Here is a 57,671-nt window from a genome sequence, read left to right as displayed (position 1 = left end):
ACGTCCTCGACGACACTCTGCAGCCGGTGCCGCCGGGTGCCGTCGGGGAGCTGTTCGTCGCCGGCGAGGGGCTGGCGCGCGGCTATCTGAACCGGCCCGGCCTGACCGCGACCCGCTTCCTCGCCGACCCCTTCGGCCGGCCCGGTACGCGCATGTACCGGACGGGGGACCGGGCCCGCTGGCGGGCCGACGGCACGCTGGAGTACCTGGGCCGCGCCGACCAGCAGGTGAAGATCCGCGGCTACCGCATCGAGCCCGGCGAGATCGAGGCCGCCCTGCACAGCCACCCGGGGGTCGGCGCCGCCACCGTCGGTGTGTACGAGGACACCGCCGGGACGCGCCGGCTGGTCGCCCACATCGTCGGCACCGGCACCGGCACCGGCACCGGCGACCGCGCCGTACCGCCCCCGTCCGCCGCCGAGCTTCGCGCCCACCTCGAGGGGCTGCTGCCCGCGCACATGGTGCCGGCCGCCTATGTGCCGATGGCCGCGCTGCCGCTCACCGTCAACGGCAAGCTCGACCGGCGCGCCCTGCCCGCGCCCGGCCCGGACGGGTTCGCCGCCGACGGCCCCCGGACTCCGCCGCGCACCCCCGCCGAACGGCTGGTCGCCGCCGCCTGGACGGATGTGCTGGACACGGACGAGGTCGGCGCCGACGACGACTTCTTCGCCCTCGGCGGCGACTCCATCCTGGCCGTCCGGGTCACCTCCCGGCTGCGTGCCGCCTTCGGCACGGACGTCTCACCCCGGCTTCTGTTCACCCACTCCACACTGTCCGACCTCGCCGCCGCCCTGGGCGAACCCGGCGACGGGGACACCGCCGACACCATTCCGGCCGCCGCCCCCGACGCCCCGGCGCCGCTGTCGTACGCGCAGCAACGCCTCTGGTTCCTCGACCGCTTCGAACCGGGCAGCACCGAGTACACGACTCTGTCGGTGCTCCGGCTGCGCGGACCGCTCGACGTCGCCGCCCTGCGGACCGCCCTGGACGGCCTCGTCGTCCGGCACGAGGCGCTGCGCACCACGTTCACCGAACAGGACGGCCAGGCCCGGCAGATCGTCCACCCGCCCCGGTCCGTGGACCTGCCGGTGACGGACCTCCCGCACGGTGCCGCCCTGGACGGCCTCCTGGACCGGGAGGCCGCCATGCCCTTCGACCTGGCCACCGGGCCCCTGCTGCGGGCCCGCCTGGCGCGCCTCGCCGCCGACGAGCACGTCCTCGTCCTGGCCGTGCACCACATCGTCACCGACGGCTGGTCCTTCGGCGTACTGGCCCGCGACCTGGGCGAGATGTACGGGGCGGCCCTGTCGGACCGCGGCCCCGAGCTGCCCGAGATTCCCGTCCGCTACCGTGACTTCGCCGCCTGGCAGCGCTCCCGTGCCGACCGCGCCGAGGCCGAACTCGCCCACTGGCGCCGCGCCCTGGACGGCGTGACCCCGCTGGAGCTGCCCACCGACCGGCCACGCCCGGCCGTCCGTACCCGCGACGGCGCCCTGGTGACCTTCACCCTGCCCGCCGCGCTGACCGAGCGGCTGCGCGAACGGGCACGGGAGGCCGACGCGACCCTCTACATGGCCCTGGTGGCGGCCTGCCAGACCCTGCTCGCCCGCTGGGCGGGCCAGGAGGACGTCACCGTCGGCACCGTCACCGCCGGCCGCGAACGCCCGGAACTGCACGACGTGGTCGGTATGTTCGTCAACACGCTGGTGCTGCGTGCCCGGATCCGTCCCGGCCTGTCCTTCCGGCAGCTGCTGGCCGAGGTGCGCACGACCGTCCTGGAGGCGTTCGCCCACCAGGAGGTCCCCTTCGAGCGTGTGGTGGACGCCCTCCAGCCCGAGCGGGACACCAGCCGCACCCCGCTGTTCCAGGTCATGGTCGCCCTGCACAACCTCGGCGCCGAGCCGCCCCGGCTGTCCGGTCTGACGGCGGAGCCGGTCACCCCGCCGGTCCGCACCGCCACCTTCGACCTCGCCTTCGACTTCGTGGAGGGCGACGACGGCCTCACCGGGCACCTGGAGTACAACACCGGCCTGTTCGACGCCGACACCGCGGCACGGCTGGCCGACCGGCTGCGCACCCTGCTGGAGGCCGCCGCCGAGGATCCCGGGCAGGCCGTCGGCCGCCTGCCGCTGATGACCGAGGACGAGCGGCGCCAGGTCCTGCGCCACGGGCAGGGCGCCCGGCTGCCCGAGCCCGACACCACCTTCCCGGCCCTGTTCGAGTCCCAGGCCGCCCGCACCCCGGGGCACACCGCCCTGGCCGCCCGCGGCACCACCCTGGACTTCGCCGCGCTGAACACGCGGGCCAACCGGCTCGCCCACCACCTCATCGCCCGGGGCGCCGGTCCCGAGGACGTGGTCGCCGTACGGCTCCCACGCACCTGCGACCTGATGGTGACGCTGCTCGCCGTCCTCAAGGCGGGCGCCACCCTGCTCTGCCTCGACCCCGAACTCCCCCGGGAACGGCAGGAGTTCCTCCTCGCCGACGCCCGACCGCACACCCTGTTGACCGACCTCGCCGCAGTGCCCTGGGACCGGCTGCCCGCCCACGACCCGGCCGACACCGACCGCGTCCGGCCACTGCTGCCGCAGCACACCGCCTACATCGTCTACACCTCCGGCTCCACCGGCCGCCCCAAGGGCGTCGCCGTCGAACACCGGCAGCTGGTCAACCTCTGCCAGGACCACCGCGCGGGTCTGCTCGCTCCGCACACCACCGGCGGACGGCGGCTGCGGGCCGCGCTCAGCGCCTCCTTCTCCTTCGACACCTCCTGGGAAGGGCCGCTGCTTCTCGCCCTCGGCCACGAGGTCCATCTGATCGACGAGGACACCCGCCTGGACCCGCAGGCGTTCTGCGCCCAGGTCGCCGGCGACCGCCTCGACCTGGTCAACGTCACCCCGTCCTTCCTGCGCGAACTGACCGCCGCCGGCCTGCTCGCCCCCGGCCGCCACCACCCGCGCCTGCTGCTCGTCGGAGGTGAGGCCGTCACCCCGGCCGGCTGGCGTGAACTCCTGCGCGCCGAACGGGAACTGGGCGTGGCGGCCTACAACATGTACGGCCCCACCGAGACCACCGTCGACGCCGTCTACGGCCGCCGCGCAGACCTGCCCGACCGCCCGGTCATCGGCCGCCCCGGCGGCAACCTGCGCGCCTACGTCCTCGACGGCGCCCTTCGCCCGGTACCGCCCGGGACACCCGGCGAGCTGTATCTGGCCGGTGCCCAGGTGGCCCGCGGCTATCTGAACCGCCCCGGCCTCACCGCCGCCCGCTTCGTCCCCGACCTGTTCGGGGCACCCGGGGAGCGCATGTACCGCACCGGCGACCGGGCCCGCTGGGACCGGGACGGACTGCTGGAGTTCCTGGGCCGGGTGGACGAGCAGGTCAAGATCCGCGGGTTCCGCATCGAACCCGGCGAGGTGGAGGCCGCCCTCCTGGACCACCCCGACGTCGCCGACGCCGCCGTCACCGCCCGCGAGCATGCCGGCCGGCTCATGCTCGTCGGCTACGTGGTGCCCGCCGCCGGCCGTGTCCCGTCCGCCGACGCCCTGCGCCTCGCCCTGCGCCGCACCCTGCCCGACCACATGGTGCCCGCCGCGTTCGTCCCGCTCGACCGCGTTCCGCGGACCACCAGCGGCAAGACCGACCGGCGCGCCCTGCCGGCCCCGCCCGCACAGCCCGACAGCGCCACCCCCTACGTCGCCCCCCGGCCCGGCACCGAGGAGCGCCTGGCCGCGATCTGGGCGGAGGTGCTCGGTGTCGAACGCGTCGGCGCCCGCGACAACTTCTTCGCGCTCGGCGGCGACTCCATCCTGAGCATCCAGATCGTCTCCCGTGCCCGGCAGGCCGGACTCGCCCTCACCACCAAGGACGTCTTCCGCCACCAGACCGTCGCCGAACTCGCCCTGTGCGTGACCGAGTCGGCCCCGAGCCGGGATGCGGCCGATGAGCCGGCCGAGGCGCCGCTCACCCCGATCCAGCACTGGTACCTGGACGGCCGCGAACCCGGCCGGCCGCTCCGGTTCACCATGACCCAGCGCCTGGAACTCGCCCCCGGCACCGACGGATCGGCGCTGCGGGCCGCAACCGACGCCCTCGTACGCCACCACGCCGCCCTGCGCACCCGGTTCCACCGCACCGCCGACGGCCTGCGTCAGGAAGTCCTGCCCCAGGCACCGGACACCGTCTTCACCCGGCACGACGTGTCCGCGCCGGACGACACGGCGCTGGAGACCGAGGTCCAGCGGCTCACGGACGAGGCGCAGGCCGCCCTCGACCCCACCACCGGACGGGTCGTCCGCGTGCTGTTCTTCGACCGCGGCCCGGGCCGGTCGGGACAACTGGTCGTCACCGCACACCACCTGGTCATCGACGGCGTCTCCTGGCGCATCCTGCTCGCGGACCTGGAGACCGCCCACCGGGCGGCGGCGGCCGGCCGGCCCGTCGAACTGCCCGCCACCGGCACCTCCTACACCCACTGGGCCGCCCGGCTCGACCGGCACACCCGCTCCGGCGCCCTCGACGCCGACCTGCCGTACTGGACGCGCACCGCGGCGGCTCCGGCCGGACTGCCCGCCGGACAGCCCGGCCCGAACACCCACGGCACCGCGGACACCCTCACGGTCACCCTGGACGCGGAGACGACCGACGCCCTCCTGCGCAAGGTCCCCGGGACCTACCGCACCCAGGTCAACGACGTCCTGCTCAGCGCCCTCGGCCGCACCCTGGCCCGCTGGTGCGGACGTGACACGGTCCTGCTGGGCGTCGAGGGCCATGGCCGGGAGGAGCTGTTCGCGGACGTGGACCTGTCCCGGACCGTCGGCTGGTTCACCGCCGAGTTCCCGCTCGCCCTGCGCGTCGCCCCGGACGCCGGCTGGCACGACACCCTCCGCTCGGTCAAGGAACAACTGCGCGCGGTGCCGCTGCACGGCCTGAGCCACGGCGCCCTGCGCCACCTCGTGCCCGGCAGCCCGCTCGCCGCGGCTCCGGCCCCGCAGGTCGGCTTCAACTACCACGGCCAGTGGGACACGGGCGGCGCAGGCACCGGCGGCCTGCTTCGCGGCGCGCTGCCCCCGGCCGGCCGGGACACCGACCCGGACGAGACACGGCCCTACCTCCTGGACATCACCGGCGTGGTCCAGCAGGGCCGCCTCGAACTCGGCTGGACCTACCCGCCCGCCGTCTACGACCGGGCCACCGTCCGCCGACTCGCCGAGGACACCCTCGCGGCCCTGCGGCAGATCGTGGAGCACTGCGCCGGAGCCGAGGCGGGCGGCCGCACCCCCTCCGACTTCCCGCTCGCCGGCCTCGGACAGGACCAGCTCGACCGGCTCGTCGGCACCGGCCGGCACGTGGAGGACGTCCTGCCGCTGACCCCGCTCCAGTCCGGCATGCTCTTCCACGGCCTCATGGACACCGAGCACGCCTACTTCGACCGTACGGCCGTCACACTGTCCGGAGTCGCCGACCCCCAGGCCTTCGCCGCCGCCTGGCAGCAGGTCGCCGACCGCACCCAGGCGCTGCGCACCAGCGTCCACTGGCACGGTCTGCCGCACCCGGTCCAGGTGGTCCACCGCCGCGCCGAACTCCCCGTCACCCACCTCGACTGGCGTGCGTCCACCCCCGCCGAGCGTGCCGAGGCCACCGAGCGGCTGCTCACCGCGGACCGCGCGGCCGGCATGGACCTCACCACCGCGCCGCTCACCCGGCTCACCCTGGCCGCGCTGCCCGGCGACGAGGTGCTGCTCGTGTGGTCCACCCACCACATCGCCCTCGACGGCTGGAGCACCGGGCAGCTGCTCACCGAAGTGTGCGAACGCTACGCGGCGCTCACCGGAGGCCCGGACCCGAGGCCCCCGGCCCGGCGGCCCTTCGCGGACTTCCTGCGCTGGCTGCGCGAGCAGGACGAGACGGCGGCCGAACGGCACTGGGCCGACGCCCTCGCCGGGTTCACCGCCCGCACCCCGCTGCCGTACGACCGCACGCCCGCCGAGGCCCACCGCGCCCGCTCCGCCGCCGCCGTCCACCACGAGCTGGACGCCGAGGTCTCGGGGCGGCTGCGGGAGACCGCCGCCCGCGCCGGAGTGACCGTGAACACCGTGGTGGAGGGCGCCTGGGCGCTGCTGCTGGCCCGCTCCAGCGGGCGGGACGACGTGGTGTTCGGCACCACCGTCTCCGGCCGCCCGGCCGAACTGCCCGGCGTCGAAGGCATGATCGGCATGTTCATCAACACGGTACCCACCCGGGTCCGCATACCCGCCGGGCCGGTGCTGCCGTGGCTGCGCGACCTCCAGGAACGCCAGAGCGACGCCCGCCGCTTCGACTTCCTCGCCCTGCCCCGCATCCGGGCCGTCGCCGAAGTCCCCGTCGGCGAAGCGCTGTTCGACAGCATGGTGGTGTTCGAGAACTACCCGGTGGACGAGTCGGCGACGGCCCGCACGGGCGTCCGGGTCGAGGAGGTGCGCGCGGACGACGCCACCACCTTCCCCTGGTGCCTCCGCGCCCACCTGGCCGGACGGCTCGGCTTCGACCTCGCCTACGACCCCGCCCTGTTCGACCCCGCCACCGCCGAGCGCGCCGCGGACCGGCTGGCCGGACTGCTCACCGCCCTCGCCGACGGGTTCGACACCGATCTGACCGACCTGGACCTGCTCACCGCAGCCGACCGCGAGCTGCTGGCCGCCTGGAACACCACCGCCCGCCGGGCCGCCCCGCGCAGCCCCGTGGACCTGTTCGCCGAACAGGCCCGCCGCACGCCGGACGCGGTCGCGGTCCACGACGGTGAACGTCCACTGACGTACCGTCAGCTCGACGACTGGGCCCACGCGCTGGCGGGACGGTTGCTGGCCGGCGGGCTCGCCCCCGAGGACCGGGTGGCGCTGCTGATGGACCGCTCCGCCGAACTGGTCGTCGCCCAGCTCGCCGTGCTCCTGGCCGGCGGCGCCTACCTCCCCGTCGACACCCGCGCGCCCGAGGAGCGCCGGCGCACCCTGCTGGCCCAGGCGGGCGCGACCCTCCGGCTCACCGCCGCGGAGGTGACGGCCGCGCGCGCCGGGGCCCTGGGGGAGGGGACGCCGCCGGCGCGCGCGGCCGGACCCCTGGCAGAGCCGATGCCGGCCGTCGAGCCCGACCGGCTGGCGTACGTCATGTTCACCTCCGGGTCCACCGGCCTGCCCAAGGCCGTCGCGGTGCGGCACCGTGACGTGGCGGCGCTGGCCACCGACAGCCGGTTCGCCGGCGGTGTGTGCGACCGGGTGCTGCTGCACTCGGCGGTGGCCTTCGACGCCGCCACCTTCGAGGTGTGGGCGCCGCTCCTCAACGGCGGCTGCGTGGTCGTGGCCCCGGGCGAGAGCGTCGACGCCACCCTGCTGCGCCGGCTGGCCGCCGACGGCGGACTGACCGCGGTGTGGCTGACCGCGGGCCTGTTCCGGCTGCTCGCCCAGGACGCCCCCGACTGCTTCCGGGGCCTCGCACAGGTGTGGACCGGCGGTGACGTCGTACCGGCACCGGCCGTGCGCCGGGTGCTGGCCGCCTGCCCCGGCCTGACCGTGGTGGACGGCTACGGGCCCACCGAGACCACCACCTTCGCGACCTCCTGCGCCCTCACCGACCCGGCGGCGGTGCCTGACACGGTCCCCATCGGCCGGCCGCTGGACGACATGCGGGCGCTCGTGCTCGACGCCCGGCTGCGGCCCGTACCGCCCGGCTGCCCGGGCGAGCTGTACCTGGCCGGCGAGGGCGTAGCCCGCGGCTACCTGGGCCGCCCCGGCGACACCGCCGCCCGCTTCCTCGCCGCCCCGCTCGGCGGGCCCGGCGCCCGCATGTACCGCACCGGCGACCTGGCCCGGCGGCGCCCGGACGGAACCGTCGAGTTCCTCGGCCGCGCCGACGACCAGGTGAAGATCCGCGGCTTCCGCGTGGAGCCCGGTGAGGTCGAGGCCGCGCTCGCCGCCCACCCGGACGTCGTGGACGTGGCCGTCCTGGCCCGCGAGGACCGCCCGGGCGCCAAGCGGCTCGTGGCCTACGTCGTAGGACCGGCCGGCCGGGACGGCGAGGAACTGCGGGCCTTCGCCGCCCGCACCCTGCCCGACTATCTCGTACCGGCCGCCGTCGTCCCGCTCACCGCCCTCCCGCTCAGCCGGAACGGCAAGGTCGACCGGGCCGCCCTGCCCGCACCGGACGCCGTACCGGGGCGTACGCGGGTCGAGCCGCGCACCGAGGCCGAGCGCCGCACGGCGGCCGTCTTCGGCGAGGTGCTGGGCAGCGAACCGCCCGGCGTGGAGGACGACTTCTTCCAGTTGGGCGGCGACTCGATCCTCAGCATCCGGCTCGCCTCCCGCCTCGCCGAGGCCTTCGACACCGACCTCACGCCACGCGCGGTGTTCGCCCATCCGACACCGGCCGCCCTGGCCCGCCTGCTCGGCGACCGGCGGGGTTCCGGCCGCCCGGCGCTCGTCCCGGTGGCCCGGGACGCGGTCGCGCCGATGTCCCACGCCCAGCAACGCCTGTGGTTCCTGCACGAGTTCGATCCCGGTGGCGCCGAGTACGTCACCGCGCTCGCCCTGCGGCTGCGCGGCACCCTGGACACCGGCGCGCTCCGTGCCGCCCTCGCCGCCGTGGTGGCCCGGCACGAGTCGCTGCGCACCACCTTCGACAGCGTCGACGGGCACGGCGTCCAGCGCGTCCACCCGCCGTCCGACGTGCCGCTGCCCGTGCACGAACTGACCCGGCTCGCCGACGCGGAACGGGAACCGGCGCTGCGCCGCCTGCTCGCCGAGGAGCGCGCCCGCCCCTTCGACCTGCGCGAGGGCCCGCTGCTGCGGGCCGGCCTGGTCCGGCTCGCCGGGCACGACCACGTACTCACCCTCGCGCTGCACCACATCGTCACCGACGGCTGGTCCACCTCCGTGCTGCTCGGCGACCTCGCCCACCTCTACCGCGCCGAACTCGGCGCCGAGAGGACGGATCTGCCGCCGCTGCCGGTGCAGTACGCCGACTACGCCCACTGGCAGCGCACGGCCGGTGACACCGAAGCCGGCGAGCACCTCGCCTACTGGAAGGAGCAACTCGCCGACATCGCACCACTGGAGCTGCCCACCGACCGGCCCCGGCCGCCGGTGCGCACCAGCGCCGGCGCGACCACCCGCCTGGTGGTGCCCGCCCCGACCGTACGGCGGCTCTCCCGGCTCGCCCGGGACCACGGCACCACCCTTTTCACCACGCTGGTCGCCGCCGCGCAGGCCTACCTCGCCCGGCTCTCCGGCACCGAGGACATCGCCGTGGGCACCGTCACCTCCGGCCGTGACCGGCCCGAGACCCAGTCCCTCGTCGGGTTCTTCGTCAACACCCTGGTGCTGCGCTCCCGCGCCGAGGCCGAACGGCCCTTCACCGGGTTCCTGGGCGACGTACGGCGGACCGTCCTCGACGCCTTCGCCCACCAGGACGTGCCGTTCGAACGGGTCGTGGACGAGGTGCAACCCGTCCGCGACACCAGCCGCAGCCCGCTGTTCCAGGTGATGGTCGTCCTCCAGAACACCCCGGCCGCCGCCCTCGACCTGCCCGGCCTGGACGTCACCGACGTCGAGTCGGAGTCGGAGCAGGCCGCGTTCGACCTCACCCTGGAGTTCGCCGAGAGCGGCTCCGGATCCCTGCACGGCCTGCTCACCTACAACACCGACCTGTTCGACGCGGCCACGGCCGAACGGATGGCCGGGCAGCTCGGCGCCCTGCTGCACGCCGTCGCCGAGGACCCCGGCCGCGCGCTCGGCGCGCTGCCGCTGACCGCGGACGACGAGGTGAAGACCCTGCTGGAGCAGGGCCGGGGAACCTTCCGCACGGTGCCCGAGAGCACGCTGCCCGCGCTGTTCGAACGGCAGGCGGCCCGTACCCCGGACGCCGTGGCGCTGATCGACGGCGACCGTGAGCTGACCTACGCGGAGATCGACCGGGCCGCCAACCGGCTGGCCCACCGGCTCGTCCGGGACGGCGTCGGACCGGAGCGCGTGGTGGCCCTCGCGCTGCCCCGTTCGGCGGCGACGGTGGTGGCGCAGCTCGCCGTCGCCAAGACCGGCGGCGCGTTCCTGCCCGTGGACCCCGACTACCCGGAGCAGCGGCGGGAGTTCATGATCCGGGACGCGGGCGCCCACCTCGTCCTCGGCGACCCGGCCGAGGTGTGGTCCGCCGACGGGTCCGAGGCGGCGCTCACGGACGCCGACCGCACCACAGCGCTCACCCCCGCCCACCCCGCCTACGTCATCTACACCTCCGGCTCCACCGGCACCCCCAAGGGTGTCGTCGTCACCCACCGGGGCCTCGCCTCCTTCGCCGCGGCAGCCGCCGAGCGGTACGCGGCGGGCCCCGGCGACCGGATGCTCCAGTTCGCCTCCCCGAGCTTCGACGCCTCCGTGCTGGAACTGTGCGTCTCCCTGCTCAGCGGGGCCGCCCTGGTGACGGGCGAGGAGGGGCCGCTGGTCGGGGAACGGCTGGCGGAGGTGCTCACCGAACGGCGCATCAGTCACACGCTGATCCCGCCCGCGGCGCTGGCCACCGTCCCGCCGGAGACCGCCGCTGACCTGCCCCACCTGCGCACCCTCATCGTGGGCGCCGAGGCCTGCCCCGCCGACCTGGTCGACACCTGGGCCCCCGGCCGCCGGATGATCAACTCCTACGGCCCCACCGAGGCCACCGTGGTCGCCACCTGGACCGGCCCGCTGACTTCCGGTGCCGGCGCCCCGCCCATCGGCCGCCCCTCCGGCAGCACCCGGGTACATGTGCTCGACGCCGCCCTGCGCCCCGTACCGTCCGGGGTGACGGGCGAGCTGTACATCGCCGGGCCCGGCCTCGCCCGCGGCTACCTGGGCCGGCCGGGACTCACCGCCCAGCGGTTCCTGCCCGACCCGTTCGGCGCGCCGGGGGAGCGGATGTACCGCACCGGGGACCTGGTCCGCTGGACCGCCGACGGCCGGCTCCGGTTCGCCGGGCGCGCCGACGACCAGGTCAAGCTGCGCGGCTTCCGCATCGAGCCCGGCGAGATAGAGGGCGCGCTGCGCCGCAGCCCCCTGGTGCGGGACGCCGTGGTCGTCGTCCGTGCGGGGGAGACACCCGGCGCGCCGGCCCGGCTCGTCGCCTACGTCGTACCGGCGCGGCCGGCCGGCCCCGAGCGCGTCGCCGGCGAACCGTCCGCGGCCGAGCCCTCCGCCACCGCACCGTCCGGAACCGAGGCCCCCGGTAGCGCAGCGTCCGGTACCGCCCTGCCCGTGGGTGACCTGCGGCTGCACCTGGCCGGAGAGCTGCCCCCGCACATGGTGCCGTCCGTCTTCGTCCCGCTCGACCGGCTGCCGCTCACCCAGAACGGCAAGACCGACCGGCGGGCCCTGCCCGCGCCAGGGCCCGCCCAGGCCTCGGACGGGCCGCGGACCGCGCCGCGCACCGACGTCGAACGCCGTGTCGCCCGGATCTGGGCCGACGTGCTCGGCATCGAGGAGGTCGGTGCCGACGACAACTTCTTCGCGCTCGGCGGCGACTCCATCCTGAGCATGCAGGTCGTCTCGCGACTGCGCCGTGACGGCCTGCACGTGGCCACCCGGGACCTGTTCACGCACCAGACCGTCGCCGAACTCGCCACCGTCGTCCGCACCGCGCCCCAGCGTGCCGCCGAAGGCCCGGTGACCGGCGAGGTGCCGCTCACACCGATCCAGGAGTGGTTCCTGACCACTCCCCGCGCGGCCCACCACCACTTCAACCAGTCGGCGCTGCTGGAGCTCGACGGCACCCCCGACCCGCGGGCGCTGCGCGCCGCGCTCGACGCCCTGCTGGAGCATCACGACGCCCTGCGCATGCGGTTCACCCGGTACGAGAACGGCTGGCGGCAGTTCAACCCGCCGCCCGCCGGCGGTCACGACATCCTGGTCCGGCACGACCTGACCGGGTTGTCCGCCGAGGACGCCGACGCGGCCATGGCGAAGGCCGCCGACGAACTGCACGCGAGCTTCGACCTGAGCCACGGCCCGCAACTGCGGGCGGCGCTGTTCACCGGGGGCCCGGACCGGCCCGCGTTCCTCCTCCTCGTCGCCCACCACCTGGTGGTGGACGCGGTCTCCTGGCGCATCCTGCGCGACGACCTGGAGACCGCCTACCGGCAGGCGGCCCAGGGCGACCCGGTCACCCTGGGGGAGCGCGGCACCAGCTTCCGCGAGTGGTCCCGGCGCCTTGCCACCCACGTCGCCGAGGGCGGCCTCGACCACGAACTGCCCCACTGGGAGCAGGCGGTGGCCGGCGAACCGGCCCCGACGGACCCGGCCCCCGCACCCGAGGCCGGACCGGCCGCCACGGTCGGCGTGGAACTCGACGAGGACGACACCGCGGCCCTGCTGCGCTCCGCGCCCACCGCCTACCGCACCCGGGTCAACGACGTGCTGCTCGCCGCCCTCGCCCTGGCGCTGGCCCGCTGGACCGGACACGACCGGGTCCGCGTGGACCTGGAGGGCCACGGCCGGGAGGACCTGCTCGACGGCGTCGACCTCTCGCGCACCGTCGGCTGGTTCACCACCGTCTACCCGGTCGCTCTCCAGGTGCCCGACCCCGGCGAGCCCGGACCGGACCGCGACTGGCGGTCCCTGGTGAAGTCGGTGCGCCGCCAGCTGCGCGCCGTACCCGCCAACGGCATCGGCTACGGCGCCCTGCGCACCTTCGGCACCCCGGAAGTCCGCGGGCGCCTCGGTGCCCACGCCCACAGCCAGGTGGTCTTCAACTACCTCGGCCAGTGGGACGCCCGCCCCGAGACCGCGGACGGCGGCCTGGTCCGCGCCGAACACGGCTCTTTCGGCCAGGACCACGACCCCCGGGACCCCGGCTCGCACCCGGTGGAGGTGGTGGGCGCGGTGCAGCACGGCCGGCTCGCCTTCACCTGGCACCACCGGCCCGGCGTCCACGACACCGCGACCGTGCGCCGGGTGGCCGAGGAGTTCGCCGAGGCCCTGCGCCACCTCGCCCGGCACGCCCGGGGAGGCAGGTGACGACACTCCCGCCCCGCGAGGCACCGCCCCGGCGCACCGCCCGGTACGGCCCTCGTGCCCCGCGCGCCCCGACCGCCCGCCACCACCCAGCCCACCATCCCGACCTGACGACGACCGACCGACGACAGATCACGGAAGACCGACGAAAGAAGGCGACATGGACGAGAACACCCGCTACCAGGTGCTGCGCAACGACGAGGAGCAGTACTCCCTGTGGCCCGCCGACATCGAGGTGCCCGCAGGCTGGCAGCCCGTCGGCAAGGAGGGCACCGAGGCCGAGTGCTCCGCCTACGTCGACGAGGTCTGGACCGACATGCGGCCCAAGAGCCTCCGCGAGCGCATGGAGAACGCCGGCTCCTGACCGGTTCACTCACACCGACACGCCGGGCCGGCCGCATCCCGCGCCGGCCCGGCACGCCCCCCCACGTCGCCGTCCCGGCGCCCCACCGCCCTCGGCCGCCACCGCACCGCAACTCACCCGAGGAGCCCTCATGACCCCCGTCCTGCGCACCGAACGCCTGGACTTCCTCCCCTACCGACCCGAACACGAGGACCACTTCGTCGCGCTGCTGCGGGACGAGGAGGTGTGCCGCTGGATGGGGCAGGACCTCGTGCCCGAACCGCAGCTGCGCGAGCTGTTCCGCGCCATCCTCACCGATGTGTACCCCCAGCGCCGCTTCGACGTGTGGGGCCTGTGGCTGGAGGGCGCCTACGTCGGGCACGCCGAGGTGAAGCCGACCGGCAACGTCGACGGCCACGAACTCGTCACCGCGCTCGTCCCCGCCTACTGGGGGCGCGGCCTGGGCGGCGAGGTGGCGCGCGGCCTGCTCCGGCACGCCGCCGACGACCTGGGGCTGACCGAGGTGTACGGCATGGTCGGCGCCGAGAACACCGCCAGCCTGGCCCTGTGCCGCCGTCTTGGCTTCCGGCACCTCCGGGATGTCGTCGGTGACGACGGCTCCGTGACGAAGCTGATGGTCATTCCCACGAAGGATCCGGGGACGGCGGGGGAGACGGAGACGGCGACCGGGGCGGCGAGCGCCCCCCGGGCAGCCGGGGCGGCGACCGCACCCCCCGCAGCCGGGACGGTGGCCGCCGAGGACCGCGTATGAGCCGGCCGCCGCTCGACCAGGCCGCCGTCACCCCGGACCACCTGCAGGGCCGGGTGGTCAGCGGCGTACTGCTCGCCGCCGGTTCGGCGGCCGCGCTCGCCCCCGCCCTGGCCGGCGCCCTGCTGGCCCGTTTCAGTCCGGCACCGGCCATGCTGCTCTTCCCGGTGCTGGTCACCGCAGCCGCGGTGACGGCCACTCTCGGCAAGGGCCTGCGGAGCCCGTCCGCATAGCCCGCGTGCACAGGGGCTGCGCGGGCGGCCCACACGCGCTGTAATGGCCAAGTGGTGAGTGAGGGCGCTGCAATCAGCGGTACGAGGACGGAGCGTGCTGAAGCCGCCCTTGTGTCCCTGATGGCCTCACCCCCCACTCCCGACCGGCTCCGCCGGGCCCTCGAACAGGCACTCGTGTTCGCCTCGACGTCCTTCGCCGGGGTGTACATCCCCGGCGACGACCCCGCGGTGCTCCTCCTCGCCGAGTCGGCCGGCCTGCCGCGCACCCTGTACGGCCTGCGCGACAGCTATTCCGCCACGGGCGCCCACCCGGTCGCCGAGGCGCACCGCACCGGACGGCCGCGCTGGCTCGGCCCCGCCGAACTGGCCGGCTGCCCGGACGCGCGCCGCACCCCGTCGCCGGGCTTCTCCGTGGCCGTGCTGCCGCTCGGTCTGGCGGGCGGCGGCTGCCTGCTGGCCGTCAGCGAGCATCCCGGCGGCTTCGGCGCCGACGACCGGGCCTGCCTGGAGCTGATCGCCCGGGTGGTGGCGGCACCCGCCCCGACCGCCGCGGGCGAGACCGGTGAGCTGCCCGCGGACGCCTTCAGCCTGACCATGGACACCGGACGGGTGGAGGTCGGCGACACGATCCTGCGGCTGTTCGGGATCGCCCGGGACAGCTTCGACGGGCGGGTGGAGACCCTGCTCGGTCACGCGGTGCCCGAGGATCTGCCCGCGCTGATGTCCGTGGTCGAGGCCGACCACATGTCCATCGGCGACCGCGAGCTGGAGTTCCGCATCCTGCAGCCCGCCGGCCCGCCCAGATGGCTGCGGCTGCGCGGCCGGCTGCTGTCCGGCGGCAGGGGCCGCCCGGCCCGGCTCGTCGGCACCGTCGCCGACGCCTCCACCCAGCGCACCGGTGTCACCGACGTGGCCCGCGTCCAGCGCCTGGCCGCGGCGCTCGCCACGGCCGGCACCGTGAAGGACGTCGGTCAGGCCGTCGTCGACGCCCTGCGCCGGCCGCTGCAGGCCGACCGGATCGCCCTGGCCGAACTGGAGAACGACCGGCTGGTCGTCACCGTCCTCGATCCGCCCGAACCCGAGGCCTGGCCCGAGGTGTGGCGCAACGAGTGGCGCACCGAATGGCCCGACGCGCCGGTGCGGGCGATGCCCACCCTCGCCTCCGCGCTGCGCGAGGGCCGCTCCCGCATCTGGCCCGCGGGCACCCCGCTGGAACCCGCCCTCGCCGAGGTCGGCCCCGGCGGCCTCGCCGTGCTGCCGCTGCCGGCCGGCGGCCGCATGGCCGGCGCCTGCCTGATCGGCTGGGACCAGCCGCACGAGTTCGCCCCCGACGAGCGCGCCCTGCTCACCGCCTGCGCCGGTCTCACCGGCCAGGCCCTGCTGCGCGCCCACGCCTTCGACGCCGAGCACGAACTCGTCGGCATGCTCCAGCGCACCCTGCTGCCCCGCCGGCTGCCCCGGCTGCCCGGCGCGGTCGCCGTCGCCCGCTATCTGCCCACCACCGCCGGTCTGGAGGTCGGCGGCGACTGGTACGACGTGATCCCGCTCGCCGACAACCACGTGGCCCTCGTCATCGGCGACGTCCAGGGCCACAACGCGGGCGCCGCCACCCTGATGGGGCAGATGCGCACCGCCCTGCGCGCCTACGCCGCGGAGGGCCACTCCCCGGACGTCGTCGTCGCGCACGCCAACCGGCTGCTGCTGGACATGGAGACCGACCTCTTCGCCACCTGCGCCTACGTCGACGTCGACATGGAGCAGGGCACCGCCCTGTGCGTGCGCGCCGGCCATCTGCAGCCCCTGCTGCGGCACCCGGACGGCAGCACCGAGATCGTGCAGGCCGAGGGCGGCCCGCCGCTCGGCGTGCTCGGCCAGGCCGAGTTCCGCATGACCCCGCTCCGGCTCCAGCCCGGCACGGTCCTCGCGCTCACCACCGACGGTCTGGTGGAGTTCCCGGGCGCCGACATCGACGAGGGCATGGACCGGCTCGCCGCCGAGCTGGCCGCCGCCGACCCGGGCCATCTCGGTCTGGTCGCCGACGCCCTGCTCGCCGGCGCCCACCGCGGCGACGACGTCGCCCTGCTGCTGATGCGCTACGACGGCATGGCCGTACGCCCGCTGCGCGAGAGCTGGACCGTGTGGCGGGTCCCCGAGGCCGTCCGGCACGCCCGCCGCTTCACCCGGCGCACGCTGCGCACCTGGGGCGTCTCCCCGGACATCCTCGACGCGGCCCTCCTGGTCGTCTCCGAGCTGGTCACCAACGCCCTCGTGCACACCGGCGGGCCGGTCCGCCTCGACCTCAGCCTGATCAACCACCGGCTGCGGCTCGCCGTCGCCGACACCTCGCCGCGCAGCCCCGTGCAGCCGACCAGCATCGGCTGGGAGGCCACCGGCGGCCGCGGCATCCTGCTGGTGGCGGCGGTGTCGGCGGCCTGGGGGACGGTGCCGGTCAGCGGCGGCAAGCAGGTGTGGGCGGACCTCGTACCGCAGGACTGACCCGCCACTCGGGTACCGGTGCGGCCCGCGCACGGCAGGTCAACGGGCGCCGCGCGCCGACCGTGCCTAAGGTCGGTGGGGTGGCACACACCTTCGAGGAACTGGTGGCGAAGCGGCGCGCCGCCGACGCGGCGCACCGCACGGTCGGGGAACTCCGGGACGCCTACGGGCCGCCCGCCGGGCGGCAGATGACGGGCGCCCAGTCCGGTACCTACGAGACGGCCCTGCGCGCCTGGCGGGACCTGGACCGGGAAGTGCAGTCCGCGGTGAGCGAGTACGCGAAGGAGACCGGCAGGTCGCGGGCCGACATCGAGGCGGAGGTGGCGCGGGCGGCCGCACCGCAGGATTCGTGAGACACGGCCCCCGCGCGGCCGCCCGCGGCGCCGAACGCCTCGCCGACGCCGCGGACGCCCGCCTCCCGGTGCTGGAGGGCGGGTCGCTGCTGCGCAAGGCGTTCCCCGAGCACTGGTCCTTCCTGCTCGGCGAACTCGCCCTCTACAGCCTGCTCGTGCTGATCCTGACCGGGGTGTGGCTGACGTTCTTCTTCCAGCCGGAGATGCGCGAGGTCGTCTACCAGGGCTCCTACGTGCCGCTGCGCGGGGTGCTCATGTCGTCCGCCTTCGACTCCACCCTGCGCATCAGCTTCGACGTCCGGGGCGGACTGCTGATCCGGCAGATGCACCACTGGGCCGCGCTCCTCTTCGTCGCCGCGATCGGCGCGCACATGCTCCGGATCTTCTTCACCGGCGCCTTCCGCCGGCCCCGCGAGCTGAACTGGGTCATCGGGGTCACCCTGTTCGCGCTGGCGCTCGCGGAGGGCTTCGCCGGCTACTCGCTCCCCGACGACCTGCTGTCCGGCACGGGACTGCGGATCGCCCAGGGCATCATGACGTCGATCCCGGTGGTCGGGACGTACCTGGCCTTCTTCGCGTTCGGCGGCCAGGTGCCCGGCCACGACATCGTCACCCGGCTCTACCCGGTGCACATCCTGCTGATCCCGGGCGCGCTCGTCGCCCTCGTCTCGGTGCACCTGATCCTGGTCTTCCACCTCAAGCACACCCAGTGGCGCGGCCCCGGTCGCACCAACGGCAACGTCCGCGGCAAGCCGCTCGTCCCGCAGTTCAGCGCCTCCTCCGTCGGCCTGTCCCTGACGGTCGCCGGCGTGCTGGCGGTGCTGTCGGCCGTCGCCCAGATCAACCCGGTGTGGGTGTACGGCCCGTTCCGCCCGGACCAGGTCTCCACCGGCTCCCAGCCCGACTGGTACATCGGCTTCCTCGAGGGCGCCCTGCGGCTGATGCCGCCCTGGGAGACCGACTTCGCGGGCCACACGGTCATGTGGAACGTGCTGTTGCCGGCCGTGGTCCTTCCCGCGCTGATGTTCGCCGTGCTCTACGCCTATCCGTACGCCGAGCAGCGCCTGACGGGGGAGTGGCGCCAGGAGCGGCACCTGTGCGACCGGCCGCGCGAGCGTCCCGTGCGCACCGGACTGGGCGTGGCGGCCACCGTGTTCTACGCCGTGCTGCTGCTGGAGGGCGCCAACGACGTCAGCGCCCAGACGTTCCGCGTCTCCGTCAACGCGCTGACCTGGGTGTACCGCGTCTCTCTCGTGGTGGCGCCCGTCCTCGCCCTCCTGCTGACCCGGTGGCTGTGCCGGGCCCTGACGGCGGCCGAGCGTGAGCGCCTCGCCGAGGGCGTGCCGACCGGCGACATCCGGCAGAACGTCACCGGCGGCTACGAGAGCGACCACGAACCCGTGGAGTCGTTCCGGCCCGGAGCGCCGCGCAGGGAACTCACCGACGCGCGTACTGGAACACCATCCCGAAGACCCCGCGGGCCAGGACGCCGCAGCCGATGAGGAACAGCCACAACCCGTAGACGACACCGGTCGCCGTCACCGCGAAGCCCAGCGCGGTGACGACCGGCCACGGGCTCTCGTCCGGGAAGAACGCCACCGACCCCGCGCCGTCGGCCACTTCGGCGTCCTTGAGGTCCTGCGCCCGCCTCCCCTTGCGCCGGTACTGCACCAGGCAGAAGAACGACACCAGCGCCGCCATCCCGCAGGCGACCGCCAGCGCGGACGTGCCGGCCGGCTCGCGCGACCACACCCCGTACAGGGCGGCGGCCCCGCCGAAGAACACCGCCACCCCGCCGAACAGCATCGCCTCGGTCCTCATCGCTTCCCTTCCTCCTGGGCCGCGCGTACGACCTCCGGATGGTGCAGATCGAAGGCGGGCGACTCGGACCGGACCCGGGGCAGCGCCAGGAAGTTGTGCCGGGGCGGCGGGCAGGACGTCGCCCACTCCAGGGCCCGTCCCCATCCCCAGGGGTCGTCGATGTCGACGCGCTCGCCCTTGGCCGCGGTGCGCCAGACGTTGTAGAGGAACGGCAGGGTGGAGACGGCGAGGAGGAACGCCCCGGCGGTGGAGAGGCTGTTGAGCAGGGTGAAGCCGTCCCCGGGGAGGTAGTCCGCGTAGCGGCGGGGCATGCCCTGCTCGCCGAGCCAGTGCTGGACCAGGAAGGTGAGCTGGAAGCCCGGGAAGAGCAGCCAGAAGTGCACCTTGCCGAGGCGTTCGTCGAGCATCCGGCCGGTGAACTTGGGCCACCAGAAGTAGAAGCCGGCGAACATGGCGAACACGACGGTGCCGAACAGCACGTAGTGCAGGTGGGCGACGATGAAGTAGGAGTCGGTGAGGTGGAAGTCCAGCGGGGGTGAGGCGATCAGCACCCCGCTGAGCCCGCCGAGGAGGAAGGACACCAGGAACCCGCAGGACCACAGCATCGGGGTCTCGAACGACAGCGAGCCGTACCGCATGGTGCCGATCCAGGCGAAGAACTTGATGCCCGTGGGGACGGCGATCAGGAACGACATGATGGAGAAGAAGGGCAGCAGCACGGCGCCGGTGGCGAACATGTGGTGGGCCCAGACGACGGCCGAGAGCATGGTGATGGCGATGGTGGCGCCGATCAGCGGGAGATAGCCGAACAGGGGCTTGCGGGAGAAGACCGGCAGGATCTCGGAGACGATGCCGAAGAAAGGCAGCGCGACGATGTAGACCTCGGGGTGCCCGAAGAACCAGAACAGGTGCTGCCACAGCAGCGCGCCTCCGTCGGCCGCGTCGAAGACGTGCGCGCCGAACTTGCGGTCGGCCTCGAGGACGAGGAGGGCGGCGGTCAGCACGGGGAACGCAGGCAGGATCAGGATCGAGGTGAACAGCACGTTCCAGGTGAAGATCGGCATCCGGAACATGGTCATGCCGGGGGCGCGCAGGCACATGACGGTGGCGATGAAGTTGACCGCGCCGAGCGTGGTGGAGACACCGGTGACGACCAGCCCCATGACCCACAGGTCGCCGCCTGCGCCGGGGGAGTAGTAGGCGCTGTTGAGGGGGGCGTAGGCGAACCAGCCGAAGGCGGCGGCGCCGCCGGGGACGAGGAAGCCGGAGACCACCATCAGGCCGCCGAAGAGGTACATCCAGTACGACAGCGCGTTCAGCCGGGGGAAGGCCACGTCGGGCGCGCCGATCTGCAGCGGCATGACCGCGTTGGTGAACCCCGCGAACATGGGGGTGGCGAACAGCAGCATCATGATCGTGCCGTGGATCGTCACGAACTGGTTGTAGCCCTGCTCGCTGAGCACCTGCAGCCCCGGCCGCGCCAGCTCCGTGCGCATGCCCAGCGCGAGGAGCCCGGCGAGCAGGAAGAAGCAGAACGCCGTGACCATGTAGAGCCGACCGATGACCTTGTGATCGGTCGTCGAGAGCCAGCGCAGCAGGGTCCGGCCGGGCCGGGGAGCGGTGGCCGGGTACCGTGCGGTGATCTCCGCGATATCTGACATCTCCGGTGTTTCGGTCATCGCGGGCGACGCTACTCCCGGGACCGTCGGGCCCGCCCGCGCCACGCCCCGCACGCCCGCCGTCGGGTCCGCCGCCCGCTGCGCCGATCGGCGGAAGCGTCCCCGGCCAGGCATCCGGCGCGCGCTGCCGGGTACCCGCAGACCATGAACACTGCCACGTACGAAGCAGCCACAGGCGCTCAGGTGTTCGGGTACGTCCTCGTCCTCGTGGTCGGCGTCGCCCTCGTCGCCGGGCTGCTGTGGGCCTTCCGGCTGGGCGTCTCGGTCCGCCGGCGCGAGTCGGCCCCGCCCCGGCCCGAGGAGCAGCCCACACTGCCGCCGTCCGGTCCGGTCCGTGAGACGAGCGAGATGCGCGAGCCGGACGAGGTGCCCCGGGCCGAGGACGGGAACGAGCGGCTCACCCCCCATCAGCTCGGTAACGTCGGTTCCAAGCGGGCCGAGGACCAGCGGCGTCCGCGCTGGTCGCCCGGTTCCAGCGGCTCCTTCGGCGGCGGTGGCGGCGGCCGGACCTGAGCCGCGCCGCCGCGGGTTTGCGCGCGGCGGGCGCGGGGACCCGGGCGGACACACCGCAGGCGCCGGGCCGGCGGACCGGCCGGCCCGGCAGCAGGGCAGAAGAGAGAAGATGAGACACCGTGACCGCGCACATCAGTGAAAGGCCCGCGCTCCCCTACGCCGAGACCGGCTGGTCCAAGGCCCGCCGCGGGCGGGGCAGGAGCGTGCGCACCTGTCTGCCGGCCGTCGTCGACAGCACCGGTCCGCGGCAGGAGGGCGCCGAGCGGGACGGCAACATAGTGCGGGGCGAGGACTGAGGAACACCGGGGCGGGGAGCGGCGCCGCGGCGAGGATCCGGGGGCCGGCCCAATAAGGCGAACAAGGGTCCGGACCGGGCAGTCCGCCGTTAGGGTATGGCCAATATGAACCTCCTCGTCACCGGCGCCGCCGGGTTCATCGGCTCCCATTACGTCCGCGGCCTCCTCGCCGACGACTCGCCCGACGCGCCGAGCGTCACCGTGCTGGACAAGCTGACCTACGCCGGCACCCGCACCAACCTCCCGAGCGGCCATCCCCGCCTCGACTTCGTGCACGGCGACATATGCGACGCCGCCCTGGTCGACAAGCTCGTGGCCGGCGCCGACCAAGTGGTGCACTTCGCCGCCGAGTCGCACGTCGACCGGTCGATCGACGGGGCCGGCGAGTTCGTCCGGACCAATGTGGTGGGCACCCAGACCCTGCTGGACGCGGCGCTGCGGCACGGCGTCGGCACGTTCGTACACGTCTCCACCGACGAGGTCTACGGTTCCATCGAGTCCGGCTCCTGGCCCGAGGAGCACCCCCTCGCGCCCAACTCCCCGTACTCCGCCTCCAAGGCCTCCTCCGACCTGCTGGCCCTCGCCCAGCACCGTACCCACGGCCTCGACGTCCGGGTCACCCGCTGCTCCAACAACTACGGCCCGCGCCAGTTCCCGGAGAAGGTGATCCCGCTCTTCGTCACCAACCTCCTCGACGGCCTCCCCGTCCCGCTCTACGGCGACGGGCGCAACGTCCGCGACTGGCTGCACGTCGAGGACCACTGCCACGGCATCGAGCTCGTCCGCACCAAGGGCCGGCCAGGCGAGGTCTACAACATCGGCGGCGGCACGGAGCTGAGCAACAAGGAACTGACCGGACTGCTCCTCGAGGCCTGCGGAGCGGACTGGGGCCGGGTGGAGCACGTCCCCGACCGCAAGGGTCACGACCTGCGCTACTCGGTCGACTGGAGCAAGGCCCGCGACGAACTCGGCTACCGCCCGCGCCACGACTTCACCACCGGGCTCGCCGGCGCGGTCGCCTGGTACCGCGACAACCGCTCCTGGTGGGAGCCGCTCAAGCTGCGGAGCGGCCGATGAGGTGGCTGGTCACCGGCGCGGGCGGCATGCTCGGCCAGGACACCGTCCGGGAACTGCGCGAGCGCGGCGAGGACGTCACCGGACTGGGCAGCACGGCGCTCGACATCACCGAACCCGGTTCCGTACAGGGGGCGTTGGACACCCACCGCCCGGACGTCGTCGTCAACTGCGCCGCCTACACGGCCGTGGACGACGCCGAGACCGACGAAGCACGCGCGCTGCGCGTCAACGGCGACGGCCCGCGGCTGCTCGCCCGCGCCTGCGCCACCCACGGCGCCCGGCTGGTCCACGTCTCCACCGACTACGTCTTCTCCGGCGAGGCCCGCGACACCCCCTACCCCGAGGACCACCCCCCAGCCCCGCGCACCGCCTACGGCCGCACCAAACTCGCCGGGGAGCACGCGGTCCTCGCCGAACACCCGGGCGGCGCCGTCGTGTTGCGCACCGCCTGGCTGTACGGCGCCCACGGCCGCAACTTCGTGCGCACCATGCTCGAACTGGAGACCCGCCGCGACACCCTCGACGTCGTGGACGACCAGCGCGGGCAGCCGACCTGGAGCGCCGACGTGGCCGCCCGCGTCGCGGACCTCGGTGCCACGGACGTCCACGGCATCCTGCACGCCACCAACTCCGGCGAAACCACCTGGTTCGAGCTGGCCCGCGAGGTGTTCCGGCTGGCCGGCGCCGACCCGGACCGGGTGCGCCCCACCGACAGCCGGTCCTTCACCCGGCCCGCGCCCCGGCCCGCATACAGCGTCCTCGGGCACGCGCGGTGGCGGGGGACCGGCCTGGAACCGCCGAGGGACTGGCGGTCCGCCCTGTACGAAGCCCTGCCTCACATCCGCAAGGAGATGTCCCAGTGAAACGGCACGAGTTCCTGCGGGAGCTCCACAAGGTCACCGCGAACCGCAACTACCTGGAGATCGGCGTCAACGACGGCCGCAGCCTGACGTTGTCCCGGGTGCCCAGCGTCGCTGTCGACCCCGCGTTCAAGGTGGTCACGGAGATCCGCTGCGACGTTCACCTCGCCAAGGCGACCAGCGACGACTTCTTCGCCCGCGACAACCCCCTCGCGCACCTCAGGGGCGGCCGCCACCCGCTGCGCAACCTGGCCCGCAACCGCAGCCCGTTCGGCTACTGGCGGCGCACCACGCTGGACCTGTCGTTCATCGACGGCATGCACCTGTTCGAGTACGCGCTGCGGGACTTCATCAACATCGAGAAGCACGCGGACTGGGCGAGCGTCATCGTCTTCGACGACATGCTGCCGCGCAACGTCGACGAGGCCGCCCGCGACCGGCACACCGACGCCTGGACCGGTGACGTCTACAAGCTCGTCGAGATCCTGAACCGCCACCGCCCCGACCTGGTCACGGTGCTGGTCGACACCGCGCCCACCGGCCAGCTGGTGGTCTTCGGCGCCGACCCGTCGAACACCGTGCTCACGGACAGGTACGACGAGATCATCGCGGAGTTCGAGGTCCCCGACCCGCAGAAGGTCCCGGAGTCGGTCCTGGAGCGCACCACGGCCGTCAAGCCCGCGGACTTCCTCGGCGCCGGCTTCTGGAAGCCGCTGGCCGCGGCGCGCGACCGGGGCACCAAGCGGGCCCGCGGCTGGGAACCGCTGCGGCGCGCGCTGGAGCCCTACTCCGTCACCCGCTGAACCGGCCGCGCAGCCGCGCGTAGTGGGCGGAGCAGTCCGTGTAGGAGGGCAGCAGCCCGGACCGCTCCGCCTCGGCCAGCGTGGGCGCCTCGGCGTCCTTGGGCGACAGCACCGGCTCGATGCCCTCGGGCCAGGCGATGCCGAGGCCGGGATCGAGCGGGTGCACCCCGTGCTCCCGCCCCGGCGCGTACCCGGCGGAGCACAGGTACACCACGGTGGCGTCGTCGGTCAGCGCCATGAAGGCGTGCCCGAGGCCCTCGGCGAGGAACACCGCGTGCCGGGTGTCGTCGTCCAGCCGTACCGCCTCCCACCGCCCGAAGGTGGGGGAGCCGACCCGGATGTCCACCACCACGTCCAGCACGGCACCGCGCACACAGGTGACGTACTTGGCCTGCCCGGGCGGTACGTCCGCGAAGTGGACGCCGCGCAGCACACCCCGCCGCGACACCGAGCAGTTGGCCTGGGCGAGGCCCAGGTCATAGCCGGTGGCCTCGCGGAACTCCGTGCCCCGGTACCACTCGTGGAAGCTGCCCCGGTCGTCCGGGAACACCTTCGGCTCCAGCACCCACGCGTCCGCTATCTCCAACTGCCGCACCGGATCAGGCCTTTCGTGTAGTCGTCGGTCCCAGCACGCTGCCCAGCACGCGCCGGGCCCTCCCGAGCAGCCGCCGCAGCAACCCGCGCGGCGCCACCCGGACCACCCGCACTTCGTCGCGGCCCGCCCTCAGCAGCAGCGGCAGCGGCAGCGCGCGGCCGCCCGGCAGGAGGAGCGCCGTGCGCCAGGCGGCGTTCCGCAGCTCGCGCACCGGCACCCGGGCCGCGAGCAGGCCGTGAGCGCCGTCGGCGGGGGTCAGTACGGCCTCCGCGTCGAGCGTGCGGCCGGAGGCGGCGTTGGTCAGCCGGAGGGTGATCGCGGTGCGGTCGGGGACGTGCAGCGGCAGTGCGAGGGAGAGCTCCTCGCTGTCGGACAGCGCCGCGTCGGCGGGGGTGAGCCGGTGCAGGCCGAGGGACTTCACCGCCCGGTCCACGTCCAGGGAGAGGTTGGCGTACCCCTTCGTCCAGTAGGGCAGCACCACCCGGCCGTCGACGAGCCCGGCGGGCGGCAGCGCGCCGCCCTGCGCGGGTGCGGGCCCCAGCCGGCACTCCTTGGTCCAGCCGCCCAGTGTGAGCCGGACATGGGCGTCCCACAGCCCGCCGGTCAGCGGGCCGCCGCCCGCCGCCGTGGCCGGGTCGACGGTGGCCGTGCCGCGCAGCACCAGCCGGGTCCGGCCGTCGGCGGCCGGGACGCGTTCCCGGTCGGTCTCCACCGGCTGGAAGTAGGACGCGCCGGTCTCCCGGTCGCGCAGGATCAGGTCGGCGGTGGCCCTGCCGAAGCCGTCGGCGGCGGCCGTGGTCAGCCGGGACACGGCCTCGGCGAGGTCCGCCGGCGCCTCGTCCGCCGGGGGCCGGGGCCCGTCGGGGCGGACGGTCAGCGGGCCGTCGGCGTCGGTGTACTCGGCGGTGAAACGCACACGCAGGCTTCCGTCGTGCCACTCGACACCGGCCGGGGTGGCCCGGGGCCGGACGCCGGCCTCCCACTCGGCGTAGGCGACCAGGTCGTCGTAGCGGTCGTCCCGGATGAGCGCTGCGACCATCCGCTGGCCCGGCCGCATGCCGGGGGCGACACCGGGGCCGAAGCGCTCCTTGACCACCGCGTGGGTCTCCCGGAACACCTCACGCCGGTAGTCGTCCGGCATCGCCAGCAGCCGGCGCCCGCTCATCCGGTCGACGATCTCCACCCGCAGCCAGCGGCGCAGCAGCCGGTCGCGCAGCGCGCCGGGCTCGGTGTACCGCTCGACGACGTCCAGGGCCTCGCGGAGGTTCTGGAAGTAGCCGACCGGGTCGAAACTCTGGAAGCCGGCGTTGGCGGCGTCCTCGCGCTTGACGTGGTAGTAGCAGACGTAGTCGCTGAGCACGGAGACGTTGTCCGCGCGCAGAAAGGCCTCGGTGACGAAGACGTGGTCCTCCAGGCGGCGCCGGCCCTCGGGGAAGCGCAGCCCGGTGCGGTCCAGGAAGGAGCGCCGGAGCATCTTGTGCGGGGTGAGGCTGTCGATCAGCGGGGTGTTCGCGACCGTGGCGTGCGGGTGGTTGCGGCGGAACAGCTCCACCGGCACCGGGCGGCCCTTGCCGGCCATCTTGCCGACGACCACGTCGGCCTTGTTGGCCACGCCGTACTCGTACATCCGCTCCAGGGCCTCGGCGCCGAGGTGGTCGTCGTTGTCGACGAACATCACGAACTCGCCCCGGGCGGCGTCGATTCCGACGTTGCGGGGCTTGCCGGACCAGCCGGAGTTCTCCTGGTGGACGACGCTGAAGTGCGGGTGCTCGGCGGCGAGCGCGTCCAGTCTGGCCGGGGTGGCGTCGGTGGAGCCGTCGTCGACGAAGACGACCTCGAACTCGTCGGGGGGCAGCGACTGGCGCAGCAGCGAGGCCACGCAGTCCTCGATGTACGGCCCGGGGTTGTAGACGGGTACGACGACGCTGACCTTGACCGGCATCCGGTTTCCAAGCCCCCTTGGTTCGCTTTCCGTTGCCTGAATGGCACGGCGCGTGGCCGAATGTTAACCCGCTGCCTTGTGCGGGCGAAGTCAAGCCCGCACAAGGCACCTTGTCGGGTGATCAGGCGCGGGTCTTGGCCAGCAGCTCCAGGATCTCGGCCGTCGTGCCGCTCTCGCCGAGCCGCGGGAAGATCCGCTCGACGCTGCCCGCGTGCGCCGCGGGGTCGCTGTCGGTCATGGCGTCCGTGGCGAGGGTGACGTGGTAGCCGTGGGCGTAGGCGTCGCGCGCGGTGGACTCGACGCCGATGCTGGTGGCGATGCCGGCCAGCACGATCTGCGTGATGCCGCGGCGGCGGAGCTGCGTGTCGAGGTCGGTGCCGTGGAAGGCGCTCCAGTTGTGCTTGGTGACGCGGATGTCGCCGGGGTGGCCGGCCAGTTCGTCGACGACGACGTCCCAGCCCTCCGGGAAGGCGAGGCCGCGCGCCTGCCGCTCGGTCCGGCCGGGGACGGCGTCCGCCCAGTCGGGGGCGAAGGACACCCGGACCAGGACCACGGGAAGGCCACGGTCACGGAAGGCGCCGGCGAGTCCGGCGGCGCGGGAGACGACGTCGGCGGGGGCGTGCGGCTGGGAGGGCATGCCCACGATGCCGTTCTGCAGGTCGATCGCGACGAAGGCGGTGCGGGGGTCGAGCGTGGTGACGGACATGCGTCGATCAGGCCTTTCGAGGGGTGAGCCGGCCGAGGGAACGGTCGGGGAGGGTCGTCGCCAGCAGCAGAGCCGAGCCGGCGAGCATGAACAGGGCCAGGCCGTGCAGCCCGGCCGTGTCGGCGCGGTGCGGATAGAACGCCGCGGTGGCGGCGGACGCGCCCAGCGCCCCGAGGTACATGAAGGTCCGCAGCAGTCCGGCGGCCGACGCGATCCGTGCGGGATCGGCCTGCCGGTACAGGGCGTTCTGCGCGGCGAGGCCGACGAGGCCCTGCGGGACGCCGAGGAGGGCGCCGACGCCGAGCAGCAGCCACGCCGGACTGTCCGCGCCGACCAGTAGCAGGGCGGCGGAGCCGGCGATCTGGAGCGCGGAGCCGGTGAGCAGCTTGGCGCGTACCGCCTCGCGCCGCCCGGTGAGGGCGGAGACGGCGAGTGCCGTGGCCGACAGCGGCAGCAGCACCAGACCGGCCGTGGCGGCGCTCAGCCCGCGGCCCTGCTCCAGCCACTGCGTGTATCCGTACATGAAGGCGTAGGAGGTGGTGTAGGCGAGGAGCTGGCGCAGATACGTGGCGAGCAGCGGGCCGTTGCCGCCGAGGACCCTGAGATCGATGAACGGGTCCGGGGTGCGCAGCTCGCGCCGCGCGAACGCGGCGGCAGCGGCGGCGGCCAGCGGCGGCAGGTACCAGCGGTCGACGCGCGGGCCCATCAGGAACAGCATCAGCGCGACCAGCACGGCCGCGAACAGCGCCATGCCGGGCAGGTCGACGCTTCGGCGCCCGCCGCGGGGCGGTGGGATGCGCGGCAGCCGCAGCGCGCCGAGGACCAGACAGGCCGCGGACAGCGGCACGTTGACGGTGAACACGGCACGCCAGCCGCCCAGCCCGATCAGCAGCCCGCCGAGCGCGGGCCCCACCACGGCCACCGTCTGGGCGGCGACGGCCAGTGCGGCCAGTACACCCGCCGGGCTGTCCTGCCCGGTGCGCTCGGCCTCGGCGCGGGTCAGCCGCATCGCCGCCGGATACGCGGCCGACGTACCGAATCCGAGCAGCACACGGGCCGCGATCAGCGCGCCGAGGGAGGGCGCGAGCGCGCCCAGCAGACCGGCGACGCCGACCAGGGCGGTGCCCGTCAGATAGAGCGGGCGCGGCCCGTACGTGTCCACCAGCCGCCCGATCACGGGCTGGCCGACGGCCGTGGCGAGATAGAGCGCCGAGACCAGCCACACCGTCTCGGCGGGCGGTGCCCCGAACGCGACGCCGATCGGCACCAGGGCCACGGCGATCATCGAGGAGTTGACGGGGTTCAGCACCGAGCCGAGGACCATCGGCGCGATCAGCCGGCGGTCGAATCCGGTGGGGGAGGGGCGGGCGGCCCGGCCGGTGCGCGGGGTGAGCCTCGGTATCACGGCCGCGAGAGCCGTTCCAGCAGCTCCAGGGCCGTCAGGACCGTCTGCCGCTCCTCCTCGGTGTAGCGGTCCTCGAAGGCGCGGGCCAGCCACTCCTCGCGCAGCTGCTTGTTCCCCTCGACGCGGGACCGGCCGGCCTCGGTGAGGGTGACCAGCTGGCGGCGGCCGTCGTCCGGGTCGGGTGCGCGCCGGATCAGGCCGTCCTGCTCCAGGGCGGCCAGCGTGGTCGCCATCGACTGCGGCCGTACGCCCTCCGCGCCGGCCAGCGCGCTGGCCGTGGCCGCGCCGTGCTTGCCGACCAGGGAGAGCGCCGACTCCTGCGACGGGGTGAGGTCGGCGTCCTGCGCGACCTCGCGGATCCGGCGACGCAGCCGGCTGAACACCACGCGCAGGTCACGCGCGGTGCGGACGGCGGATTCGGAGATGACAGCCATGCCGTCACCCTAGGACCGGCAGGAGAGACTGTCCAGTCACAACTGTTAAGTTTTGCCTGTCGAAACAGCCGGGTGCCCGGCCGTCCCGGACCGGGGCAGGACAGCACCTGGGTGAGTTCAGGGAGCGCGGAGGACCGGGTGGGACATCTCCGGGCTGCGGGCAGCACTCGCCGCCGAAGAGGACGGCGAGGTCCGCCTCGACGCGGGCAGCCGCGGGGCCTGCGTCACCGACGGTTCGCTCCTGCGGCGCCTCGGTCCAGGCCTGCGGCAAGACCGTCGACACGTACGCCGCCCGGAGATCCTCACCTACGACGGACAGCGGGCCCAGGGCGCCCACGGGGCCTTCGACGACACCGCGCACGCGCGCTCCTGGGGAGAGACCCTCGCCCGGCACCCGGCCGCCACCGCCCTCGGCGCGAGCGCCGCCTGCTGGGCGCCGTACGCGGCATCCGCCACCTCACCTCCCCGGCTCCCTAAAGTGGCCGTGTGCGACTGCTCCTGATGTCCGACACCCACCTCCCCAGGCGCGCCAAGCGGCTCCCGGACCGGCTGCTCGCCGAACTCCCGGCCGCGGACGTGGTGTTCCACGCCGGGGACTGGGTCGACACGGCCACCCTCGACCTGCTGGAGGACCGCAGCCGCCGGCTCGTCGCGGTGTACGGCAACAATGACGGCCCCGAGCTGCGGGCCCGGCTCCCCGAGGTGGCGTACGCCGAACTGGGCGGCCTGCGCTTCGGCGTGGTCCACGAGACCGGGCCCGCGCGGGGCCGCGAGGCCCGGTGCGCCGCCCGCTTCCCGGAACTGGACGTCCTGGTCTTCGGCCACAGCCACATCCCCTGGGACACCGTCGCCCCCGGCGGACTGCGGCTGCTCAACCCCGGCTCCCCGACCGACCGCCGCCGCCAGCCGCACCACACCTTCCTCACCGCGGCCGTCGCCGACGGCGCCCTCACCGACGTGACCCTGCACCGCCTCACCTAGGGCTTCGTGTTCGGAACCCCTGTGGCAGGATGCGGCGATGATCTCCCGCCCCGGCGCACCCGCCGTCGTACCCGCGGGCCGGCTCGCGGCCGGCGACCAGCCCGTACTGCCGCTGAGCGGCCATCTGGAGCTGCGGCCCTGGCGGCTCGACGACGCCGACGCCGGTGCCCTGCTCGCGGCCGGCCAGGACCCGGACATCAGCCATTGGAACCTCTTCCGCGTCGACAGCCGTGCGGAGGCCCACGACCGGATCGAACGCATGCACCAGTGCCGCACCGCCGAGACCGGCGCGGTCTGGGCCGTCGCGCCCCTCGGCGGCGCGGCGACCGGGCTCGCCGGGCTCAACGACGTCGACCTCGCGGACGGCTCCGCCGAGGTCGTCTACTGGGTGCTGCCCCAGGCACGCGGCGGCGGCATCGCCGTCCTGGCGGCCCGGCGCCTCGGCCGGTGGGCCCTGGACGAGCTGGGACTGCGCCGGCTGACCCTGCGGCACTCGACCGCCAACCCGGCGTCCTGCCGGGTGGCCGAGAAGGCCGGCTACACCCTCGAAGGCACCCTGTGCGACGCCCTGGCGCACACGGACGGCCGGCACGACGTCCATCTGCACGTCTTGGCAACCGGCGGAGCCTGACCTCTGCCCAGGGGGATTGTCAGTGCCGTCCCCACACCGTGGCCCCGGGCTCGGCGTGCCTCCAGCGTGGCGGCCGCGGTCCTCGCCCCGGCGCTGCTGCCAGGAGCTCTGCTGCCTTGGCGGGGCCTTCGCGACGGGCGGTGACGCCTGCCGCACGGCCGCCGGGCCGTACGGGCAGGACCGTACCTGCCGGGCCGTACGGGCAGGACCGCTTCCGGCGCGGCTGCACACACCGTGGTCCTGGGTTCGACCTGCCCCTGCACGGCGGCAGCGCTTCTCGTCCTGCTGCCGGGAGCCCTGTTTCCCCGGCCGGACCGTCGCGGGAGGCGCTAACGCCTGCCGCGCGGCCGCCGGGCCCCGCGCCCGTGCCGGGAGCGGCCGCGGTGTCGGAGCCGGGTGGCCGCCAGCACCAGTAGGGCCACCACCGCCGCGGCCGCCAGGCCGCGCTTCGCCACCGGGAGTCCCGCGGTGCGCAGCAGGTCCAGGGGTTCCGCCTCCTCCCGCCCGGCGGCCGGCGCGGCCTCCTGCGCGGAAGGCCCGGGCTCCGGGCCGCCCAGCCGGTCCGCCAGGCACGCCGCGAACTGCCCGACCAGACGGTCGCCCACCTCCCCCAGCACCCCGCGCCCGAACTGCGCCGGACGCCCGGTCACCTTCAGATCGGTGTCCACGGCCACCGCCGTGCCGCCGTCCCGCTCGCTCAGCACGGCGGTGACCGTCGCCCTGGCCGTGCCCTGTCCCCGGGTCTCCCGGCCGCTGGCCGCGAGCACCATCCGGTGGGCCGCCGCGTCCTGCTCCTCGAAGACCGCGGTGCCCCGGTAGGTCACGGTGACCGGGCCGACCTTGACCTTCACCGAGCCGGTCACGGTCTTGCCGTCGTACTCCTCCACCACCGCGCCCGGCAGGCACGGCGCGACGCGTTCGATGTCGAGGAGCGCCTGCCAGGCCTCGTCGACGGGGACGGGGACGGTGAACTCGTGGTGCAGCTCCATGGTTTTCTCCTCGCGGTCAGGGGGCGGCGGCCGGATGGATGGCCCCGACGGTCGTGGTCAGCGGCGTGCCGCTGCCGCCCCAGCGCAGGGCGACGATCTCGGCGGCGACGGACACCGCCACCTCCTCCGGCGTCCGGGCCCCGAGATCGAGCCCGAGCGGAGAGCGCAGCCGGGCCAGCTCTGCCTCGGTGACACCGGCCTCGGCCAGCCGTTCGCGCCGCTCGTCGTGGGTACGGCGGCTGCCCATCGCCCCGATGTACGCGGCCGGCCGGCGCAGCGCCTCCTCCAGCAGCGGTACATCGAACTTCGGGTCGTGGGTGAGGACGCAGATCACCGTGCGCTCGTCGGTGCCGGTGGCGGCGAGATAGCGGTGCGGCCAGTCGACGACGACCTCCACGCCCTCCGGGAAGCGCTTCGGCGTGGCGAAGACCGGGCGGGCGTCGCAGACGGTGACCCGGTAGCCGAGGAAGGCGCCGATCCGGGCCACGGCGGCCGCGTAGTCGATCGCCCCGAAGACCAGCATCCGCGGCGGCGGCGCGAACGACTGCAGGAACACCGTGACGGAGTCCTCGCGGCGCTCCCCGTGCGGCCCGTAGTGCCTCAGCCCCGAGGCGCCGAGGGCGAGTTCACCGCGTGCGTCGGCGGTGACCGCCACGTCGAGCCCGGCCGCGCCCAGGGTGCCCTCGACGCCGTCCGGCCAGACCGCGCGAGCGGCCCCGCGCGGTGCCGGCCCGTCGACCACCGTGGCCACGGTCACCGGCTCGCCCGCGGTGACGGACGCCGCTACCCGGCCGAACGCCGGGTCCGAGCCGGACGTCACGGGCCGCACCAGCAGGGTGATCTCGCCGCCGCAGGTGAGCCCGACGGCGAACGCGTCCTCGTCGCTGTACCCGTAGGTCACGAGCCGCGCCTCGCCGTTCGCCACGACCTCCTGGGCGAGTTCGAAGACCGCCCCTTCCACACAGCCTCCGGACACGCTGCCCACGACCTCGTCGTCCGGCCCCACGGCCATCGCGGCACCCGGGCCGCGCGGCGTGCTGCGGCTGACCGCGACGACCGTGGCGAGCCCGAACGGCACCCCCGCCCGGTACCAGCGCTCCAGCGCCGGGAGGATCTCACGCACCTTTCGCTCCCTTCACCGGGATCCGGCCGTCCGCGGCCCCGCGCACCACCGCCGCCAGCCGTTCCAGCGCCGCGAGGCTGTGCCCCTCGACGAAGGCGTCCACGCTCGGCAGGGCGGCCGCCATCCCGGCGGCCAGCGGCGCGTAACCGGGCCGGGCCTTGCGCGGGTTGGCCCAGATCACCTGGTGGGCCAGGGAGTGCAGCCGGCGCATCTGCGCGCCGAGCAACTCGGGATCGCCCCGCTCCCACCCGTCCGAGAGCAGCACCACCACCGCGCCGCGCGCCATGCCCCGCTGCCCCCAGCGGTTCAGGAACTCGCGCAGCAGCTCGCCCAGCCGGGTGCCGCCGCGCCAGTCCGGCACGGCCGCCGCCAGGGCCGCCATCGCGAGGTCCGGGTCGCGGTGCGAGAGTTCCCGGGTCGCCCGGGTCAGCCGGGTGCCGATCGTGAAGACCTCGGTGCGGCCCCCGCGCACCGCCGCGTGCGCGAACCGCAGCAGCGCGTCGGCGTACGGCGCCATCGAGCCGCTGACGTCGACGAGCAGCACGACCCGGCGGGGCTGCTCCACGCGGGCGTGCCGCCGCAGGCGGGCCGGTTCCCCGCCGCGCCGCAGCAGCTCCCGCACGGTGCGGCGCGGATCGACCTGCCCGCGCCGGGCGGGCCGTCGCCGGGCCGAGCGCCTGCTCTGTCCGTGCAGCGCGAAGGCGGCCAGCAGACGGCGCAGTTGAGCCCGCTCGGCGGAGTCCAGGTCCGCGACGTCACGGTGCCGCAGCACCTCGGCGGAGCTGGCGAGCGTGGCCGCCGGCGGTCCGGACGGCTCGTCATCGCCGGGTGCGCCGGGCTCGGCGGAGACCTGACGGGCGACCAGGTGCAGCCGGGGCGGGGGAGCGGACCGCACCGTGCGCGGAGCGGGCTCGCCGGGCGACCCGAAGTACGCCGCGAACACCCGCTCGTACCGCGCCAGATCGTCGTGTCCCCCGCACAGCGTCGCCCGTCCCGCCCAGTACACGTCCGCCCGCGCTCCCGGCCCCAGCACGGCCACGGCACGCAGAAACGCGTGCACCCGCTCGCTACTGGCCTCGAGCCCCGCAGCACGCAACGCCCGCACGAACCCGAGCAGCACGGCATCGGCCCCCGGAGGCACGGCGCCTGCCCCGGGCGGTCCGGCGCCTGCCCCGGGCGGCCAGGCATCGGCCCTGGGTGGCTCGGCGTTCAGCCGTGGCGGTTCGGCGTCCGCTCCGGGTGGCTCGGCTTCCGCCGTCGGTGGCGTCGCGTCCGCTCCGGGTGGCCGGGCGTCCGGCTTCGGCGGTTCGGGGGCCGCCGTCAGCGGTTCGGTGTTCGCTCCGGATGGCATGGGAACGGGCTTGGGCGGTTCGGCTTCCGCCCTCGGTGGGGTGGCGTCCGACCTCGGGGGCTCAGCCTCCGGCCTCAGTGGCTCAGCGTTCGGCCTCGGTGGCGCCGCGTCCGCTCCGGGTGGCCGGGCGTCCGGCTCCGGCGGCGCGGCGCCTGCCCCGAGCCGTCCGGCGTCCACCCCGTGCGGGCCGGCATCGGTCCCCGGCACCCGACCCCCGAGGTGCGCCCCGGGTGGGCGGTGCGGCCAGCTGTCCGCCGTGTGCATTGCGTTCACGTCCCTCGGGCCGCAAGGACCGCGGTCAGGTCGAGGCCCCGGGCGCGGTCCGCGTCCTCGCGGTACTTCAGGGCCGATCCCAGCGTCGCCACGGCCAGTTCCGCGTCCACCTCCGTCGCCCCGAGCGCGTCCAGCGCCTCGGCCCAGTCGATCGTCTCGGCCACCCCCGGCGGCTTGAGCAGGTCCGCGCCGCGCAGGGTCTGGACGAGTGCGGTGACCTGCTCGGCCAGCCGGGCCGAGACCCTCGGCAGCCGGCGCCGCACGATGGCCAGTTCGCGGGCGAAGGAGGGGTGGTCGAACCAGTGGTACAGGCACCGGCGCTTGAGCGCGTCGTGCACCTCCCGGGTCCGGTTGGAGGTCAGCACCACCACCGGCGGCTCCTCGGCCCGTAGCGTGCCCAGTTCGGGGATGGTCACGGAGTACTCCGACAGCAGCTCCAGCAGGAACGCCTCGAACTCGTCGTCGGCCCGGTCGATCTCGTCGACCAGCAGCACCGACGGCTGCGTCTGCAGCGCCCGCAGCAGCGGCCGGGCGATCAGGAAGCGCCGGTCGTACAGCTCGCTCTCCAACCTGTCCGCGTCCTGGACCCCGGCCGCCTCCGCGGCCCGCAGGTGCAGCAACTGGCGAGGGAAGTCCCAGTCGTACAGGGCCTGGGAGGCGTCGATGCCCTCGTGGCACTGCAGCCGGATCAGCGGCGCGCCGAGCGCCTCGGCGAGGGCGGAGGCGAGCGCGGTCTTGCCCACGCCCGCGTCGCCCTCGCAGAAGAGCGGCCGGTGCAGTCGGAGCGCCAGGAAGCAGGTGACGGCCAGTCCCTCGTCGACGAGGTACCCCGTCTCCTCCAGGCGGGCCCGCACCTGCTCCGGGTCGTCCATCCGGGTGATCGGCGCTCACCCCATTCCGGTGGCGGTCAGCACCGCCCGCCGGGTCAGTACCCGCGCCAGATGCCGCCGGTACTCGGGCGTGGCGGCCAGGTCCTGCGACGGCTCGGTCCCCTCGGCGGCCGCCTCGGCGGCCCGGGCGACGGCCTCGGGCCCGTCGGCGCCGGACAGCGCCTCCTCGGCCGCCGTGGCCCGCAGCGGGGTGGCGCCCATGTTGGTCAGCCCGACGCGCGCCTCGGCGATGTGCCCGTCGTCGCGGCGTACGAGCGCCGCGACCGCGACGATGGCCCAGGACTGGGCGACCGGGTGGAACTTCTCGTAGTGGAAGCTCCAGCCGTCCGTCTTCGGGATCCGCACCTCCACGAGGAGTTCGTCGGGTGCCAGCGTCGACTGGAGGTAGTCGACGAAGAACTCCCGGGCCGGGATCGTGCGTCGTCCGCCCGGGCCGACGACGACCAGCTCGGCGTCCAGGGCCAGTGCCACGGCGGGCAGATCGCCTGCCGGGTCGGCGTGCGCGAGCGAGCCGCCGAGGGTGCCCCGGTGCCGTACGGCGGGATCGGCCACGGTGGCCGTGGCCTCGGCGAGCAGACCGGCGTGCCGGCGCACCAGCGGGTCGTGGACCACCTCGTGGTGCGTGGTCATCGCCCCGATGGCCAGGGTGCCGCCGTCCTCCCGGACGCCGCGCAGCTCCGGGATCCGGCCGACGTCCACCACGAGCTCCGGGAAGGCCAGCCGCAGCCGCAGCAGCGGCAGCAGGCTCTGCCCGCCGGCCAGCACCTTCGCGTCCTCGCCGGCATCGGCGAGCGCGCGCACCGCCTCGTCGACACTCGTCGGACGGGTGTACTCGAACGCGGGGGGAATCATGCCGAACCCTCCTCACCGGACGGGCCGTACTGTCCGACGTCGCCCGCCTGGGCCGCCTGCCCGGACTGGCCGGACTGCGCGGGCCCCGTCCCGCCGGCCTCCTCGGCCACGTTCGGGGCACCGGACCGGGCGGCCTGGATCGCCTGCCACACCCGGTGCGGCGAACACGGCATCCGCACCTCCCGCACGCCCAGCGGCCGCAGCGCGTCGACCACGGCGTTCACCACGGCCGGCGTCGAGGCGATCGTGCCCGCCTCGCCGACTCCCTTGACCCCCATGGAGTTCGAGGCCGCCGGCGTCTCCGTCCGGTCGGTCACGAAGTCCGGCAGGTCCGCCGCCGACGGCACGAGGTAGTCGGCCATGGTGCCGGAGACCAGGTTGCCGTCGTCGTCGTACACGGCCTCCTCGTACAGCGCCTGGGCGATGCCCTGGGCGAGCCCGCCGTGCACCTGACCCTCCACGATCATCGGGTTGACCACCCGGCCGACGTCGTCGACGCAGACGTACGAGCGGATCCGGGTCTTGCCGGTCTCCGTGTCCACCTCGACCGCGCACAGATGGGTGCCGTGCGGGTAGGAGAAGTTCTCCGGGTCGACCAGGGTCTCCGCGTTGATGGACGGCTCCACGCCGTCGGGCAGGTCGTGCGAGGTGAAGGTCTCGAAGGCGATCTCCTGGATGGTCTTCCGGGCCTCCGGGGACCCCTTCACGGAGAACGCGCCGTCCTTGAAGTCGAGGTCCCGCTCGCTCGCCTCCAGCAGATGCGCGGCGATCTTGCGGGCCTTCTCCACCACCTTCACCGCGGCCCGGTGCACGGCCTCGCCGCCGACCGAAAGCGAGCGCGAGCCGTAGGTGTCCATGCCCTGCGGGGCCGCCCTGGTGTCGCCGTGCACCACCTCGACGTCGTCGAAGGGGACGCCCAGCACGTCGGCCGCGATCTGGCTCCAGCAGGTCACATGGCCCTGCCCGTGCGGGCTGGTGCCGGTGACGACCTCGACCTTGCCGGTGGGCAGCATACGGATGCTCGCCGCCTCCCAGCCGCCGGCCGAGTACCGCAGGTCGCGCAGCACCCGGCTGGGCGCGAGCCCGCACATCTCCGTGAAGGTGGACACGCCGATGCCGAGGCGTACCGTGTCGCCGCGCTCGTTGCGCCCCCGCTGCTCGGCGCGCAGGTCGTCGTAGCCGAACAGGGCGAGGGCCTTGTCGGTCGCCGCCTCGTAGTCGCCGCTGTCGTAGGTCAGCCCGGCGATGGTGGTGTACGGGAACTCCTCGTGCCGGATCCAGTTGCGGCGCCGGACCTCCACCGGGTCGAGGCCGAGTTCGTGGGCCAGTTCGTCCATGGTCCGCTCGATGGCGAACGTGGCCTCGGGGCGGCCGGCGCCCCGGTAGGCGTCGGTCGGGGTGCGCGTGGTGAACACGCCGGTGCAGCTGAACTCGTAGGAGTCCATCTTGTAGATCCCCGGGTACATGAACGCGCCGAGGATCGGGATGCCCGGGGTGACGAGCATCAGATAGGCGCCCATGTCGGCGAGCAGGTCGACCTTCAGGCCCAGCAGCCTGCCCTCGGCGGTGGCCGCGATCTCGACGTCCTGGATCATGCCCCGGCCGTGGTGGGTGGCGAGGTAGCCCTCCGAGCGGGACTCCGTCCACTTCACCGGGCGGCCGAGCCGGCGCGCGACGGTGAGCGCGAGCGCCTCCTCGCCGTAGACCTGGAGCTTGGAGCCGAAGCCGCCGCCCACGTCCGGGGCGATCACCCGCAGCTTGTGCTCGGGGATACCGGTGACGACGGCCAGCATGACCCGCAGGATGTGCGGGATCTGTGTCGCGGAGTACACCGTGTACTCGCCGGAGGCGGCCAGCGGGGTGACGACGACCGCGCGCGGCTCCATGGCGTTGGGGATCAGCCGCTGCTGGTGGTAGCGGCGCTTCAGGGTCACCTCGGCGCGTTCCCGTACCGCGTCGAAGCTTTCGCCGGTGGCGAGCGGCCAGGTGTAGCAGCGGTTGGTGCCCTTGTCGGCGTGGACCAGCGGGGAGCCCTCCGCGAGCGCGGCCTCCAGGTCGAGGACCGGGGGCAGCGGCTCGTACTCGACCTCGATCGCCTCCAACGCGTCGGCCGCGGCGTACCGGTCGCGGGCCACCACGACCGCCACCGGGTCACCGGCGTAGCGGACCTCGTCCACGGCGATCGGCGGGTGGTCGGGCAGCACGATGTCCTCGGTCACCGGCCAGGCGCAGGGCAGTGAGCCGAGCCCCTCGGCGAGGTCGGCGCCGCTGAACGCCGCCACGACACCGGGGCGTTCCAGCGCGGGCGAGACGTCGACCGAGGCGATCCGGGCGTGGGCCATCGGGCTGCGCAGGACGGCCAGGTGCAGCAGCCCGGCGACCTGGATGTTGTCGGTCCAGTTGGTCTGGCCGGTGATCAGCCGGGCGTCCTCCTTGCGCAGCCGGGAGCGGCCGATCTCGTGTTCTACGGCCTGATCGGTCATGCCGTGGCCTCCTCGGTGACCTGTTGCCCGGAGGCGGCGAGGACCGCGCGGACGATGTTCTGGTAACCGGTGCATCGGCAGAGGTTGCCCTCCAGGGCCTGCCGGACCTCGTCGGCCGTGGGCCGCGGGTTCTCGCGCAGCAGATCGCGCGCCGCCATGATCATGCCGGGGGTGCAGTAGCCGCACTGCAGGCCGTGCCGCTCGTGGAACGCGCGCTGCAGGGGCGTCCACTCGCCGTCCTGCGCCAGCCCCTGGACGGTGGTCACCGTGCCGCCGTCCGCCTGCACGGCCAGCACCGAGCAGCTCTTGACGGTGGCGCCGTCCAGGTCGACCGTGCACGCTCCGCAGTTGGAGGTGTCGCAGCCGATGGTGGTACCGGTCAGACCGAGGCGGTCACGCAGATAGTGGGCCAGGAGCAGACGGGGTTCCACGTCGTCCTCGTAGGCCGTGCCGTCCACGTTCACCTTGATGTGGGTCATGCGCCCTCCAGACCGTTCGGGCAGGAGTGAAAGCTGGATGGATCCGTCAGACTGGCGTGACGTAGGTCACTCTAGGGCGGCGCAGCGGACCCGGCGAGCGCTGCGGTGGGTGTTTCGTTGAGTATTAATCCATTGCCCCGGCGGGACCGGCCCTGATGCACTGCACCGGTCGAGTCCCCGACCGGAACCAGGAGCGATCATGCGCGCGACGTTCATGTCCACCCAGGAAGGAACGCCCCCCTCACACAAGGACATGACGCTTCGTGCACCTGCTCAACCTCGGGATCCTGGCCCATGTCGACGCCGGTAAGACCAGCCTGACCGAACGGCTGCTGCACGCGGCCGGCGTGACCGACGAGATCGGCAGCGTCGACGCCGGCAGCACCCGGACCGACACCCTCGCGCTGGAGCGCCGGCGCGGCATCACCATCAAGTCGGCCGTCGTGTCGTTCCCGCTCGACACCGTGACCGTCAACCTCATCGACACCCCCGGCCACCCGGACTTCATCGCCGAGGTGGAACGGGTGCTCGGCGTGCTGGACGGCGCCGTCCTGGTCGTCTCGGCCGTCGAGGGCGTCCAGGCGCAGACCAGGGTGCTGATGCGGACCCTGCGCCGGCTGCGCATCCCCACCCTCGTCTTCGTCAACAAGATCGACCGGCGCGGGGCCCGGGACCGGGCCGTGCTCGACGAGATGGCCCGCAGGCTCGCCGTACCGCTCGTCGCCATGGGAACGGCCGCCGCGCCCGGTACCCCCGCCGCCCGCTTCGTCCCCGGTCTCGGCCCGTCGGCGCTCGACGCGCTCGCCGACCGCGACGACGCCCTGCTGTCCGCTTACGTCGACGGCCGGGTCACCGCCCGGCGGCTGCGCGCGGCCCTGGCCCGGCAGGCCCGGCGGGCGCTGGTCCATCCGGTCTACTTCGGCTCCGCCATCACCGGGGCCGGCGTGCCCGACCTGATCGACGGCATCGAGCGGCTGCTGCCCCCGGCCGGCGGCGACCCGGACGGCCCGCTGTCCGGTGCGGTGTTCAAGGTCGAGCGGGGTCCGGCGGGGGAGAAGGTCGCCTACGCGCGGGTCTTCTCCGGCACCCTGCGGGTGCGCGACCGCGTGCCGTTCGGCGCCGGCCGCGAGGAGGGCAGGGTCACCGCGCTCACCGTCTTCGACCGGGGCACCGACACCCGGCGGGACGGCGTCGTGGCGGGCCGGATCGCCCGGGTGTGGGGGCTCGGCGGCATCCGGATCGGCGACGCGCTCGGCGCGCCCGGGCGGGCCCGCGAGCACCACTTCGCGCCACCGAGCCTGGAGACCGTCGTCGTACCGGGCCCCGGCACCGACCGGCGCTCGCTGCACCTGGCGCTCACCCAACTGGCCGAACAGGACCCGCTGATCGGCGTCCGCCACGACGAGGTGCGCGGGGAGACCTCCGTCTCCCTGTACGGCGAGGTGCAGAAGGAGGTCGTCCAGGCCACGCTCGCCGAGGAGTACGGGCTGGACGTCACCTTCCGGGAGACCACCACCCTGTGCGTCGAACGCCTCACCGGCACCGGTCACGCGGTGGAGTTCAACAGGAAGGACGCCAACCCCTTCCTCGCCACCGTCGGCCTGCGAGCCGACCCCGCGGAGCCCGGCTCGGGCGTGGAGTTCCGGCTGGAGGTCGAGCTGGGCTCCATGCCGTACGCCTTCTTCAAGGCCGTGGAGGAGACGGTCCGCGAGACCCTCGGCCAGGGGCTGCACGGCTGGCAGGTCCCCGACTGCACGGTCACCATGACCCACTCCGGCTACTCGCCCCGGCAGAGCCACGCCCACCAGGGCTTCGACAAGAGCATGTCCAGCACCGGATACGACTTCCGCGGACTGACCCCGCTCGTGCTGACCGAGGCGCTGCGCCGGGCGGGCACCCTGGTGCACGAGCCGATGCACCGCTTCCGTCTCGAGGCCCCCGCCGACACCCTGGGCGCGCTGCTGCCGGCGCTGGCCCGGCTGGGCGCCGTACCGCGGAACACCGGGGCCCGTGGTCAGGCCTGTGTTCTGGAGGGAGCGGTGCCGGCCGCGCGGGTGCGTGAACTGGAACAGCGGCTGCCCGGGCTCACCCGGGGCGAGGGCGAGCTGGAGACCGCCTTCGACCACTACGCGCCGGTCGCCCGCGGTCCGGTGCCCGAACGGGCGCGCACCGACCACAACCCGCTCGACCGGAAGGAGTACCTGCTGAACGTGACGCGCAGAGTGGGCGACTGAGACCGTCCCCGCGGCGTCTTCGCCGGCGTGGCACGGCCTCCGGGGTCTTGGGGGCACCCCGGAGGCCGTGCGCGGCTCAGCTTCCGCCCGGGCCCGTCCAGCCGTCCCGCACCTGCCCCAGGCGGACGCGCTGCGGATGGTCGCCGACCGGGACCGACGTCACCTTCCGGCCGGTGGCGAAGTCGATCGCGGTGACCTGGTCCGCGCCGGACTCGGAGACCACGCAGTCCTTGCCGTCGCCGCTGACCGTGGCCCAGTACGGCTTGGACGCGGTGACCAGCGGGCCCTCCTGGAGAGTGGCGCGGTCGACCACCGTGGCGTAGTCGTCCATGGTGCCCGCCACGCACAGCTTGGTGCCCGCGGGATTCATCGAGAGCCCGTGGTGGCGTGAGTCGTTGACCCAGGTGGTGCGGTCCGAACTGGTCGCCGGGTTCTTCGGCAGGGTCTTCATCCGGGTGATCCTGTCGGTGGCGACGTCGTACTCCAGGAAGCCGTTGAAGAACGACACCTGGAAGTACAGCTTGGACTCGTCGGGGGAGAAGACGGCGGGGCGCACGGCGTCGGAGAAGTCCTTCAGCCCGTACGCGTCCAGCCGCTGACGCATGTCGACGACCTTGACCTGCTTGAAGGTCGTCGCGTCCACGACCGTGATGCGCCGGTCGCCCTTCGTCCAGTCCCAGACCGGGTCGTCCAGAGCGGTGTTGACGTCACCGATGGACATGTTCCAGATGTACTTGCCGTCCCTGGTGAAGATGTTCTCGTGCGGTTTGTCGCCGGTCGCGAACGAGCCGAGCTGCCTGCCGGTCTCGATGTCCAGCACGTGCACGGTGTTCGCGGTCGAGGCGGACACCGCCACACGGGTGCCGTCCGGCGAGACCGCCATGTGGTCGGCCCGGTAACCGGACACGGGGAAGCGCCAGTCGACCTTTCCGGTGGCCAGGTCGATCGAGACGACGTCCGCGAAGCTCGGGCGGGAGACCACGACGGAGCGGCCGTCCGGGGTGGAGTACATGTCGTCGGCGAACTGGTCATGGCCTTCGCCCACGCTGTTGCGGATGGCCTGGAAGTAGATCCACCTGATCGGGTCCGCGTTGATCTCCGCCATCCGCTGGTCCTTGTCCGGGACGACGTCGATCCGGCCGATCTTCGCGAAGTCGCCGGAGGACTTGATCACATCGGCGGTTCCGTCCCAGTTGTTGCCGACGAACAGCACCTCCCGCAGACCGGCGGCGTCCGGGGTGGCGGCGGAGGCGGCGGTCGCCGGGCCGGCGAGGGTCAGCGCGAGGGCGGCGGCCATGGAGCAAAGGTGCCTGGTTCTGGAGGCGGGCATGACTGCTCTCTTTCCTCGGGGAATCTGAACACGGGCGCTTTCACTGTGAACTTACTGAAAAGTAAGGAAGGGTCGGCCTTCTCGACAAGATGTGTGCACGACAAGATTGGGGGAGTGGTGGGAACGGGAGGGGACAGCGTGACGGGCAGGCTCAGGGCACCGACGGGCCGTTACGGCGGCAGGTCCGCCGAGGAACGGCAGGCCGAGCGGCGCCGCCGCTTCCTGGACGCCGCGTTGCGGCTGTTCGGCGACACCCCCGGCTACCGGGCGACCACGGTGGCCGCCCTGAGCCAGGCCGCCGGCCTGTCCACCCGCCAGTTCTACGAGGAGTTCCGCACCCTGGAGGACGTCCTCGCCGCCCTGCATCTGGAGGTCAACGGCTGGGCGGAACAGGCCGTGCTGGACGCGCTCGCGGCGGCGGAGGGGTTGCCGCTGGCCGAGCGGGTCGCCGTGCTGTTCCGCGCCTACGCCCGCGACGTCACCCGCGATCCGCGCCGCATCCGCATCGCCTTCGTGGAGATCATCGGCGTCAGCGCCCGGCTGGAGGAGCAGCGGCTCGCCCGCCGGGCCCGCTGGGTCGACCTGATCCGCGCGGAGGCCGACGCGGCCGTGGCCCGCGGGGAGGCGGCGGTGCGCGACTACCGCCTCGCGGCCACCGCCTTCATCGGCAGCGTCAACGGCCTGCTGCACGACTGGAGCGCCGGGTGGGTGGACGCGACCCTGGACGAGGTCGTCGACGAACTCGTCCGCCAACTGCTGGGCATCCTGCGCCCGGAGGGCTGGCAGGCCGGGCGGGGATGAGCGGGACAGGGGCCTGAGTCCGGGATGATCCTGGCCCCGGTCGAGGGGGGGTCCGGCCGCGGCTGAGGGCGGTTCCGGCGCCCGGTTCCGGCCCCGCCCGCGGTGGACCTGCCGGGCGCGGGCCCGGGCCGGACGGCCGGTGGGACGGGGCTCGGCGCGCGGCATCCGGCCGTAACTGCTCTGCTGGTTCAGGGGGCCGTCGTACCCGTTCTCCGGAGATGCAGATGAGTACCTACCGAGTCGCGCAGGTGACCGCCCCGGACGGCACGTTCGAACTGGCCGAGCGAGAGGTGCCCCGGCCCGGGCCCGGACAGGTCCTGATCGCCGTGGAGGCGTGCGGGATCTGCCACAGTGACGTCCTCTTCGTGAGCGGCGGACTACCGGGCGTGTCGTTCCCGGAGGTGCCCGGGCACGAGATCGCCGGGCGGATCGAGGAACTGGGCGAGGGAACCCAGGACCGCGGATGGCGGGCCGGTGACCGGGTGGCCGTCGGCTGGTTCGGCGGCAGCTGCGGCCACTGCGCGCCCTGCCGCGAGGGCGACTTCATCGTGTGCCGGAACCTGAAGGTCCCGGGCTGGGCGTACGACGGAGGCTTCGGCGACAAGGTGCTCGTGCCCGTCGACGCCCTGGCCCGGATCCCCGAGGGGCTGGCGGCGGGCGACGCCGGGCCCATGGCCTGCGCCGGCGTCACCACGTTCAACGGGCTGCGGCGCAGCTCCGCCAGGCCGGGCGACCTGGTCGCGGTGCTCGGACTCGGCGGTCTCGGGCACCTCGGGGTGCAGTACGCGGCCGCCATGGGCTTCGAGACCGTGGGGATCGCCAGGGGCGCGGAGAAGGCCGACTTCGCCAAGCAACTGGGCGCCCACCACTACGTCGACAGCACCTCCGGCACCCCGGTCGCCGAGGCCCTGCAGTCCCTCGGCGGAGCCAAGGTCGTCCTCGCCACCGCCGGGCACTCCGAGGCCATCACGGCCACCGTGGACGGCCTGGCGCACCGCGGCGAGCTGGTGGTCATCGGAGCGGACACCGAGCCGCTCGGCATCAGCCCGGTCCAGCTGCTCATGAGCGGCCGTGTCGTGCGCGGCCACCCCTCCGGCACCGCGAAGGACGTCGAGGACACCATGGCGTTCAGTGCCCTGCACGGCATCCGCCCGATGACGGAGTCCGTGCCGCTGGAGCAGGCGGACGAGGCCTACCGGAAGATGCTCTCCGGCCGGGCCCGCTTCCGGATGGTGCTCTCCACCGGCTGAGACGTCTTCTCACCGGCCGAAATGCCCTGGTGGCAGGGCTTCGAATTCCCCCTTTCGGGCAGCGGGGAAGGCGTTTCCGCGGGCGAAGTACCGAATCCGACCGGAACGAGCCAGTGCGCGTGTCAAGGAACGGTCGATTCCGTTCCCTTTCCCGCCGTTTCCTGGCTCGCGGCGCTGATCGGAAAGCGGAACCCGGGCCGCCCCGCGCGCTTTTCGGTCAAACTGCCCATGCCTTCTGTGGGCGAGTGAGGGGTGTCCCCTAGGATCAATTCAAAGCGCTGCGGGGTTGGGCCTGTGGTGCCCTATTTCCGAGGGAGACGCAATGGGCGAGTCGAACACCGACCAGAAGATCCTTGAGGAGATCGAGGACCTCGACTCTCTGGAGGTCCTGGAGGCCGAGGACCTGGACGACAGCGTGGCGTTCCACGCGTTCCGGTTCCGCAGCTAAGGCCGGCCCGGACCAGACATGAAAACGGGTGGGCGGCCCGGTTTTCCGGCCGCTCACCCGTTGTCGTCGTCCGGCTGATTTTCGCGGAATGAATCCCGGCGTTCTCGGCGAGAAAGGTTTCGCGCCCCCTGTGGCAATCTATGTACGGCTGTTGCGGCACCGGCGATTCGCCGGTCTTTGTTTTGGGCAGATGGTCTCCCTTCTCGGTGACGCGTTTTTTCCTATCATTGTCGTGGTGGCGGCCGCGAAGGCGGGCACGCCCGCCGAGACCATCGGCGCCGTCTTCGCCGCACGCTTCGTCGCGCTGGGCGGAGTGGTCCTGCTCAGCGGAGCCCTCCTGGACCGCTTCGACCCGGTCCGCGCGGCCGTCGTCGCGGACTCCACCCGCGTCGCCGCTCTCGTCGCGCTCGCCCTGGTCTGGGACGGCAGGCTGGACGCCGTCGTCATCGTCGTCGCCGTACTGATCGGACTGTGCGAGGCGGTCAGCGAGCCGGCGCTGCTCGTCGTCGCGCCCCGGATCCTCCCGGACCGGGCGGCCCGGAGCGCCGCCGACGAGGAGGACACCGAGGTCACCGCCGCCTACGGCCTGCTGGAAGGCATGCGCAACAGCGCCGGCATGGTCGGACCCACCCTGGCCGCCGCCGTCGTCGGCGCGCTCGGCGCACCCACGGGCGCCGTGCTCGCCGCGTTCGCCTTCGGTGTCTCCGCCGCCGCCACCCGCTGGGCGGGCGCGCACATCAGGACCCGGTCGCAGGCCGGCCCCGCGGAGGCGGAACAGGCGTCCGCAAAGGCCGGTTCCGAGCCGGACGGCCCGCCGGGCGACCCGCGGGGCGAGGACGCGGACGAAGCCGAACCGTCCCTCCTGCGCACCGCCCTCCAGGGCCTCGCCGTACTGTGGCGCATCCCGTGGCTGCGCCATGTGCAGCTCCTCGCCGTCGTGCACGTGGTGTTCGCCGTCGGCCCCTGGATGGTCGCCCTGCCCGTCTTCCTGATCGAGCGCGGTCACAGCGCCACCGTGTACGGGTTCGTCCTGGGCGCCTTCGCGATCGGCAACGCCCTGGGCGCCCTCGTCGGCGGCCGGATCAACGGCCGTCACCGCGGCCTGTACGCGCTGGCCCTGCTCGCCCTGTACGGCGCGACCGTGCTGGCGCCCGTGGTGACCGGGTCCGTCGTGCTGCTCGCCGCCGCCTTCTTCGCGGGCGGCGTCGGGCAGCAGGCCTTCGACATCGTCAAGATGACCGGACTGCGCCGGGACGTGCCCGAGGACCTGCACGGCCGCGCCTTCTCGGCGGACTTCTTCTTCTCCTTCGCCTCCCTGCCCCTCGGGCAGTTGCTCGGCGCCGGACTGCTCCGCTTCGCCGACGCCCGCACGATCATGCTGTGGGGCGGCACCCTCGTGCTCGTCTCCACCGCAGCGGTGGCCGTGCGGCCGGACGTCCGCCGGTTCGCCTCCGCGCCGCCCGCGGACACCGTCCCCGCACCGGGCACACCTCTCATGGAACGGTCACCGGATGCCGGCACACGTTGATCTCTTCGAAGAGCACGGCGAGGTCGCGGCACTGTGGTCCGCCCGCCCCTACAGCGGCCGCACGGTCGTGTGTTTCGACCGCCACCTCGACCTCAAACCCCTGGCTCCGGGCGGCGCCGAGGCGCTGCGGGCCGTCGCGGACGACGGCAGCTCCCCGGCCCCGCTGGTGCGCCGGCTCCCGGTCCGCGGAGTGCCCGGCGCCTTCGGCCTCGACGACTTCTGGTCCGCCGCCGCGATCACGGCCGGCCTCACCGACCTGGTCTGGGTGCCCAGTTGGCGCTCCTCCGACGGCTGGGTCGAGCACGCGCTGGACGCCGTCTCGCTGATCCACACCGCGGGCGTACCGGCCGAACCGCGGGCGGAGCACTGCTGCCTCGCGGTCACCCTGTGCGGGGTCCGGCTGTCCGTCGTACCCCCCGACCTCCTCGTCGACCACCTCGACCGGCACGTGCGCTCGGACGTCGTGACGGACATCGACCTGGACTGGCTGGTGGACGAGCACGGCCGGTCCGAGCACGGCACGGACGAACTGGCCCGCCTGGTCGACGCCTGCGGAGGCGAACTGACCGCGATGACCTGGTCCACCCGGTCGGGCTTCCTGCCGTCCGAGTACCGCACCGTGGGCGCGGACGTCGCCGCGCGGCTCGGGCTGCGCGCGCGCCGGTCCTCGTACCTGCCCGCGACGCCGTGGCCGGAGGACCTGATGCTGCGCGTCCACCAGGGCGCCGAACCGCCCGGACCCGAGACGGGCGGCGACGGACCGGAAGCGGGCATCGTCGCCGCCCTGCGCGGCCTGGCACACACCACGCAGCGGCCCGAAAGAGCGGAGAGGTGCTTCGAGTCGGCCGCCGCGCACGGCTATCGCTCCAGCTGGCTCGCCTACCGCATCGGAGCCGCCCACTTCGCCCTGGGCGACCATCGCACCGCGCGCTCGTACCTGCGGGAGGCGGCGGCCATCGACCCCCAGGACACCCTCGGCGCACACGCCCGGATCATGGGAGCGCGGGCCACCCTGCGACTGGACGGCGAGGGCGCCGCCCTGGACGAGTTCCGCGCCCTCGCGGCCGAACTGCCGTTGCGCAAAGGGGTCTGGAAGACGCTGCGCGTACTCGCCCGCGACCAGGGCGATCCGGACACCGAGGAGTGGGCCGCGCGGGAGCTGGGGCGGCTGGCCCGCCTGACCGGGCCCGGCGTCGCCGCCGGGCCGGAGGCGGATCGGCCGTGATCGACGTACTCCTGGTGATGCCACCGGTCAGCGAGGCCGTGCAGTTCCCCTACCTGGCCCTGCCCCAGCTCACCGCGGCCTGGACAGCCCAGGGGCGCCGGGTGCGCACCCTCGACCTGAACCTGGAGTACCGCGACGAGGTGCTCCTGTGCCGCTCGCCCGCCCCGGGGCAGAGGGATGCCGACGACACGTCGACCGCCGCCGCCGTCTACCGCGGCGTCAGCGAGGAATACCGGGCCGCCCACGGGGACCTGCTGCTGCGCACCGCCCGGGACCGCTCCGCCGGCTTCGCCCAGGAGACGGCCATCACCGCGACCGGCCGCTACGTCCTGCTACAGGCCGCCCGGGACGGGTGGATCCTCCCCGGGACACCCCGGCTGGGGCGGATCGACGAGCTGGTCGAGGCGTCCCTCGACACCTGGTCCGCCCACTGGTGCACCGACCGGCTCGAAACGCTTCTCGCCGAACACCGGCCCCGCCTCCTGGCCTTCACCGTCCCGTTCTTCAGCCAGGTGGTCCCCACCCTCGCGCTGACCACACTGATCAAACGGCGCCGGCCGGACGTACGGATCGCCCTCGGCGGACCGACCGTCCAGATGTGGGCGGCCCTGCTGCGCCGCCGGACCGCGGCGGCCGGCTCGGTCGACCACTGGTGCGTGGGCCACGGCGAGGACTTCCTGACCGACGTACTCGGGACCGGCCCGGCCCGCACCCGTGAGGTGCCGGAGCGGCCCGCGGACGGCCTGCGCGACGGCTTCGTCCTCAACCACCAACCCGCCCCCGACTTCCGGCAGTTCGACTTCGCGGACTACAGCAACCAGGCCCACCAGTTCCCCTACCGCCTGACCGTGGGCTGTTACTGGGGAAAGTGCACGTTCTGCTCGTACGGCAACCGCTACCGCGACGCCCGGGCCTTCCAGCAGATCGACCCCGGCAACGCGGCCCGGCACCTCGTCGGACTCGCCCGCCGACTCGGCATCACCGATGTGGCCGTGGCCGACGAGAACACCGGCCTGCGGCACCTGTTACGGGTCATGGACGCCGTGCGCCGCAGCGGAGCGGACCTGACCTTCCGGGTCCGGGCCCGCCTGGAGCCGGAACTGGCCGACCCCGGCTTCTGCCGCCGGCTGCGCGAGGCCGGCTGCGTGCAGATCTCGACCGGTTTCGAGACGGCCCACCAGGACATACTCGACTCCCTGCACAAGGGACAGGACGCGGCCCACGCCGAGCGGGCCGTACTCAACCTGACCGGCGCGGGCATCGTCACCAACCTCTCCTTCATGGACGGCTACGACCACCCCGGGGCCGTCGAGGGCCATCACGACACGGTCGGCGTCATCCAGCGCCACCCCGCGGACATGGGCCTGGACACCCTGCAACTGGTCGTCGCCGAACCCGGCAGCTACCTGTGGGCGGACCGGCGGCGCGAGGACGACGACCCGCTAGTCACCAACGACGGACTGGCCTTCGCCGCGGGACGCGTCGGCGGCGCGGTCCTCGACGGCACGGGGACCGACGAGGCCCGCGACCGGCTGCTGCGGATGACCGTCGAGGCCGTGCCCGACGCCGAACGCGCCGGCCGCCCCGACCTGCCGCAGCACACGGCCGGCCGGCCGGACGCTACCGGGGATCCGGTGACGGCGGCCCGGCCGCGGTTCGCCGTCGCCCTGCGGCGGGTGGGCGGCCGCTGGTTCCTGGCCGACGTGGCCTGGCCGCGGATGGCGGCCGTGCCCGCCGCCCTGACGCCCACCCCGGACGGCCGGTTCCGGGCCGAGGACCGGGACGGCCGGCGCTGGCTGCACCGGATGCTCGACAAACGCCTGCTGGAGCCCGACGGGCCGGACACGTCCACGGCACCCGGCACCCGCCGGGCACCCGCGGCGTCCGAGGCCCTCGGAGGGAGGAGCGTGTGATGGAGAAGCTCGGACTGGGGCTGGGCATGGACCTGGTCTGGGGGGAGCGGATCGGTTTCGAGAAGACCGGCTCCGGCCGGCCCACCGACCAAGTGGCCGCCTTCCTGAGACACAACGCCCCCGCCTACGACTACATGTTCGTCGCCTTCCAGCCCATCGACTACGGACCGCTCGCCCCCGAGCGCTACTTCCCGGCGTACGACCGGCTCTTCGAACTGTTCGGCGCCGAGCGGCCCCGCGCCTTCCACCACACCATGCTCAACACCGGGAGCCCGGAACGCTACCGGCGCGCCGAGATCGCGGACTTCACCAACGCGCTCATCGAACGCTACGGATTCCGCTGGGTCATCGAGGACCTCGGCATCTGGTCCCTCGCGGGCCGCAGCCTGCCCTACCCCATGCCGCCCGTCCTCACCGCGGAGGGCCTGGAGCACTGCGTGACCGGTGTGGCCGACTGGGTGGGGCGACTGCGGGCGCCCCTCTCCGTGGAGTTCCCCGGCTTCACCGAAGGCGGCAGCTTCCTCGTCGGCGATCTCGACGCCTTCACCTTCTACGACACGGTGATCCGGGAGACCGGCGCGCTGGCGACCATCGACATCGGGCACATCCTCGCCTACCAGTGGCTGACGGGACGTACCGGACCGCGGATGTTCGAGGGCCTGGACGCGCTGCCCCTCGACCGCTGCCACGAAGTGCACCTGTCGGGCTGCCAGATCGTCGACGGGCGCTTCCGCGACCTGCACCACGGAGTACTGCTCGACGAACAACTGGCCCTGCTGGAACACCTGCTGCCGCAGATGCCGAACCTGACCGGAGTCACCTACGAGGACCCCAAGTTCTCCGCCGACGGACAACTCGTCCCGAAGTCGCGGCCCAACGCGGAGCGGCTGTTCGCCCTCGTGCGGTCCTGGAAGGAGGGCGGCGCCCGTGCCGCATGAATCCCCGGCACCCGTCCTCACCCCGCCCACGCGGCACGAGCGGATCCTGAAGGTCCTCGACCGGCTCCTGTACGACAGGGACTTCCGCGAGGCGTTCACCACCGACGGCCCCACCAGTGACCGGCTGACGCTCGACGCCGACCTCGTGGACGCCTTCGGCCGGGTGGACGTACACGAACTGGCCCTGGTGGGACGGAACATACGCTCCGAGGTGGTCTCCGGAGGCACCGGCACCGGACCCGGCCTCAAGGGGGCGTTCCCCCGCACCCTGGACGAGCTGCGGGAACGGCGCGGGGTGGCGGTCAACCAGGTGGCGGAGCAGTTCATCGCCTCGCCGACCTTCCAGCGGTTCCGCGACGTCCCGTTCTCCCCGTACGGCCGCGGCACGACGCTGCCCGAGTGCTTCCACCGCTTCATGGCCGGCCGGCCACCGGCGCTCGACCCGCTCGGCGAACTGGAGCCGCTCGTCCACCACGAGGCCGCCGCCGCCGTCGTCCGCGCGGTCGCCACCGGCGCCCACGCCACCTTCGACGTCACCCTCGGCCACATGGCCTTCCACGGCGGCGTCCTGTGCGGGTTCCGCGCGTACGACGAGACGCCCGAGGCATGGCTGCTGAAGCCGACGATGTTCCTGGCGGGAGGCGGCCGCTGCGTGATCGGCCCCGCCCGCCGCCCACTGTACGAGGCCCTGACCACCTTCCTGGACGGGCGCCTCGACGCGCTCGCACCGCAGGTGAGGACCTCACTGGAGGACCGAGTGCGCGCGTGGGGGCTGCGATGAACACTCAGCGAACCGAGCGGACGGACACCCACCGGCCGGACGAGACCGACCGGCTCGACCTCGACCGTTTCCACCGCGACCACTGGCGCCGCCGGCCCGTCGTCCTGCGCGGCTGCGGCCCGCGGTTCCTGGCACCGGCGCTGACCTGGTCCGACGTCACGGCACTGGAGGCCCGCCTGGAAGGGGACACCTCCGGAGCGGGCGTGCACCGGCGCCCCGACGGGACCGTGCTGTTCGTCAACCAGGCACAGCACACCGTGCCCCAACTGGCGGCCGCCTGCGGCAAGCTGGCCGCTCTCTTCGGTTGGGAGGAGTGCACGGCGGACCTGTCCGTCACCCGCGGTGGCGGCGCCGGCATCGGCTGCCACTTCGACCACAGCGACAACTTCGTCGTACAGCAGCAGGGCTCCAAGAGCTGGCGCGTCGGACTGCCCGAGCACACCAGCCGCGAGCGGCAGCGCAGACGCATGCTGGAGACCAAGGGGTTCGTCCCCTCGGGCCGGCTCCCGCAGCGGCCCTGGGAAGTGGTGCTGCACCCCGGAGACGTGCTCTACCTGCCGCTGTTCGCACCCCACGAGGGGGTCGAGAACCCGGACGGCGCCGACGAGGGCTCGGTCAGCGTCTCCTTCTCCTGCAACGCGCGCAGCGCGCTGGGCACCCACCTCAAGCCGCTGCTGCGCGCACTGGCCGCGCAGGACGCCTGGTGGGAGCCGCTGCCCCTGGACGGGGCCGACCCCGAGCGGCTCGAGGCGGCACTCGTACGGGCCCTGCGCACCATCACGCGCCCGGCGCCGGAACCGGCGGAACCGCCGGAACAGCGCGCGGAAGCCGCGAGACACGCGGAACCGCTGGATCAACACGCGGAACCGGCGGCACGACGGGCGGAGCCGGCGGGACAGGGGGAAGCATGAGGCTGAAGGAACTCGCGGCGGACAGGTCGGCGGCGGGACTGCCCGATCTGTCGCTGATCGTCCTGGCCGAGGACGACGCCGCCGTCGCCGCCGGCGAACAGGTGCGCCGGGTCGTGGCCCGGCAGTACCTCGTACGGCTCCTGCGCGCGGTCAGGACGCTGCGCGAGGACCGTCCCGACGCGCCCGAGGTCGCCCGCGCCCTGGAACTGCTGGACGCATGGGACGTCGACGAGGCCCTGGACCGGGCGCTGCGCCCGGACATGACCGGCTGGATCTGGCGCGGCACCAGGCCCGGCACCGACCCCGAGGCCCTGCTCACCCGGCTCGGCCGGTGCCTGGACCCCGAGCGGCCGGGCGCGACGGCCCACGTGGGCCTCGGCGCCCGGCGCCCCGCGGCACCGGTCGTCACCACCGCCGCCGGAAGCCGCGCCGCCCAGCTGTTCGGATGGGCCAGCGAAGGCGACGAGGACCCGCTCGACCTCGCCCCGGAGCGGGCGCGGGAGTTCGCCGCGACCGTGCAGCGGGGAGCCGACGCGCTGGCGGCCGTGTGGCCCGAGGGCCGGGAGATGGCGGCGATCGACATCCAGGCGTTCGCGGCACTGGGCGGCCATCGCGGGCTTCGCCCCCTGAACTTCAGCATCCACGGCCTGCGGGGCCTGGTCCTGACCAGCGAGCGGCCCGCCTACATGCTGGCCCAGACCCTGGTCCACGAGGCCACCCACCAGCGCTTCAGCGGCATCCTCGACTGTGTTGCGGTGGTCCGCAATCCCGAGGCCCGGCACCACTCGCCGTTCGTCGACGCCGAGCGCCCGCTCGGGCACATCGTGCACGGCATCCTCTCCTTCATCAACGACGTCCACGTGGCCGGCCGCCACCTCGAGGTCGAGCGCGACCCGGCCGAACGGGCCCGCATCCAGCGGTACCTCGCGCTGAAGACCGATCAGCTGCGGGTCGCCGAGAAGAACCTGCTCGAGGTCGCCGAGCCCACCGAGCACGGCGCCCGGCTGCTCGCGGGGTGCCGGAGCGCGATCGACCGGCTCGACCGTGGCTGACCAGGAGCCGCACGGTCCGCCCGCCGCCCTGGCCGGCCCCGGCGAGGACGTCGTCGGCGCGGCACTGGCGCGGGCCCGCGCCCGGCTCGGCCCCGCGGCACACGTCGACCGCGACGAACACGACGGGCTGTGCCGGGTGCGGATCCGCCTCGGCCCGGCCCGGCACGGCCACACCCCGCAGTGGGGCGTCGCCGCCCACGACAGCGCCTACGTGGCGGCAGAGCTGGACGGCGGTGTGGCCCGGCTGCTCGACGACGGCGCGCTGCTGGCCCGGCGCCGTCCGCTGTCCGGCCCGCTGTCGGGTCCGGCGCTGCTCACGCCCCCGATGGCCGGGATCCTGGTGCACGAGTGTTTCGGGCACACCAGCGAGGCCGACAACTACCTGGCCCAGCGGCAGGCCCTCGGCCGGTCCCTCGGCGACGCGTGGACCCGGGCCCCGCTGACGGTACGGGACCGCCCGACGGCCCGTCCGTACGCGGGCAGCTACCTCCGGGACGACGAGGACACCGCCCCCCGGACCGTCACGCTGGTCCGCGACGGCCGCTGGAGCGCGCTGCTCACCTCCCGGGAGACCCGGGCCCTGAGCGCGGGCAGCAGCACCGGACACGGCCGCGGTGCCCGGGGCGCGGTCGTACCGCGCTGCAGCGTGCTCGACGTGGAACCGGGCCCGCACGCCCAGGCGGAGCTGCTCGAACGGGTCGGCGACGGCTGGCTCCTCGGTACCGCCGTCGGCGGCTTCTCCGTGCGCGAACACCTCATCCTCGAGGCGCTGTGGGCACGCCGGGTGCGCGACGGGCGGCCGACGGACGACATCGTGGGGCCGGTGGCCGTCTGCGCGCCGAAGGCGGCGCTGGCGCGGCAGATCACCGCGGTGGGCAGCGACGTACGCGTGCACAGTTCGCCGTACGCCTGCGTCAAGGACGGTCACGAGGTCGGCTCCACCCTCATCAGTCCCTCCCTGCTCCTGACCCGCTGCGTGGTACGGCCACTGGAGCAGGTGCGGCGACTGGTCCGCCGTGCGCGGCCTCCCGCCTGAGCCACTCCGTGACACGAAAGGCGCCGCTCAGGTCTGCCGGGCGTTCACCGGACTGTTGGCGACCTCGTCCGGGCATTTCCGGCGCGGCCCGCGTATCCGCCGGTCCCGCCGCCAGTCGGACGTCGCGAGGGCCAGGGAGGCCGCCATGCCGACGAGGGCGGCGCCCAGCGCGGCGAAGAGGGCACCGCGGTAGTCGTGGCTCCTGCCGAGCACCAGGTAGAAGAGTCCGGGCAGGGCGGCGGTGCCCACCGCCGCGCCGAGCCGCTGGCCGGTCTGCAGGGCGCCGCCCGCCGCGCCCGCCATGCGCACCGGCACGTCCCGCAGGGTCATGGTGATGTTGGGGGAGACGACGAAGCCTCCGCCGACGCCGCCCAGGAACAGCAGCGGGGCGGCGAGCCAGGGAGCGGCGCCCGCGGGCCCGTACCGCAGCAGCAGCGCGGTGCCGCCGAGGCCGAGGAGCACGCCCGTGAGACCGCACACCGTGAGCAGCCGGCCGAACCGCTCCACCAGCCGGCCGGCGACCACCGCGCTGATCGACGAGCCGACGGCGAACGGGGTCACGGCCAGGCCCGACCGCAGCGGGGAGTAGCCGAGGCCGTGCTGGTAGAAGAGGGCGAAGGCCAGCCAGACGCCGCTGAATCCGATGAAGTACAGCGTGCCGACGCCGGCCCCGACGGCGTAGCCGCGCACGGTGGTGAACAGACGCGGGTCGAGCAGCGGCTGCGTGCCGCGGACGACGAGGCGCCGCTGCCACCGGGCGAAGCCGGCCAGAACCGTGACTCCGACGGGGAACAGCCACCACAGCTGCCCGATGCCGCCCGAGTCCGCCTGCACCAGCGGATACATGAGGCAGAGCACGCCGAGACCCAGCAGCAGGACCCCGGGCACGTCCACGTGCCCACGGTCGGACCACCGGGTACGGGGCAGCAGGCGCCGCCCGAGCAGCACCGCGAGGATGCCGATGGGGACGTTGACGTAGAAGATCCACCGCCAGCCCTGGGCGCCGGAGGCGAGGGCGAGGATGACACCCCCGGTGATCGGGCCCACGGCCGAGGAGATACCGACGGTCGAACCGAAGAACCCGAAGGCGCGACCGCGTTCGGCGCCGCGGAAGAGCTGCTGGATGAGCGCGGAGTTCTGGGGGGCCATGAAGCCCGCCGCCAGGCCCTGGGCCAGCCGGGCCGCCACCAGCAACGTGATGTCGGGAGCCGCGCCGCAGGCCGCGCTGAAGATCACGAAGCCGCTGAGGGCCAGCAGGAAGATGCGCCGCCGGTCCAGGGCGTCGCCGAGCCGCCCGGCGGTGACGAGCGCGAGGGCGAAGGTGAGGGCGTATCCGGAGACCACCCACTGCACCTGCGCGGCGGAGGCGTGCAGCTCGCGCTGGATGGTGGGCAGGGCGACCGCCACGATCGTCACGTCCAGCAGGCTCATGAAGCCGGCCACCAGAGTGACCCACAGGGCCCGCCACCGGCGCGGATCCGGCTCGTACGCGGCATCCTGCGCGTCCGGGCCCTGGGCGTCCGGGTCCCGACCGCCCGCCGCCGACGCTGTCACAGGGGCTGCTCCTCTCACGCGCCCGAACCAGGTTCCCCCGCCGGGCGCGCCGCACACATGGCCACCATGGGTGAGGCGCCAGACCCTGGTGCTGTGGCCGGAAAGGTTGACCGGCTCGCGACGCCCGGCACGGCACTTCGCCGCGTTGCCGCATCACCCGGGTACATCCGGTACGCGGGCGATGCTCCGCCTTGCGACGCACCGCACCGGACGCCGCGAGCCTTCCGGCAGACCTTTCCGGCCACACCACTAGGCGGCCGCCAGGACCAGCAGGCCCGCCGCCGTGAGGGCACACCCGAGGACGCACCAGGCCGCCAGCCGCAGGCGCAACCCGCGGTACCTGCTCTCGTAGGTGAGCCGCAGTTCCTCGGCGCGCTTCGCGGTGCGCCGCCACGAGGCGCGGGCCAGCGTCAGGTACTCCGCCTCGAACTGCTGCTCCAAATCGTCCCGCTGGGTGTCGGTGAGCCAGCCCAGCCGGGCCGCCAGTCGGACCGCCGCCGCACGGCCCTCCTCGCGTGCGGCGGCGAGCAGCAGATGGCCCTCGATCTCCTGGACCAGCGTCCGGCCCTCGTCGGCGCTCATCGCGCGGTCAGCTCCCGTTCCCGCGCCGGGACGCGCGGATGGTGCAGGTCGAACGCCGGGGACTCGCTGCGGATCCGCGGCAGGGTGAGGAAGTTGTGCCGCGGCGGCGGGCAGGAGGTCGCCCACTCCAGCGAGCGGCCGTAGCCCCACGGGTCGTCCACGCCGACCGGCTCGCCGTACCTGGCCGTCTTCCACACGTTGTAGAAGAACGGGAGGATCGACGTGCCGAGCAGGAACGAGAAGACGGTCGACACGGTGTTGAGCGTGGTGAGCCCCTCGACCGCCAGGTAGTCCGGGATCCGGCGCTGCATTCCGTTCACGCCCAGCCAGTGCTGGACCAGGAAGGTGCCGTGGAAGCCGGTGAACAGCGTCCAGAAGGTGATCTTGCCCAGGCGCTCGTCCAGCATTCTGCCGGTCATCTTCGGCCACCAGAAGTGGAAGCCCGCGAACATCGCGAACACGACGGTGCCGAAGAGGACGTAGTGGAAGTGGGCGACGACGAAGTAGGTGTCGGAGGTCGGGAAGTCCAGCGGCGGCGAGGCCAGCATCACCCCGGTCAGTCCGCCGAAGACGAACGTCACCAGGAAGCCCATCACCCAGAGCATGGGCGTCTCGAAGGACAGCGAACCCTTCCACATCGTGCCGATCCAGTTGAAGAACTTCACACCGGTCGGTACGGCGATCAGGAACGTCATGAAGGAGAA

At 73.9% G+C, this 57,671-nt stretch carries 44 protein-coding genes (1 of these 44 running past the window's edge); 26 read left to right on the top strand and 18 right to left on the bottom strand.

Going from position 1 to position 57,671, the window contains the following annotated elements; all coding sequences use genetic code 11:
• From ACFVVO_RS30395 to ACFVVO_RS30365, 7 genes are all read left to right on the top strand, one after another.
• A protein-coding gene (locus ACFVVO_RS30395; protein ID WP_390059172.1) for a non-ribosomal peptide synthase/polyketide synthase crosses the window boundary here: on the top strand, nt 1–13,010 show its 3' portion. 7,021 nt of this gene lie to the left of the window's left edge; the window shows 13,010 of its 20,031 coding nt (coding positions 7,022–20,031); its start codon lies off the left edge, out of view; its stop codon occupies nt 13,008–13,010.
• A gap of 157 nt (nt 13,011–13,167) precedes the next feature.
• Nucleotides 13,168–13,371 carry an MbtH family protein gene (locus tag ACFVVO_RS30390; protein WP_390059170.1) on the top strand — a complete coding sequence of 68 codons (204 nt, stop codon included), beginning with the start codon at nt 13,168–13,170 and terminating at the stop codon, nt 13,369–13,371.
• 130 nt (nt 13,372–13,501) lie between these two features.
• Nucleotides 13,502–14,122, top strand: coding sequence for a GNAT family N-acetyltransferase (locus ACFVVO_RS30385; protein ID WP_390059168.1), 621 nt, complete (start codon nt 13,502–13,504; stop codon nt 14,120–14,122).
• Nucleotides 14,119–14,352 carry a hypothetical protein gene (locus ACFVVO_RS30380; RefSeq protein WP_390059166.1) on the top strand — a complete coding sequence of 78 codons (234 nt, stop codon included), beginning with the start codon at nt 14,119–14,121 and terminating at the stop codon, nt 14,350–14,352. The genes ACFVVO_RS30385 and ACFVVO_RS30380 overlap by 4 nt, the downstream gene beginning before the upstream one ends.
• Before the next feature lie 51 nt (nt 14,353–14,403).
• Nucleotides 14,404–16,848, top strand: a complete 2,445-nt coding sequence (locus ACFVVO_RS30375; RefSeq protein ID WP_390059165.1) for a SpoIIE family protein phosphatase — start codon at nt 14,404–14,406, stop codon at nt 16,846–16,848.
• Nucleotides 16,849–16,928: 80 nt separating this feature from the next.
• The gene (locus ACFVVO_RS30370; RefSeq protein WP_390059164.1) at nt 16,929–17,201 is read left to right on the top strand and encodes a hypothetical protein; all 273 of its coding nucleotides are present in this window, start codon (nt 16,929–16,931) and stop codon (nt 17,199–17,201) included.
• Complete coding sequence (locus ACFVVO_RS30365) at nt 17,198–18,703, top strand: cytochrome bc complex cytochrome b subunit (protein WP_390059162.1); 1,506 nt, start codon at nt 17,198–17,200, stop codon at nt 18,701–18,703. The genes ACFVVO_RS30370 and ACFVVO_RS30365 overlap by 4 nt, the downstream gene beginning before the upstream one ends.
• Here the strand turns inward: ACFVVO_RS30365 and ACFVVO_RS30360 are convergent.
• Nucleotides 18,639–19,022: a cytochrome c oxidase subunit 4 gene (locus ACFVVO_RS30360; RefSeq protein ID WP_390059160.1), complete on the bottom strand. Its 384-nt coding sequence runs from the start codon at nt 19,020–19,022 to the stop codon at nt 18,639–18,641. The genes ACFVVO_RS30365 and ACFVVO_RS30360 overlap by 65 nt on opposite strands.
• A complete protein-coding gene (ctaD, locus tag ACFVVO_RS30355) occupies nt 19,019–20,683 on the bottom strand; it encodes a cytochrome c oxidase subunit I (protein WP_390059353.1) in 1,665 nt (554 codons plus the stop codon). Before ctaD ends, ACFVVO_RS30360 begins: the two co-directional genes overlap by 4 nt.
• Nucleotides 20,684–20,845: 162 nt before the next feature.
• On the opposite strand from ctaD, the gene ACFVVO_RS30350 reads away from it, so the two are divergent.
• The 5 genes from ACFVVO_RS30350 to ACFVVO_RS30330 all read left to right on the top strand — a co-directional run bounded on the left by ACFVVO_RS30350 (nt 20,846) and on the right by ACFVVO_RS30330 (nt 24,250).
• Nucleotides 20,846–21,214, top strand: coding sequence for a DUF6479 family protein (locus tag ACFVVO_RS30350; RefSeq protein ID WP_390059158.1), 369 nt, complete (start codon nt 20,846–20,848; stop codon nt 21,212–21,214).
• Between the two features lie 119 nt (nt 21,215–21,333).
• Nucleotides 21,334–21,510, top strand: a complete 177-nt coding sequence (locus ACFVVO_RS30345) for a hypothetical protein (protein ID WP_390059157.1) — start codon at nt 21,334–21,336, stop codon at nt 21,508–21,510.
• A 105-nt stretch (nt 21,511–21,615) separates the two neighbouring features.
• Nucleotides 21,616–22,587: a dTDP-glucose 4,6-dehydratase gene (gene rfbB, locus ACFVVO_RS30340; RefSeq protein ID WP_390059352.1), complete on the top strand. Its 972-nt coding sequence runs from the start codon at nt 21,616–21,618 to the stop codon at nt 22,585–22,587.
• Complete coding sequence (gene rfbD, locus ACFVVO_RS30335) at nt 22,584–23,450, top strand: dTDP-4-dehydrorhamnose reductase (protein WP_390059155.1); 867 nt, start codon at nt 22,584–22,586, stop codon at nt 23,448–23,450. Before rfbB ends, rfbD begins: the two co-directional genes overlap by 4 nt.
• Complete coding sequence (locus tag ACFVVO_RS30330) at nt 23,447–24,250, top strand: class I SAM-dependent methyltransferase (RefSeq protein ID WP_390059154.1); 804 nt, start codon at nt 23,447–23,449, stop codon at nt 24,248–24,250. Before rfbD ends, ACFVVO_RS30330 begins: the two co-directional genes overlap by 4 nt.
• On the opposite strand, the gene rfbC is transcribed toward ACFVVO_RS30330, so the two are convergent.
• From rfbC to ACFVVO_RS30305, 5 genes are all read right to left on the bottom strand, one after another.
• Nucleotides 24,240–24,845 (bottom strand): dTDP-4-dehydrorhamnose 3,5-epimerase, encoded by a 606-nt coding sequence (rfbC, locus tag ACFVVO_RS30325; RefSeq protein ID WP_390059153.1) that lies wholly within the window; start codon nt 24,843–24,845, stop codon nt 24,240–24,242. The genes ACFVVO_RS30330 and rfbC overlap by 11 nt on opposite strands.
• A gap of 4 nt (nt 24,846–24,849) precedes the next feature.
• Nucleotides 24,850–26,787: a glycosyltransferase family 2 protein gene (locus ACFVVO_RS30320; RefSeq protein ID WP_390059151.1), complete on the bottom strand. Its 1,938-nt coding sequence runs from the start codon at nt 26,785–26,787 to the stop codon at nt 24,850–24,852.
• A gap of 121 nt (nt 26,788–26,908) precedes the next feature.
• Nucleotides 26,909–27,493 carry an isochorismatase family protein gene (locus tag ACFVVO_RS30315; protein WP_390059150.1) on the bottom strand — a complete coding sequence of 195 codons (585 nt, stop codon included), beginning with the start codon at nt 27,491–27,493 and terminating at the stop codon, nt 26,909–26,911.
• Nucleotides 27,494–27,500: 7 nt separating this feature from the next.
• Nucleotides 27,501–28,898, bottom strand: a complete 1,398-nt coding sequence (locus ACFVVO_RS30310; RefSeq protein ID WP_390059148.1) for an MFS transporter — start codon at nt 28,896–28,898, stop codon at nt 27,501–27,503.
• Nucleotides 28,895–29,332, bottom strand: a complete 438-nt coding sequence (locus ACFVVO_RS30305; protein WP_390059147.1) for a MarR family winged helix-turn-helix transcriptional regulator — start codon at nt 29,330–29,332, stop codon at nt 28,895–28,897. Before ACFVVO_RS30305 ends, ACFVVO_RS30310 begins: the two co-directional genes overlap by 4 nt.
• 486 nt (nt 29,333–29,818) lie before the next feature.
• On the opposite strand from ACFVVO_RS30305, the gene ACFVVO_RS30300 reads away from it, so the two are divergent.
• Nucleotides 29,819–30,313, top strand: a complete 495-nt coding sequence (locus ACFVVO_RS30300) for a metallophosphoesterase family protein (protein WP_390059145.1) — start codon at nt 29,819–29,821, stop codon at nt 30,311–30,313.
• Nucleotides 30,314–30,350: 37 nt separating this feature from the next.
• Nucleotides 30,351–30,944, top strand: a complete 594-nt coding sequence (locus ACFVVO_RS30295) for a GNAT family N-acetyltransferase (protein ID WP_390059144.1) — start codon at nt 30,351–30,353, stop codon at nt 30,942–30,944.
• A 329-nt stretch (nt 30,945–31,273) separates the two neighbouring features.
• On the opposite strand, the gene ACFVVO_RS30290 is transcribed toward ACFVVO_RS30295, so the two are convergent.
• The 7 genes from ACFVVO_RS30290 to ACFVVO_RS30260 form a co-directional block, all read right to left on the bottom strand.
• A complete protein-coding gene (locus ACFVVO_RS30290) occupies nt 31,274–31,933 on the bottom strand; it encodes an SRPBCC family protein (protein ID WP_390059143.1) in 660 nt (219 codons plus the stop codon).
• 16 nt (nt 31,934–31,949) lie between these two features.
• A complete protein-coding gene (locus ACFVVO_RS30285) occupies nt 31,950–33,056 on the bottom strand; it encodes an XdhC family protein (protein ID WP_390059142.1) in 1,107 nt (368 codons plus the stop codon).
• A complete protein-coding gene (locus tag ACFVVO_RS30280) occupies nt 33,049–34,407 on the bottom strand; it encodes a VWA domain-containing protein (RefSeq protein WP_390059140.1) in 1,359 nt (452 codons plus the stop codon). Before ACFVVO_RS30280 ends, ACFVVO_RS30285 begins: the two co-directional genes overlap by 8 nt.
• A gap of 269 nt (nt 34,408–34,676) precedes the next feature.
• Nucleotides 34,677–35,552: an AAA family ATPase gene (locus tag ACFVVO_RS30275; RefSeq protein ID WP_390059138.1), complete on the bottom strand. Its 876-nt coding sequence runs from the start codon at nt 35,550–35,552 to the stop codon at nt 34,677–34,679.
• Nucleotides 35,553–35,567: 15 nt separating this feature from the next.
• Entirely contained in the window at nt 35,568–36,422 is an 855-nt protein-coding gene (locus ACFVVO_RS30270) for an FAD binding domain-containing protein (protein ID WP_390059137.1), read from the bottom strand.
• Complete coding sequence (locus tag ACFVVO_RS30265) at nt 36,419–38,905, bottom strand: xanthine dehydrogenase family protein molybdopterin-binding subunit (RefSeq protein ID WP_390059136.1); 2,487 nt, start codon at nt 38,903–38,905, stop codon at nt 36,419–36,421. Before ACFVVO_RS30265 ends, ACFVVO_RS30270 begins: the two co-directional genes overlap by 4 nt.
• The gene (locus ACFVVO_RS30260) at nt 38,902–39,384 is read right to left on the bottom strand and encodes a (2Fe-2S)-binding protein (protein ID WP_390059135.1); all 483 of its coding nucleotides are present in this window, start codon (nt 39,382–39,384) and stop codon (nt 38,902–38,904) included. The genes ACFVVO_RS30265 and ACFVVO_RS30260 overlap by 4 nt, the downstream gene beginning before the upstream one ends.
• Before the next feature lie 263 nt (nt 39,385–39,647).
• Here ACFVVO_RS30260 and ACFVVO_RS30255 point away from each other — a divergent pair, with 263 nt between their 5' ends.
• The gene (locus tag ACFVVO_RS30255; RefSeq protein WP_390059134.1) at nt 39,648–41,618 is read left to right on the top strand and encodes a GTP-binding protein; all 1,971 of its coding nucleotides are present in this window, start codon (nt 39,648–39,650) and stop codon (nt 41,616–41,618) included.
• Nucleotides 41,619–41,694: 76 nt separating this feature from the next.
• On the opposite strand, the gene ACFVVO_RS30250 is transcribed toward ACFVVO_RS30255, so the two are convergent.
• Entirely contained in the window at nt 41,695–42,948 is a 1,254-nt protein-coding gene (locus ACFVVO_RS30250; protein WP_390059133.1) for a YncE family protein, read from the bottom strand.
• A gap of 138 nt (nt 42,949–43,086) precedes the next feature.
• Here ACFVVO_RS30250 and ACFVVO_RS30245 point away from each other — a divergent pair, with 138 nt between their 5' ends.
• The 11 genes from ACFVVO_RS30245 to ACFVVO_RS30195 all read left to right on the top strand — a co-directional run bounded on the left by ACFVVO_RS30245 (nt 43,087) and on the right by ACFVVO_RS30195 (nt 54,831).
• On the top strand, nt 43,087–43,749 hold the full coding sequence (locus tag ACFVVO_RS30245) for a TetR/AcrR family transcriptional regulator (protein ID WP_390059132.1): 663 nt from the start codon (nt 43,087–43,089) through the stop codon (nt 43,747–43,749).
• Nucleotides 43,750–43,973: 224 nt separating this feature from the next.
• Entirely contained in the window at nt 43,974–44,999 is a 1,026-nt protein-coding gene (locus ACFVVO_RS30240) for an alcohol dehydrogenase (RefSeq protein WP_390059131.1), read from the top strand.
• 322 nt (nt 45,000–45,321) lie between these two features.
• Nucleotides 45,322–45,447 carry a hypothetical protein gene (locus ACFVVO_RS30235; protein WP_351673548.1) on the top strand — a complete coding sequence of 42 codons (126 nt, stop codon included), beginning with the start codon at nt 45,322–45,324 and terminating at the stop codon, nt 45,445–45,447.
• 88 nt (nt 45,448–45,535) lie between these two features.
• Nucleotides 45,536–46,975 (top strand): MFS transporter, encoded by a 1,440-nt coding sequence (locus ACFVVO_RS30230; RefSeq protein ID WP_390059130.1) that lies wholly within the window; start codon nt 45,536–45,538, stop codon nt 46,973–46,975.
• The gene (locus tag ACFVVO_RS30225) at nt 46,959–48,200 is read left to right on the top strand and encodes a tetratricopeptide repeat protein (protein ID WP_390059128.1); all 1,242 of its coding nucleotides are present in this window, start codon (nt 46,959–46,961) and stop codon (nt 48,198–48,200) included. Before ACFVVO_RS30230 ends, ACFVVO_RS30225 begins: the two co-directional genes overlap by 17 nt.
• Nucleotides 48,197–50,113 carry a B12-binding domain-containing radical SAM protein gene (locus ACFVVO_RS30220; protein WP_390059126.1) on the top strand — a complete coding sequence of 639 codons (1,917 nt, stop codon included), beginning with the start codon at nt 48,197–48,199 and terminating at the stop codon, nt 50,111–50,113. Before ACFVVO_RS30225 ends, ACFVVO_RS30220 begins: the two co-directional genes overlap by 4 nt.
• On the top strand, nt 50,113–51,051 hold the full coding sequence (locus ACFVVO_RS30215) for a DUF692 family multinuclear iron-containing protein (RefSeq protein ID WP_390059124.1): 939 nt from the start codon (nt 50,113–50,115) through the stop codon (nt 51,049–51,051). The genes ACFVVO_RS30220 and ACFVVO_RS30215 overlap by 1 nt, the downstream gene beginning before the upstream one ends.
• Nucleotides 51,041–51,832, top strand: coding sequence for a hypothetical protein (locus tag ACFVVO_RS30210; protein WP_390059123.1), 792 nt, complete (start codon nt 51,041–51,043; stop codon nt 51,830–51,832). Before ACFVVO_RS30215 ends, ACFVVO_RS30210 begins: the two co-directional genes overlap by 11 nt.
• Nucleotides 51,829–52,743, top strand: coding sequence for a JmjC domain-containing protein (locus tag ACFVVO_RS30205; RefSeq protein WP_390059122.1), 915 nt, complete (start codon nt 51,829–51,831; stop codon nt 52,741–52,743). The genes ACFVVO_RS30210 and ACFVVO_RS30205 overlap by 4 nt, the downstream gene beginning before the upstream one ends.
• Complete coding sequence (locus ACFVVO_RS30200; RefSeq protein WP_390059121.1) at nt 52,740–53,795, top strand: aKG-HExxH-type peptide beta-hydroxylase; 1,056 nt, start codon at nt 52,740–52,742, stop codon at nt 53,793–53,795. The genes ACFVVO_RS30205 and ACFVVO_RS30200 overlap by 4 nt, the downstream gene beginning before the upstream one ends.
• Nucleotides 53,788–54,831 carry a metallopeptidase TldD-related protein gene (locus tag ACFVVO_RS30195; RefSeq protein ID WP_390059120.1) on the top strand — a complete coding sequence of 348 codons (1,044 nt, stop codon included), beginning with the start codon at nt 53,788–53,790 and terminating at the stop codon, nt 54,829–54,831. Before ACFVVO_RS30200 ends, ACFVVO_RS30195 begins: the two co-directional genes overlap by 8 nt.
• A 27-nt stretch (nt 54,832–54,858) precedes the next feature.
• Here ACFVVO_RS30195 and ACFVVO_RS30190 read toward each other — a convergent pair whose 3' ends face one another.
• From ACFVVO_RS30190 to ACFVVO_RS30180, 3 genes are all read right to left on the bottom strand, one after another.
• On the bottom strand, nt 54,859–56,385 hold the full coding sequence (locus ACFVVO_RS30190; protein ID WP_390059118.1) for an MFS transporter: 1,527 nt from the start codon (nt 56,383–56,385) through the stop codon (nt 54,859–54,861).
• Between the two features lie 249 nt (nt 56,386–56,634).
• Nucleotides 56,635–56,967 carry a hypothetical protein gene (locus tag ACFVVO_RS30185; protein WP_390059117.1) on the bottom strand — a complete coding sequence of 111 codons (333 nt, stop codon included), beginning with the start codon at nt 56,965–56,967 and terminating at the stop codon, nt 56,635–56,637.
• Nucleotides 56,964–57,671 (bottom strand): cbb3-type cytochrome c oxidase subunit I (locus ACFVVO_RS30180; protein WP_390059115.1); only part of this gene is annotated, 708 nt, incomplete at its 5' end. The genes ACFVVO_RS30180 and ACFVVO_RS30185, both read right to left, overlap by 4 nt.

It is taken from the genome of Streptomyces sp. NPDC058145 (genome assembly GCF_042884245.1).
Taxonomy (GTDB): domain Bacteria; phylum Actinomycetota; class Actinomycetes; order Streptomycetales; family Streptomycetaceae; genus Streptomyces.
This window is presented reverse-complemented; position numbering and strand designations above follow the sequence as displayed.

Bases quoted from the DNA above. Each gene is read 5' to 3' on its own strand.
- ACFVVO_RS30350 (WP_390059158.1), top strand. From the start codon at position 20,846: ATGAACACTGCCACGTACGAAGCAGCCACAGGCGCTCAGGTGTTCGGG.
- ACFVVO_RS30385 (WP_390059168.1), top strand. From the start codon at position 13,502: ATGACCCCCGTCCTGCGCACCGAACGCCTGGACTTCCTCCCCTACCGA.
- ACFVVO_RS30250 (WP_390059133.1), bottom strand. From the start codon at position 42,948: ATGCCCGCCTCCAGAACCAGGCACCTTTGCTCCATGGCCGCCGCCCTC.
- ACFVVO_RS30320 (WP_390059151.1), bottom strand. From the start codon at position 26,787: ATGCCGGTCAAGGTCAGCGTCGTCGTACCCGTCTACAACCCCGGGCCG.
- ACFVVO_RS30240 (WP_390059131.1), top strand. From the start codon at position 43,974: ATGAGTACCTACCGAGTCGCGCAGGTGACCGCCCCGGACGGCACGTTC.
- ACFVVO_RS30360 (WP_390059160.1), bottom strand. From the start codon at position 19,022: ATGAGGACCGAGGCGATGCTGTTCGGCGGGGTGGCGGTGTTCTTCGGC.
- ACFVVO_RS30225 (WP_390059128.1), top strand. From the start codon at position 46,959: ATGCCGGCACACGTTGATCTCTTCGAAGAGCACGGCGAGGTCGCGGCA.
- ACFVVO_RS30185 (WP_390059117.1), bottom strand. From the start codon at position 56,967: ATGAGCGCCGACGAGGGCCGGACGCTGGTCCAGGAGATCGAGGGCCAT.
- ACFVVO_RS30200 (WP_390059121.1), top strand. From the start codon at position 52,740: ATGAGGCTGAAGGAACTCGCGGCGGACAGGTCGGCGGCGGGACTGCCC.
- ACFVVO_RS30295 (WP_390059144.1), top strand. From the start codon at position 30,351: ATGATCTCCCGCCCCGGCGCACCCGCCGTCGTACCCGCGGGCCGGCTC.
- ACFVVO_RS30280 (WP_390059140.1), bottom strand. From the start codon at position 34,407: ATGCCATCCGGAGCGAACACCGAACCGCTGACGGCGGCCCCCGAACCG.
- ACFVVO_RS30380 (WP_390059166.1), top strand. From the start codon at position 14,119: ATGAGCCGGCCGCCGCTCGACCAGGCCGCCGTCACCCCGGACCACCTG.
- ctaD (WP_390059353.1), bottom strand. From the start codon at position 20,683: ATGTCAGATATCGCGGAGATCACCGCACGGTACCCGGCCACCGCTCCC.
- ACFVVO_RS30290 (WP_390059143.1), bottom strand. From the start codon at position 31,933: ATGGAGCTGCACCACGAGTTCACCGTCCCCGTCCCCGTCGACGAGGCC.
- ACFVVO_RS30390 (WP_390059170.1), top strand. From the start codon at position 13,168: ATGGACGAGAACACCCGCTACCAGGTGCTGCGCAACGACGAGGAGCAG.
- ACFVVO_RS30230 (WP_390059130.1), top strand. From the start codon at position 45,536: ATGAATCCCGGCGTTCTCGGCGAGAAAGGTTTCGCGCCCCCTGTGGCA.
- ACFVVO_RS30205 (WP_390059122.1), top strand. From the start codon at position 51,829: ATGAACACTCAGCGAACCGAGCGGACGGACACCCACCGGCCGGACGAG.
- ACFVVO_RS30275 (WP_390059138.1), bottom strand. From the start codon at position 35,552: ATGGACGACCCGGAGCAGGTGCGGGCCCGCCTGGAGGAGACGGGGTAC.
- ACFVVO_RS30305 (WP_390059147.1), bottom strand. From the start codon at position 29,332: ATGGCTGTCATCTCCGAATCCGCCGTCCGCACCGCGCGTGACCTGCGC.
- rfbD (WP_390059155.1), top strand. From the start codon at position 22,584: ATGAGGTGGCTGGTCACCGGCGCGGGCGGCATGCTCGGCCAGGACACC.
- ACFVVO_RS30260 (WP_390059135.1), bottom strand. From the start codon at position 39,384: ATGACCCACATCAAGGTGAACGTGGACGGCACGGCCTACGAGGACGAC.
- ACFVVO_RS30235 (WP_351673548.1), top strand. From the start codon at position 45,322: ATGGGCGAGTCGAACACCGACCAGAAGATCCTTGAGGAGATCGAGGAC.
- ACFVVO_RS30315 (WP_390059150.1), bottom strand. From the start codon at position 27,493: ATGTCCGTCACCACGCTCGACCCCCGCACCGCCTTCGTCGCGATCGAC.
- ACFVVO_RS30265 (WP_390059136.1), bottom strand. From the start codon at position 38,905: ATGACCGATCAGGCCGTAGAACACGAGATCGGCCGCTCCCGGCTGCGC.
- ACFVVO_RS30270 (WP_390059137.1), bottom strand. From the start codon at position 36,422: ATGATTCCCCCCGCGTTCGAGTACACCCGTCCGACGAGTGTCGACGAG.
- rfbB (WP_390059352.1), top strand. From the start codon at position 21,616: ATGAACCTCCTCGTCACCGGCGCCGCCGGGTTCATCGGCTCCCATTAC.
- ACFVVO_RS30215 (WP_390059124.1), top strand. From the start codon at position 50,113: ATGGAGAAGCTCGGACTGGGGCTGGGCATGGACCTGGTCTGGGGGGAG.